General features: G+C 40.2%; 61 protein-coding genes, 1 pseudogene and 1 riboswitch (1 of these 63 only partly in view). Of the genes and pseudogenes, 35 read left to right on the top strand and 27 right to left on the bottom strand.

Annotated elements, in window-relative coordinates:
* From rplF to QU01_RS02805, 14 genes are all read left to right on the top strand, one after another.
* Nucleotides 1-254, top strand: the end of a protein-coding gene (gene rplF / locus QU01_RS02870) for a 50S ribosomal protein L6 (RefSeq protein WP_000086604.1). The gene continues 283 nt to the left of window position 1, outside the view; the window shows 254 of its 537 coding nt (coding positions 284-537); its start codon lies beyond the left edge, outside the window; it ends in the stop codon at nt 252-254.
* 13 nt (nt 255-267) lie between these two features.
* On the top strand, nt 268-624 hold the full coding sequence (gene rplR, locus QU01_RS02865) for a 50S ribosomal protein L18 (protein WP_000991872.1): 357 nt from the start codon (nt 268-270) through the stop codon (nt 622-624).
* A gap of 14 nt (nt 625-638) precedes the next feature.
* Nucleotides 639-1,082 carry a 30S ribosomal protein S5 gene (gene rpsE, locus QU01_RS02860; RefSeq protein WP_001860543.1) on the top strand — a complete coding sequence of 148 codons (444 nt, stop codon included), beginning with the start codon at nt 639-641 and terminating at the stop codon, nt 1,080-1,082.
* 17 nt (nt 1,083-1,099) lie between these two features.
* The gene (rplO, locus tag QU01_RS02855; protein WP_000522167.1) at nt 1,100-1,501 is read left to right on the top strand and encodes a 50S ribosomal protein L15; all 402 of its coding nucleotides are present in this window, start codon (nt 1,100-1,102) and stop codon (nt 1,499-1,501) included.
* 37 nt (nt 1,502-1,538) lie between these two features.
* The gene (gene secY, locus QU01_RS02850; protein WP_033762021.1) at nt 1,539-2,801 is read left to right on the top strand and encodes a preprotein translocase subunit SecY; all 1,263 of its coding nucleotides are present in this window, start codon (nt 1,539-1,541) and stop codon (nt 2,799-2,801) included.
* A complete protein-coding gene (map, locus tag QU01_RS02845; RefSeq protein ID WP_033762023.1) occupies nt 2,801-3,562 on the top strand; it encodes a type I methionyl aminopeptidase in 762 nt (253 codons plus the stop codon). Before secY ends, map begins: the two co-directional genes overlap by 1 nt.
* Nucleotides 3,562-3,780, top strand: coding sequence for a translation initiation factor IF-1 (gene infA / locus QU01_RS02840; RefSeq protein ID WP_000090248.1), 219 nt, complete (start codon nt 3,562-3,564; stop codon nt 3,778-3,780). Before map ends, infA begins: the two co-directional genes overlap by 1 nt.
* A 78-nt stretch (nt 3,781-3,858) precedes the next feature.
* A complete protein-coding gene (gene rpmJ / locus QU01_RS02835) occupies nt 3,859-3,972 on the top strand; it encodes a 50S ribosomal protein L36 (protein WP_014660296.1) in 114 nt (37 codons plus the stop codon).
* Nucleotides 3,973-3,975: 3 nt separating this feature from the next.
* On the top strand, nt 3,976-4,338 hold the full coding sequence (gene rpsM, locus QU01_RS02830) for a 30S ribosomal protein S13 (protein ID WP_000090809.1): 363 nt from the start codon (nt 3,976-3,978) through the stop codon (nt 4,336-4,338).
* 22 nt (nt 4,339-4,360) lie between these two features.
* On the top strand, nt 4,361-4,756 hold the full coding sequence (gene rpsK / locus QU01_RS02825) for a 30S ribosomal protein S11 (protein ID WP_020972900.1): 396 nt from the start codon (nt 4,361-4,363) through the stop codon (nt 4,754-4,756).
* Between the two features lie 9 nt (nt 4,757-4,765).
* Complete coding sequence (rpsD, locus tag QU01_RS02820) at nt 4,766-5,392, top strand: 30S ribosomal protein S4 (protein ID WP_000135247.1); 627 nt, start codon at nt 4,766-4,768, stop codon at nt 5,390-5,392.
* 11 nt (nt 5,393-5,403) lie between these two features.
* Entirely contained in the window at nt 5,404-6,438 is a 1,035-nt protein-coding gene (locus tag QU01_RS02815) for a DNA-directed RNA polymerase subunit alpha (RefSeq protein ID WP_033745907.1), read from the top strand.
* Nucleotides 6,438-6,788 carry a 50S ribosomal protein L17 gene (gene rplQ / locus QU01_RS02810; RefSeq protein WP_001216119.1) on the top strand — a complete coding sequence of 117 codons (351 nt, stop codon included), beginning with the start codon at nt 6,438-6,440 and terminating at the stop codon, nt 6,786-6,788. Before QU01_RS02815 ends, rplQ begins: the two co-directional genes overlap by 1 nt.
* A 331-nt stretch (nt 6,789-7,119) precedes the next feature.
* Nucleotides 7,120-8,589, top strand: a complete 1,470-nt coding sequence (locus QU01_RS02805) for a hypothetical protein (protein WP_033762025.1) — start codon at nt 7,120-7,122, stop codon at nt 8,587-8,589.
* 202 nt (nt 8,590-8,791) lie between these two features.
* Here QU01_RS02805 and QU01_RS02800 read toward each other — a convergent pair whose 3' ends face one another.
* The 4 genes from QU01_RS02800 to QU01_RS02785 all read right to left on the bottom strand — a co-directional run bounded on the left by QU01_RS02800 (nt 8,792) and on the right by QU01_RS02785 (nt 11,108).
* Complete coding sequence (locus QU01_RS02800; RefSeq protein WP_033762028.1) at nt 8,792-9,406, bottom strand: thiamine diphosphokinase; 615 nt, start codon at nt 9,404-9,406, stop codon at nt 8,792-8,794.
* Nucleotides 9,394-10,056, bottom strand: a complete 663-nt coding sequence (pnuC, locus tag QU01_RS02795; RefSeq protein ID WP_033762031.1) for a nicotinamide riboside transporter PnuC — start codon at nt 10,054-10,056, stop codon at nt 9,394-9,396. The genes QU01_RS02800 and pnuC overlap by 13 nt, the downstream gene beginning before the upstream one ends.
* A riboswitch (TPP riboswitch) is annotated at nt 10,045-10,155 on the bottom strand. Its footprint overlaps the gene before it by 12 nt.
* An 87-nt stretch (nt 10,156-10,242) precedes the next feature.
* Nucleotides 10,243-10,707 (bottom strand): hypothetical protein, encoded by a 465-nt coding sequence (locus QU01_RS02790; protein ID WP_033762118.1) that lies wholly within the window; start codon nt 10,705-10,707, stop codon nt 10,243-10,245.
* A 23-nt stretch (nt 10,708-10,730) separates the two neighbouring features.
* Nucleotides 10,731-11,108: a pantothenate kinase gene (locus QU01_RS02785; protein WP_080248340.1), complete on the bottom strand. Its 378-nt coding sequence runs from the start codon at nt 11,106-11,108 to the stop codon at nt 10,731-10,733.
* Nucleotides 11,109-11,812: 704 nt separating this feature from the next.
* On the opposite strand from QU01_RS02785, the gene tenA reads away from it, so the two are divergent.
* The gene (gene tenA / locus QU01_RS02780) at nt 11,813-12,466 is read left to right on the top strand and encodes a thiaminase II (RefSeq protein WP_033762037.1); all 654 of its coding nucleotides are present in this window, start codon (nt 11,813-11,815) and stop codon (nt 12,464-12,466) included.
* 63 nt (nt 12,467-12,529) lie between these two features.
* On the opposite strand, the gene QU01_RS02775 is transcribed toward tenA, so the two are convergent.
* On the bottom strand, nt 12,530-13,078 hold the full coding sequence (locus QU01_RS02775; RefSeq protein ID WP_000709825.1) for a YceI family protein: 549 nt from the start codon (nt 13,076-13,078) through the stop codon (nt 12,530-12,532).
* 123 nt (nt 13,079-13,201) lie between these two features.
* Here QU01_RS02775 and QU01_RS02770 point away from each other — a divergent pair, with 123 nt between their 5' ends.
* From QU01_RS02770 to trpA, 8 genes are all read left to right on the top strand, one after another.
* Nucleotides 13,202-13,939 carry a 5'-nucleotidase, lipoprotein e(P4) family gene (locus QU01_RS02770; protein ID WP_033762040.1) on the top strand — a complete coding sequence of 246 codons (738 nt, stop codon included), beginning with the start codon at nt 13,202-13,204 and terminating at the stop codon, nt 13,937-13,939.
* Nucleotides 13,940-14,006: 67 nt separating this feature from the next.
* Nucleotides 14,007-15,065, top strand: coding sequence for a glycosyltransferase family 9 protein (locus QU01_RS02765; RefSeq protein WP_033762043.1), 1,059 nt, complete (start codon nt 14,007-14,009; stop codon nt 15,063-15,065).
* Between the two features lie 231 nt (nt 15,066-15,296).
* The gene (trpE, locus tag QU01_RS02760) at nt 15,297-16,799 is read left to right on the top strand and encodes an anthranilate synthase component I (protein WP_033762045.1); all 1,503 of its coding nucleotides are present in this window, start codon (nt 15,297-15,299) and stop codon (nt 16,797-16,799) included.
* On the top strand, nt 16,796-17,380 hold the full coding sequence (locus QU01_RS02755) for an aminodeoxychorismate/anthranilate synthase component II (protein WP_033762047.1): 585 nt from the start codon (nt 16,796-16,798) through the stop codon (nt 17,378-17,380). Before trpE ends, QU01_RS02755 begins: the two co-directional genes overlap by 4 nt.
* A complete protein-coding gene (gene trpD / locus QU01_RS02750; RefSeq protein WP_033762049.1) occupies nt 17,377-18,384 on the top strand; it encodes an anthranilate phosphoribosyltransferase in 1,008 nt (335 codons plus the stop codon). Before QU01_RS02755 ends, trpD begins: the two co-directional genes overlap by 4 nt.
* Complete coding sequence (gene trpCF / locus QU01_RS02745) at nt 18,377-19,735, top strand: bifunctional indole-3-glycerol-phosphate synthase TrpC/phosphoribosylanthranilate isomerase TrpF (RefSeq protein ID WP_033762052.1); 1,359 nt, start codon at nt 18,377-18,379, stop codon at nt 19,733-19,735. Before trpD ends, trpCF begins: the two co-directional genes overlap by 8 nt.
* On the top strand, nt 19,736-20,917 hold the full coding sequence (trpB, locus tag QU01_RS02740; RefSeq protein ID WP_033762054.1) for a tryptophan synthase subunit beta: 1,182 nt from the start codon (nt 19,736-19,738) through the stop codon (nt 20,915-20,917). It begins immediately after the preceding gene.
* Nucleotides 20,914-21,702 (top strand): tryptophan synthase subunit alpha, encoded by a 789-nt coding sequence (gene trpA, locus QU01_RS02735; protein WP_033762055.1) that lies wholly within the window; start codon nt 20,914-20,916, stop codon nt 21,700-21,702. The genes trpB and trpA overlap by 4 nt, the downstream gene beginning before the upstream one ends.
* Nucleotides 21,703-22,032: 330 nt before the next feature.
* Here trpA and QU01_RS02730 read toward each other — a convergent pair whose 3' ends face one another.
* The 22 genes and pseudogenes from QU01_RS02730 to secG form a co-directional block, all read right to left on the bottom strand.
* Nucleotides 22,033-22,338, bottom strand: coding sequence for an SPFH domain-containing protein (locus tag QU01_RS02730; protein WP_033762057.1), 306 nt, complete (start codon nt 22,336-22,338; stop codon nt 22,033-22,035).
* A gap of 178 nt (nt 22,339-22,516) precedes the next feature.
* On the bottom strand, nt 22,517-23,896 hold the full coding sequence (locus tag QU01_RS02725) for a phosphomannomutase/phosphoglucomutase (RefSeq protein ID WP_033762059.1): 1,380 nt from the start codon (nt 23,894-23,896) through the stop codon (nt 22,517-22,519).
* Nucleotide 23,897: 1 nt separating this feature from the next.
* A complete protein-coding gene (locus QU01_RS02720; RefSeq protein ID WP_080248339.1) occupies nt 23,898-26,303 on the bottom strand; it encodes a DUF7494 domain-containing protein in 2,406 nt (801 codons plus the stop codon).
* A complete protein-coding gene (gene nuoN, locus QU01_RS02715) occupies nt 26,293-27,765 on the bottom strand; it encodes an NADH-quinone oxidoreductase subunit NuoN (RefSeq protein ID WP_000904231.1) in 1,473 nt (490 codons plus the stop codon). The genes QU01_RS02720 and nuoN overlap by 11 nt, the downstream gene beginning before the upstream one ends.
* Complete coding sequence (locus tag QU01_RS02710) at nt 27,752-29,290, bottom strand: NADH-quinone oxidoreductase subunit M (protein WP_033762062.1); 1,539 nt, start codon at nt 29,288-29,290, stop codon at nt 27,752-27,754. The genes nuoN and QU01_RS02710 overlap by 14 nt, the downstream gene beginning before the upstream one ends.
* Before the next feature lie 3 nt (nt 29,291-29,293).
* The gene (nuoL, locus tag QU01_RS02705) at nt 29,294-31,132 is read right to left on the bottom strand and encodes an NADH-quinone oxidoreductase subunit L (RefSeq protein WP_033762064.1); all 1,839 of its coding nucleotides are present in this window, start codon (nt 31,130-31,132) and stop codon (nt 29,294-29,296) included.
* Nucleotides 31,133-31,134: 2 nt separating this feature from the next.
* Nucleotides 31,135-31,437 (bottom strand): NADH-quinone oxidoreductase subunit NuoK, encoded by a 303-nt coding sequence (gene nuoK, locus QU01_RS02700; RefSeq protein WP_000579759.1) that lies wholly within the window; start codon nt 31,435-31,437, stop codon nt 31,135-31,137.
* Nucleotides 31,434-31,982 (bottom strand): NADH-quinone oxidoreductase subunit J, encoded by a 549-nt coding sequence (locus QU01_RS02695; RefSeq protein ID WP_000464191.1) that lies wholly within the window; start codon nt 31,980-31,982, stop codon nt 31,434-31,436. The genes nuoK and QU01_RS02695 overlap by 4 nt, the downstream gene beginning before the upstream one ends.
* On the bottom strand, nt 31,975-32,634 hold the full coding sequence (nuoI, locus tag QU01_RS02690; protein ID WP_033762067.1) for an NADH-quinone oxidoreductase subunit NuoI: 660 nt from the start codon (nt 32,632-32,634) through the stop codon (nt 31,975-31,977). Before nuoI ends, QU01_RS02695 begins: the two co-directional genes overlap by 8 nt.
* Before the next feature lie 10 nt (nt 32,635-32,644).
* On the bottom strand, nt 32,645-33,634 hold the full coding sequence (gene nuoH / locus QU01_RS02685) for an NADH-quinone oxidoreductase subunit NuoH (RefSeq protein ID WP_001277308.1): 990 nt from the start codon (nt 33,632-33,634) through the stop codon (nt 32,645-32,647).
* Nucleotides 33,631-36,162, bottom strand: a complete 2,532-nt coding sequence (locus tag QU01_RS02680) for an NADH-quinone oxidoreductase subunit G (protein WP_033762070.1) — start codon at nt 36,160-36,162, stop codon at nt 33,631-33,633. Before QU01_RS02680 ends, nuoH begins: the two co-directional genes overlap by 4 nt.
* Nucleotides 36,159-37,145 carry a hypothetical protein gene (locus tag QU01_RS02675; protein WP_033762072.1) on the bottom strand — a complete coding sequence of 329 codons (987 nt, stop codon included), beginning with the start codon at nt 37,143-37,145 and terminating at the stop codon, nt 36,159-36,161. The genes QU01_RS02680 and QU01_RS02675 overlap by 4 nt, the downstream gene beginning before the upstream one ends.
* A gap of 2 nt (nt 37,146-37,147) precedes the next feature.
* Nucleotides 37,148-37,378 carry an NADH-ubiquinone oxidoreductase subunit E family protein gene (locus tag QU01_RS02670; protein WP_000819168.1) on the bottom strand — a complete coding sequence of 77 codons (231 nt, stop codon included), beginning with the start codon at nt 37,376-37,378 and terminating at the stop codon, nt 37,148-37,150.
* On the bottom strand, nt 37,375-38,604 hold the full coding sequence (nuoD, locus tag QU01_RS02665) for an NADH dehydrogenase (quinone) subunit D (protein ID WP_033762074.1): 1,230 nt from the start codon (nt 38,602-38,604) through the stop codon (nt 37,375-37,377). Before nuoD ends, QU01_RS02670 begins: the two co-directional genes overlap by 4 nt.
* A 1-nt stretch (nt 38,605) precedes the next feature.
* Nucleotides 38,606-39,403: an NADH-quinone oxidoreductase subunit C gene (locus QU01_RS02660; RefSeq protein ID WP_001900492.1), complete on the bottom strand. Its 798-nt coding sequence runs from the start codon at nt 39,401-39,403 to the stop codon at nt 38,606-38,608.
* Nucleotides 39,403-39,882, bottom strand: coding sequence for a NuoB/complex I 20 kDa subunit family protein (locus QU01_RS02655; RefSeq protein WP_001183511.1), 480 nt, complete (start codon nt 39,880-39,882; stop codon nt 39,403-39,405). The genes QU01_RS02660 and QU01_RS02655 overlap by 1 nt, the downstream gene beginning before the upstream one ends.
* Nucleotides 39,882-40,283 (bottom strand): NAD(P)H-quinone oxidoreductase subunit 3, encoded by a 402-nt coding sequence (locus tag QU01_RS02650; protein ID WP_001183540.1) that lies wholly within the window; start codon nt 40,281-40,283, stop codon nt 39,882-39,884. Before QU01_RS02650 ends, QU01_RS02655 begins: the two co-directional genes overlap by 1 nt.
* A gap of 101 nt (nt 40,284-40,384) precedes the next feature.
* Nucleotides 40,385-41,074 carry an SIR2 family NAD-dependent protein deacylase gene (locus QU01_RS02645; RefSeq protein ID WP_033762077.1) on the bottom strand — a complete coding sequence of 230 codons (690 nt, stop codon included), beginning with the start codon at nt 41,072-41,074 and terminating at the stop codon, nt 40,385-40,387.
* Nucleotides 41,071-41,523: pseudogene (locus QU01_RS02640) on the bottom strand (RDD family protein); the annotation flags it as partial. The gene QU01_RS02645 and the pseudogene QU01_RS02640, both read right to left, overlap by 4 nt.
* Nucleotides 41,524-42,129, bottom strand: coding sequence for an orotate phosphoribosyltransferase (pyrE, locus tag QU01_RS02635; RefSeq protein ID WP_033762081.1), 606 nt, complete (start codon nt 42,127-42,129; stop codon nt 41,524-41,526).
* 3 nt (nt 42,130-42,132) lie between these two features.
* A complete protein-coding gene (gene frr, locus QU01_RS02630; RefSeq protein ID WP_033762083.1) occupies nt 42,133-42,690 on the bottom strand; it encodes a ribosome recycling factor in 558 nt (185 codons plus the stop codon).
* Between the two features lie 6 nt (nt 42,691-42,696).
* Nucleotides 42,697-43,284: a preprotein translocase subunit SecG gene (gene secG / locus QU01_RS02625; RefSeq protein ID WP_033762085.1), complete on the bottom strand. Its 588-nt coding sequence runs from the start codon at nt 43,282-43,284 to the stop codon at nt 42,697-42,699.
* A 122-nt stretch (nt 43,285-43,406) separates the two neighbouring features.
* Here secG and QU01_RS02620 point away from each other — a divergent pair, with 122 nt between their 5' ends.
* The 12 genes from QU01_RS02620 to QU01_RS02565 all read left to right on the top strand — a co-directional run.
* On the top strand, nt 43,407-44,144 hold the full coding sequence (locus QU01_RS02620) for a methyltransferase domain-containing protein (RefSeq protein WP_033762087.1): 738 nt from the start codon (nt 43,407-43,409) through the stop codon (nt 44,142-44,144).
* 70 nt (nt 44,145-44,214) lie between these two features.
* Nucleotides 44,215-45,195, top strand: coding sequence for a tryptophan--tRNA ligase (trpS, locus tag QU01_RS02615; RefSeq protein ID WP_033762089.1), 981 nt, complete (start codon nt 44,215-44,217; stop codon nt 45,193-45,195).
* Nucleotides 45,196-46,974: an extracellular solute-binding protein gene (locus QU01_RS02610; protein ID WP_033762091.1), complete on the top strand. Its 1,779-nt coding sequence runs from the start codon at nt 45,196-45,198 to the stop codon at nt 46,972-46,974.
* Complete coding sequence (locus QU01_RS02605) at nt 46,971-48,017, top strand: microcin C ABC transporter permease YejB (protein WP_033762092.1); 1,047 nt, start codon at nt 46,971-46,973, stop codon at nt 48,015-48,017. The genes QU01_RS02610 and QU01_RS02605 overlap by 4 nt, the downstream gene beginning before the upstream one ends.
* Before the next feature lie 8 nt (nt 48,018-48,025).
* Entirely contained in the window at nt 48,026-48,616 is a 591-nt protein-coding gene (locus tag QU01_RS02600; protein ID WP_033762094.1) for an SH3 domain-containing protein, read from the top strand.
* Between the two features lie 7 nt (nt 48,617-48,623).
* Nucleotides 48,624-49,415: a shikimate dehydrogenase gene (locus QU01_RS02595; protein ID WP_033762095.1), complete on the top strand. Its 792-nt coding sequence runs from the start codon at nt 48,624-48,626 to the stop codon at nt 49,413-49,415.
* Nucleotides 49,415-51,349, top strand: coding sequence for an RNB domain-containing ribonuclease (locus tag QU01_RS02590; protein ID WP_033762097.1), 1,935 nt, complete (start codon nt 49,415-49,417; stop codon nt 51,347-51,349). Before QU01_RS02595 ends, QU01_RS02590 begins: the two co-directional genes overlap by 1 nt.
* Nucleotides 51,339-52,361 (top strand): DNA polymerase III subunit delta, encoded by a 1,023-nt coding sequence (gene holA, locus QU01_RS02585; protein WP_033762098.1) that lies wholly within the window; start codon nt 51,339-51,341, stop codon nt 52,359-52,361. Before QU01_RS02590 ends, holA begins: the two co-directional genes overlap by 11 nt.
* Before the next feature lie 154 nt (nt 52,362-52,515).
* Nucleotides 52,516-52,944 carry a 30S ribosomal protein S6 gene (gene rpsF, locus QU01_RS02580; protein ID WP_033762101.1) on the top strand — a complete coding sequence of 143 codons (429 nt, stop codon included), beginning with the start codon at nt 52,516-52,518 and terminating at the stop codon, nt 52,942-52,944.
* A gap of 9 nt (nt 52,945-52,953) precedes the next feature.
* Nucleotides 52,954-53,499, top strand: a complete 546-nt coding sequence (locus tag QU01_RS02575; RefSeq protein ID WP_033762103.1) for a single-stranded DNA-binding protein — start codon at nt 52,954-52,956, stop codon at nt 53,497-53,499.
* Between the two features lie 22 nt (nt 53,500-53,521).
* Nucleotides 53,522-53,779, top strand: coding sequence for a 30S ribosomal protein S18 (rpsR, locus tag QU01_RS02570; RefSeq protein WP_000440196.1), 258 nt, complete (start codon nt 53,522-53,524; stop codon nt 53,777-53,779).
* A gap of 502 nt (nt 53,780-54,281) precedes the next feature.
* On the top strand, nt 54,282-55,782 hold a 1,501-nt coding region (locus QU01_RS02565), incomplete at its 3' end, for a SabA family sialic acid-binding adhesin (protein WP_033762105.1).

Below are 55,782 nucleotides of genomic sequence, written 5' to 3'. Positions count from 1 at the left end.
AGGTGGCTTTGGGCAATAAAACTTTGGATTTGAGTTTGGGTTTTAGCCACCCAGTGAAATACCCCATTCCAGCAGGGATTGAAATGGTGGTGGAAAAAAACACAATCACTATCAAAGGGAGCGATAAGCAAAAAGTAGGGCAAGTCGCCGCTGAAATCAGGAGCTTCAGACCCCCAGAGCCATACAAGGGCAAGGGCGTGAAATACAGCAATGAAGTCATTATTAGAAAAGCTGGTAAAACAGCTAAAAAATAAATAAGGTGGAGTGATGAACGCGAAAGCATTGTATAAAAAGAAAGCCTTAAGGGATCGCCGAAAATTAAGGATTAAAAGCAAACTCTTGGGCGATAATTTAAGACCTAGGGTGAGCGTTTTTCGTTCGAATCGCTATTTCTATGCGCAAGCGATTGATGATGTTAAGCAAAGCACCATAACGCATATTGACGGCAGAAAAATGGGCTTTAAAAACACGCAAGAAGACGCTAAAAAATTAGGCGCTCTCTTTGCTGAAGAATTGAAAAAAGCAGGGATTGAGCGAGCGGTTTATGACAGGAATGGTTATCTCTATCATGGCGTGGTGGCAGCGTTTGCCGAAAGCTTGAGAGAGAACGGGATCGCTCTATGACAGAAAGGAAAGGTATGGAAGAGATTAACAGAGAAGAGTTTCAAGAAGTCGTTGTGAATATTGGCCGTGTAACCAAAGTGGTTAAGGGCGGTAGGCGGTTTCGTTTTAACGCTTTAGTGGTTGTGGGCAATAAAAACGGGCTTGTAGGCTTTGGCTTAGGCAAGGCTAAGGAAGTCCCTGATGCGATTAAAAAAGCGGTAGATGATGCGTTTAAAAACCTGATCCATGTAACGATTAAAGGCACGACTATCGCTCATGATATTGAGCATAAATACAACGCAAGCCGTATTTTACTCAAACCGGCAAGTGAGGGAACGGGAGTGATTGCTGGGGGTTCAACGCGCCCTATCGTGGAATTAGCAGGCATTAAGGATATTCTCACCAAATCTTTAGGCTCCAACAACCCCTATAATGTGGTGCGCGCGACTTTTGACGCTTTAGCAAAAATCAAGGCGTAGTTAAAAAGGATATGATAATGGGATTAGAAAATTTAAAACCGGCTAAAGGTAGCGTTAAAAAAATCAAACGAGTGGGCCGTGGTCAAGGAAGCGGCATGGGAAAAACGGCCACAAGAGGCGGTAAAGGCCAAACCGCAAGGACAGGCTATAAGGCTAAAAGAGGCTTTGAAGGGGGGCAGCAACCCTTACAACGCCGTTTGCCTAAAATAGGTTTTAGGACTAAAGATTCTCATATCTATTCTATCAATGTGGAAAAGAATGAAGCGATTAAAAATTTAGAAGAAATCACTTTTTCAAGCTTGCGCGCTTTACACCATTTCCCCCTTTATATTGAAGGCGTGAAATTGATCGGTAAAGACGCTAAAAACCTAGCTTCTAAAATTAAAGATGAGAGAATCAAAACAAGCGGGCAGAAGTAATGCCCCTATCAGCTTGATTGGAGAGGAATAAGTTAATATGAATAAAGCTATTGCTAGTAAGATACTCATCACTTTGGGTTTTTTATTTCTCTACAGAGTCTTAGCTTATATCCCCATTCCTGGCGTAGATTTAGCAGCGATCAAGGCTTTTTTTGACAGCAACTCCAACAACGCTTTGGGGTTGTTTAACATGTTTAGCGGGAATGCGGTTTCTCGCTTGAGCATCATCTCTTTGGGTATCATGCCCTATATCACTTCTTCAATCATCATGGAGCTTTTGAGTGCGACTTTCCCTAACCTGGCTAAAATGAAAAAAGAGCGAGACGGCATGCAAAAATACATGCAAATTGTGCGCTATTTGACCATTTTAATCACCCTAATCCAAGCGGTGAGCGTTTCAGTGGGGTTAAGGAGCATTAGCGGAGGAGCCAATGGAGCGATCATGATTGATATGCAAGTCTTTATGATCGTTTCAGCGTTTTCTATGCTTACAGGGACGATGTTGCTCATGTGGATAGGGGAGCAAATCACGCAAAGGGGCGTGGGGAATGGGATCAGTCTCATTATTTTTGCCGGGATTGTTTCAGGGATCCCATCGGCTATTTCAGGCACATTCAACTTGATCAATACGGGCGTGATCAATATCTTAATGCTCATTGGTATTGTGCTGATTGTTTTAGCGACTATTTTTGCGATTATCTATGTGGAATTAGCTGAGCGCAGAATCCCTATTTCTTATGCGCGTAAAGTGGTGATGCAAAACCAAAACAAGCGCATCATGAATTACATTCCCATTAAGTTGAATTTAAGCGGGGTGATCCCCCCTATTTTCGCTTCAGCTCTGCTCGTGTTCCCTTCTACGATCTTACAGCAAGCCACAAGCAACAAAACCTTGCAAGCGATTGCGGATTTTTTAAGCCCGCAAGGGTATGCGTATAATATTTTGATGTTCCTACTCATTATCTTTTTTGCTTACTTTTATTCTTCTATCGTGTTCAATTCTAAGGATATTGCGGATAATTTGAGGCGTAATGGCGGGTATATTCCAGGGCTTAGGCCTGGAGAGGGGACTTCATCATTTTTAAATTCTGTAGCGAGTAAGCTCACTTTGTGGGGTTCATTGTATTTAGCGCTCATTTCTACCGTGCCTTGGATTTTGGTTAAGGCTATGGGCGTGCCTTTTTACTTTGGAGGCACGGCAGTGCTGATTGTGGTTCAGGTCGCTATTGACACCATGAAAAAGATTGAAGCGCAAATTTATATGAGCAAGTATAAAACTTTAAGCGCGGTAGGCTTTTAATGGCAATCTCTATTAAAAGCCCAAAAGAAATCAAAGCTCTAAGAAAAGCTGGGGAATTAACCGCTCAAACGTTAGCCCTTTTAGAGCGAGAAGTAAGGCCTGGGGTTTCACTTTTAGAGCTGGATAAAATGGCTGAAGATTTTATCAAATCCTCTCACGCCAGGCCTGCTTTTAAAGGACTCTATGGTTTCCCTAATTCTGTGTGCATGTCCTTAAATGAGGTGGTTATCCATGGCATTCCTACGGATTATGTTTTACAAGAAGGGGATATTATAGGCTTGGATTTGGGGGTGGAGGTGGATGGCTATTATGGCGATTCAGCCCTCACGCTTCCCATAGGCGCGATAAGCCCGCAAGATGAAAAATTGCTCGCTTGCTCTAAAGAGAGTTTGATGCATGCCATTAACTCCATTAGAGTGGGCATGCATTTTAAAGAGTTGAGTCAAATTTTAGAGGGCGCTATTACAGAAAGGGGCTTTGTGCCTTTGAAAGGATTTTGCGGGCATGGCATTGGTAAAAAACCCCATGAAGAGCCAGAAATCCCCAACTACCTAGAAAAAGGCGTCAAAGCTAATAGCGGTCCTAAAATCAAAGAGGGCATGGTATTTTGCTTAGAGCCTATGGTGTGTCAAAAACAAGGCGAGCCTAAAATACTAGCGGATAAGTGGAGCGTGGTTTCAGTGGATGGGCTTAACACAAGCCACCATGAGCATACTATCGCCATAGTTGGCAATAAAGCAGTGATTCTTACGGAGCGTTAATGGCAAGAGATGATGTTATAGAAGTGGATGGGAAAGTGATTGAGGCGTTGCCTAACGCCACTTTTAAGGTGGAGTTAGACAATAAGCATGTGGTGTTGTGCCGTATTTCTGGAAAGATGCGCATGCACTATATTAGGATTGCTTTAGGCGATAGGGTCAAGCTAGAGCTTACGCCCTATAGCTTAGACAAGGGTCGGATAACTTTTAGATATAAATGAATTTAAGGGTTATTTCAATGAAAATATGTTAGTATAAAAGTTTTTAATAGTGCCTAATTTTTTCAAAGGAGAAAAATCATGAAAGTCAGGCCATCAGTGAAAAAGATGTGCGATAAGTGCAAGATTATTAAAAGAAGGGGCGTTATTAGAGTGATCTGCGTTACCCCTAAACACAAACAAAGACAAGGATAAAGCATGGCAAGGATTGCTGGTGTGGATTTACCAAAAAAGAAGAGAGTAGAGTATGCCCTTACCTATATTTATGGGATTGGGCTTAAGAGTTCTAGAGAGATTTTAGAAGCGGTGGGCATTTCTTTTGACAAGCGCGTGCATGAATTGAGCGAAGATGAAGTGTCTAGTATCGCTAAAAAAATCCAACAAAGCTACTTAGTAGAGGGCGATTTGCGTAAAAAAGTTCAAATGGATATTAAATCCTTAATGGACTTAGGGAATTATCGTGGGATCAGGCATCGTAAGGGTCTTCCTGTAAGAGGCCAAACCACTAAAAATAACGCTAGGACTCGTAAGGGTAAGAAAAAAACCGTGGGTAGCAAGTAGCAAATAAGGAGATGATGATTTAATGGCTAAGAGAAATGCAGCGACTAAAAAGAAAGTAGTCAAAAAGAATATTGCTAGGGGGGTTGTTTATATTTCAGCGACTTTCAATAACACCAACATCACTATCACTGATGAAATGGGCAATGTGATTTGCTGGAGCACGGCGGGCGGTTTAGGGTTTAAAGGCTCTAAAAAATCCACCCCTTATGCAGCCCAACAAGCCGTAGAAAGCGCTTTAAGCAAGGCTAAAGAGCATGGCGTTAAAGAAGTGGGCATTAAGGTTCAAGGGCCAGGTAGTGGGCGTGAGACTGCTATTAAGAGCGTGGGTGCAACTGAGGGCGTTAAAGTGCTTTGGATTAAAGACATCACTCCGCTCCCTCATAATGGTTGCAGACCCCCTAAAAGAAGAAGAGTGTAAGGAGGCTTTATGGCAAGGTATAGAGGTGCAGTAGAAAGACTAGAAAGGCGTTTTGGGGTTTCTCTAGCTTTAAAGGGTGAAAGGCGATTGAGCGGTAAGAGTGCGCTAGATAAAAGGGCTTATGGGCCAGGCCAGCATGGGCAAAGACGCGCTAAGACTTCTGATTACGGGTTGCAATTGAAAGAAAAGCAAAAAGCCAAAATGATGTATGGCATTTCTGAAAAGCAATTCAGGAGTATTTTTGTGGAGGCCAATCGTTTGGATGGCAATACGGGTGAAAACCTTATCCGCTTGATTGAAAGAAGATTGGATAATGTCGTTTATCGCATGGGGTTTGCGACCACTAGAAGCTCTGCTAGGCAATTAGTAACGCATGGGCATGTGCTTGTAGATGGTAAGCGTTTGGATATTCCCTCTTATTTCGTGCGTTCAGGGCAAAAAATTGAGATCAAAGAAAAAACCAAGAGCAACCCGCAAGTGGTGCGCGCGATGGAATTGACGGCTCAAACAGGGATTGTGCCATGGATTGATGTGGAAAAAGATAAAAAATACGGCATCTTCACCCGCTACCCTGAAAGAGAAGAAGTGGTTGTCCCTATTGAAGAAAGACTCATTGTAGAATTGTATTCTAAGTAAGGGGTTAGAGCATGAAAGTTATCAAAACAGCACCTTTGATCCCATCAGAAATTAAGGTGCTAGAGAAAGAGGGCAATCGGGTTAAGATTTCTCTGGCTCCATTTGAGTTTGGTTACGCTGTTACGCTCGCTCATCCTATTAGAAGGCTCTTGCTTTTAAGCTCGGTGGGGTATGCTCCTATAGGTTTAAAAATTGAAGGCGTTCATCATGAGTTTGATTCATTAAGAGGCGTTACTGAAGATGTGTCGCTTTTTATCATGAATTTAAAGAATATCCGTTTTATAGCCAAGGCGTTAGTAGGGCAGGATAGCTCTTTAGAAAACCAATCGGTTGTGGTGGATTATTCTTTTAAAGGACCTATGGAGCTTAGGGCTAGGGATTTAAATTCTGAGCATATAGAAATCGTCAATCCTGAAATGCCCCTAGCCACGATCAACGAAGACGCTCAATTGAATTTTTCGCTCATCATTTATAAAGGAATGGGGTATGTCCCAAGCGAAATCACAAGAGAGTTGATGCCTGAGGGCTACATGCCACTAGATGGCTCTTTCACGCCGATTAAAAATGTGGTTTATGAAATTGAAAATGTTTTGGTTGAGGGCGATCCTAACTATGAAAAAATCATCTTTGATATTGAAACAGACGGGCAAATTGACCCTTATAAAGCGTTTTTATCAGCGGTGAAAGTGATGAGCAAGCAACTAGGCGTTTTTGGTGAAAAACCCATTGCTAACACGGAGTATTCAGGCGATTACGCCCAAAGAGATGACGCTAAAGATTTGAGCGCTAAGATTGAAAGCATGAATTTGAGCGCTAGGTGTTTTAATTGCTTGGATAAAATCGGCATCAAGTATGTGGGCGAACTCGTTTTAATGAGCGAAGAAGAGCTTAAGGGCGTGAAAAACATGGGCAAAAAATCCTATGATGAAATCGCTGAAAAATTGAGTGATTTGGGCTATCCTGTAGGCACAGAATTAAGCCCTGAACAAAGAGAGAGTTTGAAAAAAAGATTAGAAAAATTAGAAGATAAAGGAGGCAATGACTGATGAGACACAAACACGGATACCGCAAGCTTGGGAGAACCAGCTCGCACAGGAAGGCATTATTAAAGAATTTAGCGATCGCTTTGATTGAGCATAATAAAATTGAAACCGGGATTTATAAAGCTAAGGAATTGCGCAGCTACATTGAGAAATTAACGACAGCGGCTCGTGTGGGTGATTTTAACGCGCACCGCCATGTTTTTGCCTATTTGCAAAACAAAGAAGCCACCCATAAGCTTGTTACTGAAATCGCACCCAAATACGCGCAAAGGAATGGCGGATACACCAGAATCCAACGCACCACCTTTAGAAGAGGGGACGCTTCCACTCTAGCCACCATTGAATTTGTGTGAAATGCGATGAACCCACTGACTGAGTTTTAGTCTTGGTTGGTGGTTATCGCCTTTTATATTGCTTTAAAAATTGGCTAAACCGCCAATCATCAAGATTAAAACAACGATTTGATCACCGCTTGCAATTAAAACATCCTAATTAACAATCTTTACCACCATTTTTATCCATCAAACATGACAAATTTTTGCAACTCATGTTTAAATAGCTTTTATCTTTATTTATTTCAAAAAATCGTTTTTTTTTTTTATATAATTTTCAAATGATTAAGATGTTTTTTAATTTTGTTATTATATAATCAAGATCAAAATTTAATTTCAAGGAGTTTTTAGCATGAATTGGCTAAAAGGTTGTAGTGTGAGTGTGTGTGCATTAATGCTTATTGTGGGGTGTGCGAATAATCCCAGTCATAGCGGATCTTTTAGGTCGTCTAAGGTAAAAGTTAAAAAAAATGAAGATGGTTTTAACAAGTTTGAACAAGCTTATTATAATAAAGATTTTAAGAGCGCTTCTGAAATTTCACAGAATTTGATTGAGACTGACAAGCATCAGCATGATACTCTTTTATGGAAATTGCAAAGCGGAGTGAATGCGTTTGAGATGAATGATTACAAGCAGTCTATCACAAATTTAGAGGATGTGAATACGAGCTTTGACAATAAATTCAAAGAGGGGGCGACTGCGGGCGGCAAGGTGTTGGCTTCTACGCTAGGCAATGAAAAGAATATCCCTTATAGAGGGAATGTGTATGAATGGGTGTTGGCTAACTACTATTTAGCGCTAGATTATGCGTTTTTAAATGACATGGATAAGGCTAGGGTGTTCTTTAATCAAACGGCTGAACGCCAAAGAAGAGCCAAAGACTATTTTGCTAAAGAGATCGCAAAAGAGCAAGAAAATATCAAAAAACAAGAAGAAGAAGCTAAATCTAAGTCTAAAGGCAAAAAGGAAGTTTCTGCTCAACTTTTAGGCTCTCTTAATGGTTTAACAGACAAATACAAAAGTTTAGAATTGATGAAAGGCTATGAGAATTTTTCTAACCCTTTAGTGAATTATGTTTCAGGGATATTCTATCTTTTAAACAATGACAAAGGTAAGGCTGAAGGGTATTTGAAAGAAGCGTTTGCAATAAGCCATTCTAAGGTTGTGGGCGAAGATTTAGCAGGCGTGAATAAAGCAAGGAATACAAAAACCACTTGGGTGATTGTTGAAGATGGCGAACAGCCTCTATTAGAAGAAGTGGCTGATAAGGACTTGTATTTTGCGATGCCTTATTTAAAAGATGGAGGCAAGGGGACTGATTTCAAGCAAAAATATAGCCTTAATGGTAAAGATTTAGAAGTTTTGAGTAACTTTAATGAGGTCATCAAAGCCGAATTCAACCACAAGCTCCCTAGCATCACGGCGAGAGCGATTAGTGCGGCTGTGACTAAAAACCTTTTATCAAGAGGGGTTGAAGCGGCAGGTAAGGCTACTGAGATGGCTTCAGGTAGCGCTGCAGGTCAGATGGTTGGCATGGGGTTAAAAATGTCTGGTAAAGCTATGAAAATGGTTAATGCTAGTACCACGCAAGCAGACACCAGAAGCTCAAGCGTGTTCCCTAATAAAATTTATGCCGCTAAATTAAAAGCGAGCGATTCTGGAGTCTTAAACGCTGATGGTATGAAATTATTGGATCTAAATTCTACAAAATGTGAAAAAACAGATGCACAAAATGGTAAAATTTGCAGTAACACTAATAACATTGTGTTTATTAGGACTTTGAAAACAGGAATAAGCGTCTCTGTTTTAAACTTAAAGTAGGAGTTTTATTTTTTATATTAAACTGCTTTGGATTTTAGCCGATGTAGGGTTGATTTGGTGGCTTTGTGGTGGTTTTGTTAAAAGTATTATAGTTGAAATCTCCTATCTTGTTTAGCCATACAAGGTTCAATAAGATTTTTTACCCCTAACAAGACCACACAAAGCAAGACTGAATCCATCTTTTTGCCCCAACAAAACCCATTCATAAAAACTTTTGATACACCAACACCACAGATTTAGGCACAGAGCTAAGGCTAAAAAAATGATCGGTGGCTTCATTGAGCGATCCAGAAAAGAGCGTTTTTAAACGCAAGTCTTTTAAGGGGTATTTGAGATTTTTAGAAGTGAATTTGGCTTCAAAATCCAAGCTAAAAAGCGAGATTTGCTCCCCTTTAAAACTAGGCAAAATAAAAGGGGTTTCTAGAACCTTAAAACAACCATAATCGCTTATAGCTTGGAGTTTTTGGCAAAATTTAAAATATTCAAACAATAAAAAAGTGTTCGCTAGAGCGTGGTCTTCTCGCTTGCCATTCAGCCCTAAAAAAATAAAATCATCATAGCCTTTATTTAAAGCGTAAAAAAAGGCTTTGGATAAATCGTTGCTGTTTTGCTCGCTCACGCATATGGGGCGATACAAGGCTTTCAAATGCGAATCAATGCTATCTAGGTCGCCTATAACCACGCTGGGTTTGAAATGGAATGCATGCAAAGACGCAACAGCCCCATCGCATGCGATTAAAAAGGGGGCGTTTTTTAAAAGGTCTAAGCATCTTTTGGATTTAGGAAATTCCCCATTGGCTAAAATCACTGCTTGCATGACTTGTTCCAGCGCTTAAAATAATACATGCCAATAAAAAGGTATAGAATCGTTGTGAAGAGTTGCACCAAGCTCTCTGTAGAAATTTGGAAAATACAAAACCACACGATAATGGATACGATATTCCCCAAAGTTACTAGTGCATAATTCTCCACATAGCGCAAAACCTGTAAAATAAAAGCAATAATAAACATGACAAAATTAAAACTCTCTGCCCATAAAAAATTCGTTTTAATCTCTTTGAAAAACAAAGCGCTCGCATAAGTTAAAACCCCTACGCCTAAAACGAGAATAAAACGCCAATTTTTGGGAAGTTTTTGAGCCTTGATAACGCCCTCATGCTGCTCTGTCTTTTTCCATGCGAACAGCCCATAAATTGTTACCGGCATATACAAAAAAAGGCATAAAATCACATCGGCGTTTAATTTCCATTGATAAGCGACATAAGCGTAACTCAAATTATAAACAAGACCAAATATAAAGCAAATCGTTTGCCTTTCTCCGGCAAAAAACGCATACAAAACCCCGCTAAGCCCTGCTAGTAGGTTGATAAACGAGCCTTTGACAAGGATGTTAGTGATGGTTAAAAACACGCAAGCGAGAATGAGCGTGGCGTAAAATCGTTTGGATAGTTGGGTGGTTATTAACATAATTATTCCTTACGCAAGAATTACCTTGACAAGTTCTACGGGTTTGATCTCAGCCTTTTAAAAACTTGAGCGTTTTAAAAAGCACCCCTTAAATGCTCCTTATTGTAACACAAATCAGTGAGAACGCGCTTTAAAGTTTCTTTAATTTTTTTACTCCCCTCTCCATTTAATTGCATTTGGGTTAAATCACCACCCTAATTTAGCGCAAAGCCTACAACAAATCCCAAAACACACAAAAAAGCCAAGCATAACCAAACCCTCTATAAGGAAGGTGCTAGGGTGCCCACAATACGCCGAGATCTCATGGATAGCGGCAATAAAGGGCATCGTTAAAAGCATCACATAAAAATCCCTTAGTCTTGATCCTAACACAGCGTCATGAAACGCGCCAAAAAACCTAGCCTTAAAAATGGCTTTCAAAAACTTGGGGTATTCTACTTGTAAGGATTTATAACAATCCCTACCTCGTGGGTCAAATAAAAGGTTAGACAACAAAGTCGCTATTAAAAGCGTTAGCCATGCGTAATAGCTATCTTTAGGGTTAAAAAGGATATCGCCTTGGCTCCAAGGAAATGTAGACAGACATCCCGCATAGACTATGGCCACTGCCCATTGATATTCCCAATCGCTCAAACGCTTTTTGATGTTCATGCTCTCTTCTTTCTCCCCCAAAACTACCTATCATACACGAAATGACGATCATAGGTGGGTTCTCTTGGGGCTTGCGGTTCTCTATCAACGCCACGGATATAATCTTCTACCCTATCACCTATTTCACGACCAAATTCTCTCCCTACTCCACCACCAAAAGCTCCACCAATGCGACCACCCCAAGTGCTACCAGCAGGACCAAGAACGGCTTCACCCACTGCACCTCCGACAGCTACTCCCATTGCACCACCCACTGCACCCCCAACAGCTCCTCCTAAAAATCTGCCTAATTCACCCCTTGCCTCTATTTTAGGACTAGCTACAGCCACATTAACCATTGCACCGCACAAAACCACTACACAACTGAATGTTCTTAATCCACTCATAACAAATCCTTTCATAAAATGGAGATTCAAGGCATGTTTGGCACACCTTGATAAGAATATTTATACCACAACCCTATTAAAAGCATTGTTACAGATCAGCGAAATATCACAAAAAAGATAAGTAGATGTTTTGTTTATACACAAATTACAGGATTAAAGTAAATCATTAGTTTTATGGTTTTAGCATTTTTTAAGCGTTTTAGAGCGTTAAGTTTCAAGCATTAAAGCCTTTAATTGCGTTTTTACACCAACCGCTTAAAAATTGAACGCCTGTTTTGAATATATTAGACGCTTTTTTATTTTTATGCTAAACTATTCTGAGTTTTGGTCGATATGACTTCATACAGAGGTTAAACCAATCATAAATAGTAGGGTTAATTCCATCTCGCTCTGTAATAGGTTTGAAACCATGCATCTAAGATTGACTCCTATCTTGTAAGTGCCATACTGCAAGTTCCCATAATAAAAACTTCTAAAAATCAAAACCTACAGAGCGAGATGGAATTAACCTTTTATGATTGCAAAGGATAGCCAATCTTAAACAACCAATACAAGCCCTATAATATCATTAATCGCTATTCAAAATCACAGATATTTTAATACAGCGTTCAATTTTTGAAAACAAGAGCCCACTCACAAATCTTTTTAACAACAAATTTTTATACCATGTTGCGGGCTTTCGTGTTAGAATGCGTTGAATGGATTTTAGGAGTGTAAAAATGCAAGTTTCACAATATCTGTATCAAAACGCGCAATCTATTTGGGGGGATTGTATTTCCCATCCGTTCGTTCAAGGCATAGGGCGTGGGAATTTAGAAAGAGATAAATTTCGTTTTTATATTATTCAGGATTATTTGTTTCTTTTAGAATACGCTAAGGTGTTTGCTTTGGGCGTAGTTAAAGCTTATGATGAAGCGGTGATGAGGGAGTTTTCTAACGCTATACAAGATATTTTGAATAACGAGATGAGTATCCATAACCATTACATTAGAGAACTTCAAATCACTCAAAAAGAATTGCAAAACGCACGCCCCACTCTAGCGAATAAATCCTATACAAGCTACATGCTCGCTGAAGGGTTTAAGGGCTCTATCAAAGAAGTTGCGGCGGCTGTTCTATCCTGTGGTTGGAGCTATTTAGTGATCGCACAAAATTTAAGCCAAATCCCCAACGCTTTAGAACATGCCTTTTATGGGCATTGGATTAAGGGCTATAGTTCCAAAGAATTTCAAGCGTGCGTAAATTGGAATATCAATTTGCTTGATTCTCTCACCCTCACTTCTTCAAAACAAGAAATTGAAAAATTAAAGGAGATTTTTATCACTACAAGCGAATACGAATATCTGTTTTGGGATATGGCGTATCAAAGTTGAATAAAGGTTTTTGTGCCGTTAGAAAAACGCAAGAGAAGAAAATATCTATCTCTTGCAAAACGATTATTGAGCGTAAGCTTCTAGTTTAAGCTCAATTTTTACCTCATCTCCAACAACAGCATCGCTAAAGGTTTTACCGATACCAAAATCCTTGCGGTTGATTTTGCCTTCAGCTTGTAGCACCATGAATTCTTTTTTATTCATGGGGTTTTGTAAGGGGGCTTGGATTTTGGCTTCCAATACGACAGGCTTGGTTACGCCACGAAGAGTCAAATCCCCATGGATTTTACCATCTTCGTATTTGGTCATTTTAAAGCTCCCTTTGGGGTATTTCATGGCATCAAAAAACTCTGCTGTCCTTAAGTGGTCGTCTCTTTTTTTGTTCCTGGTGTTAATGCTTTTAATATCAATTTTGCCTTCAAAAACATTGAGAGCCTTGGTATTAGGATCGGCATCAATTTTGCCATCAAAACTATCAAACACGCCTCTTGTTTCATTGAATTTGAAGTGTTTGACCTCAAACCACACGCTAGAGTTTGCCTTATCAATCGTATAAGGTTTTGCAAACGCCAGACTAACGCCCAAAAGGGTGAACATTAACGCTTTTTTCATTGTTTCCTCACTTCATTTTGAATTAAAAACGCCAACTATACAACAAATTGGTTAATGGTAAAATACTCCTAATCATCTGTTTTAAGGTATAATACAAAAAATCCCCATTAGGTAGGTGTTGTTATGATAAAAAAGACCCTTGCATCAGTTTTATTAGGATTGAGTTTGATGAGTGTTTTAAATGCCAAAGAATGCGTTTCGCCCCTAACAAGAAGCGTTAAGTATCATCAGCAAAGCGCTGAGATCAGAGCCTTGCAATTGCAAAGTTACAAAATGGCGAAAATGGCGCTAGACAATAACCTCAAGCTCGTTAAAGACAAAAAGCCAGCCGTCATCTTGGATTTAGATGAAACCGTTTTAAACACTTTTGATTATGCGGGCTATTTAGTCAAAAATTGCATCAAATACACCCCAGAAACTTGGGATAAATTTGAAAAAGAAGGCTCTCTTACGCTCATTCCTGGAGCACTAGACTTTTTAGAATACGCTAATTCTAAGGGCGTTAAGATTTTTTACATTTCTAACCGCACGCAAAAAAATAAGGCATTCACTTTAAAAACGCTCAAAAGTTTTAAACTCCCCCAAGTGAGTGAAGAATCCGTTTTATTAAAAGAAAAAGGCAAGCCTAAAGCCGTTAGGCGAGAGTTAGTCGCTAAGGATTATGCGATTGTTTTGCAAGTGGGCGATACTTTGCATGATTTTGACGCACTTTTTGCTAAAGACGCTAAAAACAGCCAAGAACAACGAACTAAAGTCTTGCAAAACGCTCAAAAATTCGGCACAGAGTGGATCATTTTACCCAACTCTCTTTATGGCACATGGGAAGATGAGCCTATAAAAGCATGGCAGAATAAAAAATAAAATTTATCCATTGCATAAGAACGATTTTTGCTAACATGACAAGAAATTTGATCTCTTAGGCGGAGTTATGGATTTTGTAGGGTTTGAAGATTTAAAATGCAAAGATAAAGAAAACTCTCAAAAAGTTTTTGTGATCCGTAACGACAAGTTAGGCGATTTTATTTTAGTCATACCCGCTTTAATCGCTCTAAAGCAAGCTTTTTTAGAAAAAGGCAAAGAAGTGTATTTGGGCGTGGTTGTGCCTAGCTATACCACCCCAATCGCTTTAGAATTCCCTTTCATTGATGAAGTCATTATAGAAGACAACCATTTGAGCGCTACTCTCAAAAATAAATCCATTGACGCTCTTATCTTTTTATTTTCTAATTTTAAAAACGCCAGACTCGCTTTTAGTTTGAGGAAATTTATTCCTTATATCCTAGCCCCAAAGACTAAAATCTATTCTTGGCTTTATCAAAAGAGCGTGCGCCAAAGCCGATCGCTGTGTTTAAAAACCGAATACGAATACAATTTGGATCTCATCCATGTGTTTTGTAAAGATCATAATCTCCCTAACGCTCCACTTAAAAAAATCGCATGGAAGCTTAAAGACAAATCCAAAGAGCGATCCATCATTGCTTCAAAACTCAACGCTGATGTTGGTTTGTTGTGGATTGGCGTGCATATGCATAGCGGAGGCAGTTCGCCTGTATTGCCTGCTTCGCATTTCATTAAACTGACTGATTTTTTACACAAAAATTTGAGTTGTGAGATCATTCTTGTTTGCGGGCCAGGCGAGAGAAAAGCCACAGAAGAACTCCTTAAAAAAGTCCCTTTCGCCCACCTCTATGATACGAGCCATAGTTTAGTGGATTTAGCCAAATTGTGCGCGAATTTAAGCGTCTATATCGGGAACGCTTCAGGCCCTTTGCATGTGAACGCTTTGTTTGACAACCAATCTATCGGGTTTTATCCTAACGAACTCAGCGCTTCTATTGCCAGATGGCGGCCTTTTAATGAGCGTTTTTTAGGCATCACCCCGCCTAATGGCTCAAACGATATGGGTTTGATTGACATCAAAAAAGAAAGCGAGAATATTATTGAATTTATCGCACCCAATCTTTCTTGCCGCACACAAGAAAGATAACGACAGCAAACACCACACAAGCAACCTTAACAACGCTCAAAATCTTAATCTGATTAAAGTGGTTTTTCGCATTCCTAATTAAAATTTCTAATTTCTTCATAAATTGAGCCTTGAAAATCCAATTTGAGTTTGAGTTAGATTAGCCCTTGCAAGCTCTATAAGGCTATTAATTTATTGCCCATTTATCTATTTCTTGTAAAATACGAGTTTATTTTTAGCGTAAAGAAATTGATGATCAGTCTCATAGAAAAAGCCCCTTACATTCCCTATCCCCTAGCTCTTTATGAAAAATTAGAGCAACCACACACCTTGCTTTTTGAAAGCGCTGAGATTGAGAGCAAAGCGCACACCAAATCCCTTTTAATGGCTAAAGCCTGTTTGAAGCTCATTTGCAACCACAATATCGTAACTATCACTAGCCTAACGCCTAATGGTGGGGCGTTTTTGCAAAAATTGAGCGCGTTTTTTAAAACGCCTATACAAGACAACGCCCTAACTTTAACCTACACCAAAAATAAAAAAACGCAAGATGAGTTTTTAAAACTCTTTGAACCTAGCCCTTTTGACGCTTTAAGGGGGCTTTTTAAAAGCGTTAAAACAAAACCCAAACACCCTTTTACGCTTTTAAGCGCGGGCGTTTTTTCTTTTGAAATGCTCAATTTTTTTGAAGATTTGCCCCACTTAAAAGCAAAAGACAACACAGTGCATGACTTTATTTTTTATGTCGCGCAAAATTTGATCATCATAGACCATAAAGAAAAAAGCACTGAAATCTTGGGGGCGTGTTTTGATGAACGCTTTAAAACAGAGATAGCCCAAGAATTACAAAGCTTAAAAGAGTTGGCTAAAAACATCAAAAGCGATTTTATCCCTAAAAAATCCAAGCAAAGTAGAGAAGTTAGCGTTAGTTGTGATGATAGCGAGTTTGAAAAAAGAGTGCTATCCTTACAAGAAGAAATCAAAAAGGGCGAGATTTTTCAAGCGGTGTTGTCGCGCAGCTTTTATATGGAGTGCTTGGAGGGTTTGAGCGCGTATTACCATTTAAAGCTAACTAACCCTAGCCCCTATATGTTCTATATCAAAGACAGCGATTTTATCCTTTTTGGGGCAAGCCCTGAGAGCGCTTTAAAATACAACGCTCTAACCAACACGGCTGAAATTTATCCCATTGCTGGCACTCGTTTAAGGGGTAAGGACCAACAAGGGAATATTGATTACGATTTAGATAGTAAAATGGAATTTGATTTGCAACACGACTATAAAGAAAGGGCTGAACACATCATGCTAGTGGATTTGGCCAGAAACGACATGGCCAGAGTTTCAAAAAAACGCTATTGCGACAAGCTTTTAAAAGTGGATAAGTATTCCAATGTCATGCATTTAGTCTCAAGGGTTGTTGGGGAATTGAAAAAAGGGTGCGATAGTTTGCATGCTTACAGGAGCTTTATGAACGCCGGCACGCTCAGCGGGGCGCCTAAAATCTCTGCGATCAAGCTCATTTACCAGTTAGAAAACCAAAGGAGAGGCTCTTATGGGGGGAGTGTGGGGTATTTAAACAGCGAGGGTTCTATGGATTCTTGCATCACCATCCGTTCATGTTTTGTTAAAAACAATAGGGCGCTGATCCAAGCAGGAGCCGGTATCGTGTTAGACAGCGTGCCACAAAACGAAGCGTATGAAACAAGAGCCAAAGCGCAAGCCCTTATTGATGCGATCAGGAAAACAAGCTTATGAAAATCTTTTTTATAGACAATTTTGATTCTTTCTCTTATAATTTGGTGTATGAGTTAGAGTGTTTGGGTTATGAAGTGGCCGTTTATCAAAACGATATTGATCCGAGTTATCTTATGGGTTTAATGAATGAAGAATTAAAAACCCCTTTATTGTTCATCTCACCCGGGCCAGGTAACCCTAATAGTTCAGGCAATCTTTTAAAAATCATTGAAATGGCTAAAAAGAAATTCCCCATTTTAGGGGTTTGTTTAGGCTTACAGGCTTTAGCGCAAAGCTATGGGGCTAAAATCATAAGGAGTAAAGAAATCGTGCATGGCAAAGCGACCACTATCGCGCTCAAAAAGCATGCCGTTTTTAAAGGTTTAGGCGAGAGCATGGTGGTGGGGCGTTACCATTCTTTAATGGCGAGCGGGTTGCCTAAAAATTTAGAAGTGATCGCTAAGCATGACAATATTCCTATGGCTATTGTCAATGAAGAAGATAAAATCTTAGCCTATCAATTCCACCCTGAAAGCATCATGACTTTACAAGGGAGGGCGTTGTTAGAGCAAAGCGTGGGGTTTTTAGAAGGGTTATCATGAAAGAGATTTTAAACGCTCTGTATCATCAAAAAGATTTAAACGATGGAGAAGTCCAAAAGTTATTCACCCTCATTATCCACGAAAAAGTAAGCCCAGCGCAACTTGGGGCCATTTTATGCGCTTTAAAAATCAAGGGCGAGAGCTTTAAGGAGATTAGCGTCGCTGCAACCACGCTCTTAGAGCATGCCCCTAAGCCTTTTGATAGTGGCTTGGATTTAATAGATAATTGTGGCACAGGGGGCGATGGGTTAAAAACGATTAACATCAGCACGATTGCTGCGCTCATTGCTAGCTCTATGGGATTACCTATGGCTAAACATGGATCAAGGAGCGTTTCCAGTCATAGCGGGAGCGCGGATTTGTTAGAAAATTTAGGCGTGAATATTGAAATGAACCCCACGCAATTAGAGAATTGCTTCAAACAATCGCGTTTTGGGTTTTTATTCGCGCCTTTATACCATCAAAGTTTTAAAAAATCCGCCCCTTTAAGAAAAGAGCTTTTCACTAAAACGATTTTTAATTGCTTAGGGCCTTTAATCAACCCCTTAAGGCCAAAAATCCAGCTTTTAGGCGTGTATGACAAATCCTTGTGTAAGACCATGGCGCTAGCGTTAAAGGCTTTGGGCGTTAAAAGGGCGATGGTGGTTAATGGAGGGGGGACAGATGAAATCGTGTTGCATGGCATTACGCATGCGTGTGAATTGAAAAATAACGGAATTTTAGAGTATGACTTGAATGCTAAAGATTTTGATTTGCCCCCCTATGATTTGAAAGAATTGCAGATTGAAAACGCGCAAGAAAGCGCTCAAGCGTGTTTGGATATTTTAGAAAATAAAGGCAAGGATTCGCACACGATGGTGGTTGTGGCGAATGTGGCGAGTTTGTTGTATTTAAGCCACAAGGCTAAAGATTTAAAAGAGGGCGTTTGCATGGCTTTAGAGCATTTAAAAACCAAAGCGCCTTATACGCATTTGCAAAAAATCATAAGATTAAGCCATGCCTAGCGTGTTAGAAAACATCCTTAAAGACAAGCTCCTAGAAGTTTCTATGCTTAAAAAAAATCACGCTTTAGCGACAAACATAAACCCAAGCGATAGGGATTTTAAAAAGGCGTTACTAGAAAAAAAGACCAGCTTTATTTTAGAATGCAAAAAAGCATCGCCCTCTAAAGGTTTAATCAGAAAAGATTTTGATCTGTTGAAAATAGCCAAAACTTATGAAAAATTCGCCTCTTGCATTTCAGTTTTAGCCGATTCTAAATATTTTTTAGGTTCTTATGAAAACATTAAGATGGTTTCGCAACATTCCATTAAGCCCATTTTATGCAAAGATTTTATCATTGATGCTTTTCAGATCAAACTCGCTAGAATGATGGGGGCGAATGCGGTGCTTTTAATGTTAAGCGCGTTAGATGATAAAAATTATTTAGAGCTTTTCAACCTCGCCAAATCCTTAAACATGAGCGTGTTAACTGAAGTTTCCAACAAGCAAGAAATCAAGCGCTTGCTCAAACTCCAATACGACATTATAGGCATCAATAACAGGGATTTGCACACCCTGACAACCGACATTAATAACACGCTCAAATTACGCTCTCTCTTGCCTAAAGACGCGCTCGTGGTGAGCGAGTCCGGTATTTATTCGCATGTGCAAATCAAAGCCCTAGCCCCTTATGTGAATGGCTTTTTAGTGGGCAGCTCTTTAATGGCACAAAAAGATTTGAAAAAAGCATGCATTAAATTGATTTTAGGCGAAAATAAAGTGTGCGGGCTTACAAGGATTAAAGACGCTAAAGCCGTTTATAAAAACCATTTTATTTATGGGGGTTTGATTTTTGAAAAATCTTCGCCCCGATACATCAAGCCTAAAAAAGCCCTAAAAATCACAAAAGCGGTTAAAAAACTGGATTTTGTAGGCGTGTTTGTGAAAGATAAAATTAAAAAAATTCAAAAAATCGCTAAAAAGCTTGATTTAAAAGCGGTGCAGCTTTATGGCTATTCGCAAAAAGAAATCGCTCAATTAAAAAAATCGCTCCCTAAAACTTGCGCGATCTGGCAAGTAATAAGCGTGATGAACGCTAAAGATTTAGCACCTAAAATTAAAGAAGCCTCTCTAATCTTATACGACACTAAGGGGGATAAAATGGGAGGCAATGGCGTGAGTTTTGATTGGGAAATTTTAGAAAATGTCAAAACGCCTTTCATGCTAGCTGGTGGGCTTAATTTGGATAATATTCAAAAAGCCTTGAAAATTAAAGCGTTGGGGTTGGATTTCAATTCCGGTTTAGAAACAAGCCCTGGGATTAAAAATAGGGATAAAATCAAGCGATTAGCCCGAATTTTAAGAGAGTATTAAATGAATAAAAAAGCGTATTTTGGGGAGTTTGGAGGGAGTTTTGTTTCAGAATTGTTAGTGCCTGCATTAAGAGAGTTAGAACAGGCGTTTGATGCGTGTTTGAAAGATGAAAAATTCCAAGAAGAATATTTCCATCTTTTAAAAGATTTTGTGGGCCGTCCTAGCCCTTTAACCTTGTGTCAAAATATCGTTTCTAACCCTAAAGTCAAGCTTTATTTAAAACGAGAAGATTTAATCCATGGCGGGGCGCACAAGACTAATCAAGCCTTAGGGCAAGCCCTTTTAGCGAAAAAAATGGGGAAGACAAGGATTATTGCTGAAACAGGCGCTGGGCAGCATGGCGTGGCGACGGCTATCGCTTGCGCGTTGTTGGGTTTAAAATGCGTGATTTTTATGGGGGCTAAAGACATCAAGCGCCAGGAAATGAACGTTTTTAGAATGCGCTTATTAGGCGCAGAAGTAAGAGAGGTTAATTCAGGGAGCGCGACGCTTAAAGACGCTGTGAATGAAGCCTTAAGAGATTGGGCGAGCAGTTACAAGGACACGCATTATTTGCTAGGCACAGCCGCTGGGCCGCACCCTTACCCTACGATGGTTAAAACCTTTCAAAAAATGATAGGCGATGAGGTTAAAAGCCAAATTTTAGAAAAAGAAAACCGCTTGCCTGATTATGTGATCGCATGCGTTGGAGGGGGGTCTAACGCTATAGGGATATTCAGCGCGTTTTTAAACGATAAAGAGGTCAAACTCATAGGCGTAGAGCCAGCCGGTTTAGGGCTAGAGACTAATAAACATGGGGCGACTTTGAATAAGGGGCGTGTGGGGATTTTGCATGGGAATAAAACCTATCTTTTACAAGATGATGAAGGCCAGATTATAGAAAGCCATAGCATTAGCGCTGGGCTTGATTATCCAGGAGTGGGGCCAGAACACAGCTATTTAAAAGAGAGTAAGCGTGCGATTTATGAAAGCGCAAGCGATGCTGAAGCGCTAGAGGCCTTCAGTTTGTTGTGCCAAAAAGAAGGCATTATCCCGGCGCTAGAAAGCTCACACGCTTTAGCGTATGCTTTAAAACTCGCTCAAAAATGCGAAGAAGAAAGCATCATCGTAGTGAATTTGAGTGGTCGGGGGGATAAGGATTTAAACACCGTTTATAACGCTTTAAAAGGAGGTTTAAAATGAGGTATCAAAACATGTTTGAAACCTTAAAAAAACAAGACAAAATGGCGTTTATTCCGTTTGTAACCTTGGGCGATCCTAATTATGAATGGAGTTTTGAAATCATTAAAACCCTAATTGATAGCGGGGTGAGCGCTTTAGAATTGGGGTTTGCTTTTTCAGACCCTGTAGCGGATGGCGTTACCATACAAGCGAGCCATTTAAGGGCGTTAAAACACGCTAGCATGGCTAAAAATTTCCAGCTTTTAAAAAAGATTAGAAGCTACAACCATGATATTCCCATAGGGCTTTTAGCGTATGCGAATCTCATTTTTTCTTATGGCGTTGATGGCTTTTACGCTCAAATCAAAGAATGCGGTATAGATAGCGTTTTAATAGCGGATATGCCCCTAATAGAGAAAGAATTAGTCATCAAATCCGCTCAAAAACACCAAATCAAACAAATCTTTATCGCCAGCCCTAATGCGAGCGTTAAAGATTTAGAACAAATCGCTACGCATTCGCAAGGCTATATCTACACTTTAGCCAGGAGTGGGGTTACAGGGGCGAGCCATACTTTAAAAAATGACGCAAGCACTATTATTAAAACCTTAAAAACCTTTAGCCCCACCCCCGCCTTACTGGGCTTTGGCATTTCTAAAAAAGAACACATCACAAACGCTAAAGGCATGGGTGCTGATGGCGTGATTTGCGGCTCAGCGTTAGTCAAAATCATAGAAGAAAATTTAAACAATGAAAACGCCATGCTAGAAAAAATTAAAGGGTTTATAGGAGGAATGATTTTTTAAGGCTTTTAGGCTTTGTTACGTCAAAAAATTAAAGATTATAGATTAACAATCATCATCAGGTTTTATTGCATGCGCGTTATTATTGGGTGTATTTTTCTAAATCTGTGAAAGGCACTGTTCTTGTTGTATTGGGCTTTCCGATTCTAGGCATACCATTCACCAAATGTGTAGCGTAGGAAATACTGCCATAAGCCTAACAACAATATAAAAGTAGCCTTGTAGTGTGGTTGATAGCGGCTTAAAATCGCAGGTATTTTGATAATAAAAAAGGTTTCATACATACCAAGCCATAAGCTTTTTATAATGCTTTTAAAAAGAACTATTGATTACTCAGTCCTTTTCGTCTTCGGGTTCTATGTCTATTATGTTATTGTCATGGCTGATTGCTTTCAAAGTATTTAAGATTTTATCTGCCTTTTCTTTTGCTTCAAGCACCTGTTTATATCCTTCAGCTGCTTTTTTATATCCTTCAGCTGCTTTTTTATATCCTTCAGATTCTTCTTTAGCCACATAGTATAGTGCTTCCAAGATTGGTTGCATTTCAGCTTTTTCACTTGCTTTTGCAAGACCCCCATGTTCCTTTTTCATTTCGTGAGTGAGATGAGAAGCATTTTTATTTTTGCCCTTTGTATTCATAAAAATCCTTTACGATTGATTTAAAACTTTTCATTATAATAGGCTTAGGCTTAGCTTAAATAGTGCAAAAAATTTGAGATCTTATGATTTTATGTGTGGTTTTAAAAAGCAACTTGTTTAATTGATCTAATATTTTTAAGAGCAAGGGATATGAAATGAGATTATCCCAAGCTCTATTTTAAAGTTTTTCTAATAACCCAAGCAACGCCCTTTTATACTCTAACGCTGTTGTTTCATCCTTGCCTTCAAAGCGGCTGACTAAATAGGGGGTGGTGTTGCTTGCACGAATAAGCCCAAAACCATGTTCAAAAACCACTCTCACGCCATCAATGCTGATGATTTCTTTGATTTTAGGGAAATGGCTTGGCGGGTTTTTAAGCGCTTTTTGTAGGTTATGAATGATTTCAAATTTTTCTTCTTCGCTCACGGCAATTTTTTCTTCAGGCGTGGTGTAGGAATAGGGGAGGTTTTTAATGGTGTTTTCCAAATCGCTTGGACTTTGTTCGAGCAATAATTCTAAAGCCCTTAAGCATGCATAAAGAGCGTCATCATAGCCAAAATAGCGCTCTTTAAAAAAGATATGCCCGCTCATTTCAGCCGCAAAATGCGCGTTGGTTTCTTTGAGCTTGATTTTTAAATTGCTATGCCCGGTTTTATACATGAGCGTCTTGCCAAAAGTATTAATCGTGTTATACATCACTTGAGAGCATTTGACTTCGCCTATCACAAAGGGGGTGATGCCTTGAGCATGCAAGCGTTTAGCGAATAAAATCGCTAATTCATCGCCCGCATAAATGTGATGAGAGCTTAGCATCGCAATCCTATCCGCATCGCCATCAAAAGCAAAGCCTATTAAAATAGCGTTTTCTTGCATGTGTTTTTCTAGATCTTTTAAGTTTTTCACTTCGCTAGGGTCTGGGTGGTGGTTAGGGAAATTCCCATCAGGATCGCTATAAAGGCTGCTAAAATCAATGTTTAAAGCCTTTAAAATAGGCTCTAAGCCTAACGCTCCCACGCCATTGCCAAAATCCAGGGCGATTTTGTATTTAAGATTTTTTAAATGCTTAAAGTCCTTGATCAAATAGCGCTGATACGCTTCTAGGGCATTGGCTTTCTCTGGTGTTTCTTTTAGGGGTTTTATTTCATGCTTGGCGTTTAAAAGCGTGTCTTTTAAAGCCTGAATGTCCTTGCCATAAAACGGGTTTTGGTTGAGCGTGATTTTAAAGCCGTTGTATTCTTTGGGGTTGTGAGAGCCAGTGATCATGATGGAATTAGGGCATTGGATGCCATTGATTTTATTAAAGGCCGCAAAATACGCTACCGGTGTGGGGATTAGCCCTAAATCATACACTTTCAAGCCGCTCGATTGCAGCCCCGCGCTCAAAGCTTCAAACAAAAAGCGCCCATGCACCCTTGCGTCATGCCCTACAAACACGCTTTTATCGTATTCTCGCATGATTTTCCCTAACTCCACGCCGATACTAAAGGCGTTCTTTTCGTCTAAAGTGGTGGGGTAAATACCTCTAATATCGTATTCTCTAAAAATGCTAATGTCCATGTTATGACTCCTTGTTTTTGAATAAATTTAAACCCTGTTCGCATAAATTTTGCCATGCGTTTGTTTGATCTTTTTGTTTTAACTGAACGCATTTTTCTAAACTGGCTTTAGATTTTGCTTTTTGGTTGGTTAGATCCAGTAAACTGGATTGCAAGTATAGGGCTTTTTGGTGATCTTCTAAAGAAAGCCTGCGGTTTAAAAGCTTGTCTAGCGTTTCTAACGCTTTTGAATAATCTTTGGTGGTTCTGTAAGCGTCAATTAGGGCAAATTCGCTAAAGGGCGTGTAAGAATAGTCCTTATAAGCGTCTTGGAGTTTGAGTAAGCTTGTGGCATAAATTTTGACGCTTTTAGGGTCTTTTTCATTTTCTAGCAATTTAAAATAAACCAACGCCATGCGTTTATCGTCTTTGAAATGCTTTTCTAAAAACGCATATAAATTGAGAGCCAATTCTTTTTCATTGTTTTGCATGTAATCTGAAAATAAAACAAAAGCAATATCATAAAATTCTTTTTTGTTTAAACTTTGAGCGAGAGTTAAAGCGTCTTTAGAAGCCAGAGTGGAATTTTTAAAATCCCCTAAGCGGTAGTAATTGCGCCCCAAACGATAAAGCCATACCAATTTCTCGCTAGGGGTTTTAGCCGCTTTTAAAGCGTTTAGGGCAATGATTTGCGCTTTTTCTTTGAGCGATGCGAAATACAAGCAATCAAAGGCTTGGATTTCTTCTTTGGGGCTGAATGCAAAGGCGGTGATCTGGGATAAGTATTTTAAAGCTTCTTCGCAACGATTGTCCTCTAATGGGGTTTTAGCAAGGATATTGAGCGTTTTTTGGATCAAAGGAGAATCTTTAGGCAAATTTTTTTGCATGCCTAACACTTCAGCATAACGCTTATTTTCAAACAAGAGTTGGGCTTTCAATTCTAAAGCCTTTAGGGCTTCATTAGAATTAGGGAAATTTTGAATGATTTTATCATAGTGGGCGATTTTTTCTTGCGTGTTCCCTTCCATGGAAAAAAGGGCTTTTTCATCGCGCGCTCTAACGACAGAAGCTTTATCCAATTCCGCATGATCTTGCAAATATTGCAGGTTGTAAAGGTGGGCGTTCTTAAAGTCCTTGATCCTTGCATACAACGCCCCTAAATCATAGAGCGCTTGCTCTTTAGCTTTCAAGTCATCGTCTTGATTAAGGAGCAAGTGAGCGATCTCAATCGCGCTTTCATTCATCTGGTTTTTTTTCAATAACTTGAGCAAGTCTAGGGCTGATTCGCTATGCGTAGAAATATAATCAGGGTTGGATTGGACCACCTTATCAATGAGATATTTAGCGTTATTAAAGTTTTGATAGTTTATCTCTGCTTCAGCCCAATTAAGCGCGATTTCACTCGCGCTCTCTTTGTCTTTAGCGTTAGAAAAAGCTTCTTTAAAAAGCATGTTAGCGTTGCTCAAATCAGAGCCTTCAGCCGCTTCAATGGCTAAACGCATTTGGGCTAAGGGCGCGTAGTGGGAGTCTTTATATTCTAAAAGAATGCGTTTGTAATAGTGCATAGCCTGTTTGTAATTGTTGTTCTCGTCTAAAGCTTTGGCGACATAATATAGTGCTTCAGGGATATTGGGATCGGTCGGGTAATTTTTAATCCACTTGGTGCCAATATCTATGAGTAAGGATTTTTTAATGCCTAATTGGCCTAATGCGATAATTTCTAATAAATACAGATCTTTTTTAAACATCGTTTGAGGGTAGTTTTTAAACGCGCGGCTGATCGTTCGTAAAGCGTCAAAATAGGCTTGCGAATCCATTTGTTTTTTAGCCTCTAAATAAGCGTTTAAATCATAGCCCTTTGTGGTGAGTAGGGGTTTGTTATTCACGTCTAGTTCTTGAATTATAGGGGTTTGAGCGTCTTTAATGACAATGGGGAAATTCAAGCCTTTTTGAGCGTTGTCTTTTTCGCTCAAAAAAGGGATATTTTGATCATAGCCTATGATTTGCCACATTCTGGCTTTAGGATCGTTTTCCACAAAAAGGGGGATCGCTTTTTTATAATCCCTATCAAAAGAAAAAAGGGTGAGTCTTCGCATCACTTTGGGTTTGATGTGTAAAATGAATTGTTGTTGGCGCATAGAATAGGTGATATTGAAAAAAGCGTTTTCTAAAGGGGTAAAACCCTCCTTAGGGATGGAGTCTATCACGCATTCTATGGGGCGTTTAGCGTGTATAATGGATAGAGAGGCTTCAATCCCGCTTGGCGGTTTTTCATTGGTATAAAAACAAGAAAACGCCTTATTGTGTCGTAAGGTTAAAACCGAAAAATCTTCCCCCCCTTCCTTGCCTTGCGTGAGCGTGAGACTTAAGGCGTTGAGAGAATGGGAGAGCAAGCCCATTAAAAGAAAGATTTTTGACTTAAGCCACAAACTCTAAAAGCCCTCGCATCATAAACACAGAGAACAAACATGCTAACGCCATGGCAATAATGACCGCATAAATGGGCATGGTAGCGTTTTGGGTGTAAATATCGCTTTGAGCGTAGCTTTGTAAGGGCTTATTGAAAAACATCGCCACGAGCCAACGGAAATAATAAAACGCAGCCACCGCGCTATTAACTAACATCACCACCGCTAAAAGAATGTGATTGCTCTCTAAAGCGCTTTCAACGGCTAAAAATTTCCCCCAAAACACGCTAAAAGGCGGAATCCCTGCAAGCCCAAAAACAAAAATAGCGCCCAAGATCGCCACTAAAGGGTGGGTTTTGATAAGGCCGTTGAATTTAGAATAGGGGTGATCGTAGCGTTCATCCCATGTTTTTTCCCGGCTTTTTAAGAGCCATAAAAGGCCAAAAGCCCCAATGTAAGTGAATGCAAACATGAACCAATAAACAAACATCGCCTGTTGGCTATCTTCAGTGTGGATAAACACGCATGCTAAAGCGAACCCAGAATGCGAAATGGAGCTATAAGCGAGCATTCTTTTGACATCTTCTTGCCATAAAGCAATGAAATTAGGGATGGTGATAGTCATAAGAATCAAAACATAAAAAATGTCTTCTACCCAAGCGATGCGAGTGTCTATAAACGCCCCAAAAAGTCGAGTCGCTACCACAAAGCCAGCGATTTTAGGCACAATGGAAATATAGCTCGCAAAGACTGGGTTATTGCCCTCATACACATCAGGCATCCAGGTATGGAAAGGCACTAAAGAAACCTTAAAGCCAATCGCTCCAATCAAAAAAATAGCGCCCATCGCAAAGAGCATGGGGTTTGTAACGCCCTCAGTGTGCAAGTATAGGGTAATGACTTCAAGATTCAAGCTCCCTGTAAGCAAGTAAAAAGCCATAGCCCCCATAGCAAAAAACGCGCTCGCCATCGCCCCCATAGTGAAATATTTGATCCCTGCTTCCAAGCCGTAGCGTTTGTCGCTCAACGCCATTAACACGCAAAGGGGTAAGGACGCTGTCTCTAACCCAATAAGGATTAACAATAAATGGTTGCTTGAAACCATGAACTGGAAGCCAGCGACAATAAACAAATATAAGGAATAAAATTCAGCGGTTTGAAATTCGTTGAAGCGCTCTTTTGAAAGGGCTAAGAAAATGAGCAAAAAGGCTGAAATCAAGACAATGCTTTGAGAGATGAGCGAGAGGGTATCCAAGCTCAAAAACCCAAAAAAGGCGTTTTCTTGCTCTTCTAACCCTAAAACCACCAAAAAATCCAAAACCAAAAAGAGCATGCATAAAAACACATTCAAATTGCGTGAAAACCTGGAAGTGAAAGCGTTGATTAAGAGCGTGAAAATCCCCCCACACACCAACACCAGCATGGGCAAAATGCTCTCAAAATTGAAGCTATCAAAAGAGATATGGAGACTATCTATTAGCATAAGAGACCTCTTTTATCTTAGTATCCAATGAACCTAAAAAAGGGAGCGAGCGGATTTCTATCACCTCTAAAAGCTGTTTAGAGCCTTGCTCAATCGGTTTTAAAAGCATTTTAGGATAAATCCCTAAAATTAAAATCAAAGCTAAAATCACGCTTAAAACCCCTACCTCACGAGCGTTCAAATCTTCAAACACGCTGATTTGATTGTTCCCGGCTTTCAAATTACCAAAGAAGACATCTTTATATGAAGTGAGCATGTAAACCGCTGATAGGATGATGCTTGTCCCAGCAATGATAGCTAAAAGAGGGTAAGTGGCAAAAAACCCTAACAAGCTCAAAAACTCTCCCACAAAACCAATGCTTAAAGGCATGCCCACATTCGCCATTAAAACGATCATAAAAAAGGCGGCAAAAACAGGAGCGCTTTTAGCGATGGATCCAAAGCGAGCGATTTCTAAACTGCTGGCGCGCTCTTCCAAGATACCAGCGAGCAAAAACAATCCCATGACGATAATACCATGCGCAAACATCATAAACACCGCCCCTGAAATCCCTTCAACATTGAAAGAAAAAACCCCAAGCACCACGACTCCCATGTGCGAGAACGAGCTATAAGCGATGAGGGTTTTTAAATCCTTTTGAGCATAAGCTAGAAAACCTCCATAAATGATCATGCAAAGTGCTGCAATGGCTATGGGGGTTAAATAAATCTCTGAAAGCTCAGGAAAAAGCGGGAGCAAGAAGCGTAATAAGGCGTAAGTCCCCATTTTAGAAAGCAAGGCCGAAAGCATGACAGAGCCTAAAGTAGGGGCGTTAGAATACGCATAAGGCAGCCATGTGTGTAAGGGAAAGAGCGGGATTTTAACCGCAATCCCTATTAAGAAAGCCACAAAGAGCCAGGTTTTAATTCCGCTAGAAAAGTTCAATTGATACCAGTCTAAAATATCAAAACTCATCATGCCGTAATTGCTAGCGTAGTAATACCCAATGTATAAAATGCCTAAAAGCATGCATAATGACGCTAAAAAGGTGTAGAGAAAAAACTTCATGCCCGAATAGATTTTGTTATTGCGGCCAAAACGACCGATGAGGTATAAGACCGGCAAGAGCGAGATTTCCCAAAAAGCGTAGAAAAAGATCACATTAAGAGAAGAAAACACGCCCATCAAAATCCCCTCTAACAACAAAAGACAGATCGCAAAGTCTTTACGACGCTCTTTGATATAAATCACGGACAATAACACCACGATAGCGTTTAAGAGCAACAAAAAGAGCGCGATGCCATCAACGCCCACATGGTAATTCACGCCAATTTGATAGATTAATTCCTTTGTTTCTTCAAACTGCATGCCTGCTGTTTGAATATCAAACCCATGCCACAACAACAAGATTAATAACAATTCAATCAAAGCGATGACAATCGCATACGCCCTGCTCGCTTGATCGCTCATAAAGAACGCTAATAGCGCGCTCAGCATGGGGAAAAAGATCACCACACTTAAAAGATGCGCATGTAAAAACTGCATTTCTTATCTCCCAAAAAAAGCTACAAACGCTAACAAGATTAAAACCCCAGCCACCATGAAACGCAACATGGAAGTTAAATTCCCATCTTGACTGATCCTAAACACACGCCCTATGACAAAAACGCTTCTTCCTATAGCATCCACTATCGCATCAATGATCTTTAATTCCACGACTTGGTGCAAGAATGAAGCGATAGCGCTAAAAACTTTTGCAATCCCTTGATAGAGTTGCGGGATATAGTATTGGTTGAGCAAGAGCTTGTATAAAAAGCCCCCCTCTTTTTTGGAAGTGATACCATTTTTATATTTAAATATGGCATAGGCGATGCTCAATAACACCACTATGGTGGTGATACTGATTAAAAGAGCGAGCGGGACGGGATACTCTCCAACGCTAGGGATCACTTGAGAAATAAAATGGAAAAACGGCTCTTCAAAAAACCCGGCAATGACCGCTAAAACCCCTAAGGGCAGCATGCTTAAAAGCATGAAATTTTTGGCTTCATGGGGGTGGTTGATTTCGTGCTGTTTGGGTGCAAAAAACACCAGCATGATGAGCCTGAAGCTATAAAAAGCGGTAAAGATCGCCCCAACTAAAAGTATAAACCATAAAATGTGGTGGTGCATCCCAAAAGCCACTTCTAAAATTTTGTCTTTAGAAAAGTATCCTGCGAAAGGGTAAATCCCGCACAAAGCCACTGATCCTATAATCATAAAGACAGCTGTGATCCTCATAGGCTTGTATAAAGCGCCCATTTTAGTAATATCCAGATTGTCTTCCATCGCATGCATGACATTCCCTGATCCTAAGAAAAGGAGGGATTTGAAAAACGCATGCGTGAAGAGATGGAAAAGCGCGATCGCATAAGCCCCAAGACCGGCCGCTACAAACATATAACCCAATTGAGAAAGCGTGGAATAAGCCACAATGCGTTTTAAATCCTTATTGACTAAAGCCATGCTCGCTCCAAAAAGAGCCACAAACGCCCCTAAACATGCGATGAAATAACCCACTTCAAACACCGCGCTATACAAAGGGTTGGCTCTAATGACCAGATACACCCCAGCGGTTACCATCGTCGCTGCATGGATGAGAGCGGACACAGGGGTTGGTCCCTCCATAGCGTTGGCTAACCATGTGTGCATAGGGAATTGCGCGCTCTTGCCCATAGCGCCAATGAAAAGAAACACGCTGATGAAAAAGAGCATGGAATAATCGGCGTTATTAAGTGTGCTAAAGACTTCTTTATACTGAAGAGTGCCAAAATTCCAAAAGATCAAAATAATCCCCATGAGCATGCCTAAATCCGTGATCCGATTCATCACAAAGGCTTCAATAGAAGCGTTGTTCGCGCTTGTTTTATGATACCAAAAGCCAATGAGCAAGTAAGAGCATAGCCCCACCCCTTCCCAACCAATGAAAAGCCCTAAAAAATTATCGCTCAACACCAACACCAGCATGGAAAACACAAAGCCGCTGAGATAGGAAAAATAGCGGTTAAACCCTGTATCATGCTCCATATAGCCTATAGAATACACATGCACTAAAAAAGAAACTAAAGTGACCACGACAATCATGACCGCATTGATATTATCCAGCATGAGAGAAAAGCCGACTCTAAAATTCCCCACCACGATCCAATCAAACAAATATTTTTCATAGCTTTGATGATGCCATGCTTGAATAAAAAGAACCACCGCGCCAATGAAAGAAACCAGCACGCACAAAGAATTGAAAACGCCCACATGCAACGCTCTAGCTTTAGCCCCAAACAGCCCCGCATAAAGTGCACCGATTAAGGGCAAAAACAACACCACTGACAGCAAAGAAGAATATTGCATGCTTAACCTTTCATAGCGTTTAAAGAATCAATGTCTAAGCTCTTGTATTTTTTAAACCACAAAATCACCAAGCCCAAACCAATAGCCACCTCACTAGCGGCAATAGCGATAATAAAGAGCGCGAACATCTGCCCGTCTAAATTGTGCGTGTATTTAGAGATCGCTACAAAACCGATATTGATCGCATTGAGCATGATTTCTGTAGAAAAAAAGAGTAACAGAATGTTTTTGCGTTTCAGCATGCCCGCTAAACCAATGCAAAAGAGCAACCCTGAAACAATCAAATAGTGGTTTAACCCTATCATAGAGATTCCTTTATAAATTGCGTGTGATTTTTCCCATGGATTTTTTGAATCCCTGTAGCGATGCCTCCAACCATAGCGACTAAAAGCATTAAAGCCGCCGCTTCAAAAGGGATGAGATAATTGGTAAAAAGCACATAACCAATCGCTTTAATGTTAGGGATTTGCGCATCAATAGCGTTGGAATTGACTTGCTTAGAAAGGTTTTCGCCAATGCTAGGAGCGCTTAAAATCAAGGTGAGCAATAGCGCCACGCCAAATGAAAGAACGCACAAGATTTTAGGGCTTTGCTTGCGTTCAATGACTTCTGCAGCGGAGTTGAAAAACATCATGCCAAACGCATACATCACAATGACTGCGCCCACATACACCGTGATTTGCACCACGCCCAAAAACTCAGCGTCTAGCAAAAAGAAAAAAGCAGAGATAAAAACCATGCTGCTAGCAAGAGCGGTAATGGCATAGAGGATATTCGTGGTGGTGATCACCACTAACGCCATGCTCAAAGTAAGGATCGCAAAGAAATAAAAGGCAATGGTTTCAAACATTTTCATCTCCCTTATTACTTTCTGGGCTTGGAGACTCTTCTTTGGATTCTTCTTTTGAGGGCTCTTGAACATAATCTAAAGGGGTGGCTTGCATGCGTTCGTTGTAATTAGGGCTTACCGCACCAAAGCCTAAAAACTCGGCATGCGAGCAGTTTTTAGCGTCTTGTTCGCTCGTTAAGAACTCGCTTTTAGAGCCGTATTGGGAGCGTTGGGTGCTAGCGTTTTCAAACCGATTCCCCATAACAATCGCTAATTCTGGGCAAACTTCCGCGCACAACCCGCAATAAATGCAACGCCCTAAATTGATCGTGTAAGAATCGATCTTTTTGCGGTTGTCTTCGCCCTTATGCGTGATGATCCTTATGCAATTGCTCGTGCAAATCTTTTCGCACAGCCCACAGCCGATACACCTTTCAGAGCCTGAGTCTAAAAGCCGTTGCAGATTATGCACTGCGCGATAGCGTGGGCTTAAAGGGAGTTGCTCCATAGGGTAATGGATGGTTACGCTTGGGCTAAAAAATTCCTTGATCGTAAGCCCTAGCCCTTTGAATAGATCCAAACCCAAGCTCGTTTTAACGGTGTCTTTAAACTGCTCGGTCGCGCTATGGACTTCGGCTCGTTTAGGAAGTTGCTTGTATTCTTGTTTGGCCATAAAACCTCCTTTAAATTAAAATGATAATGCCTGTTAGCACGATGTTCAATAACGCTAAAGGCAGCATGATTTTCCAGCACATATCCATCAGTTGGTCTGGGCGCACATGCGGATAAGTCGCTCTAACCCACATGGATAAAAAGACAAAAAAGCCCGCTTTAATCAAAATCGCTATGCCTCCAGGGATAAAGCCCCATGCGTTAAACCCACCAAAAAACACAATAGAAATCACAAAAGAAAAAGCGAATAAATGCGCGTATTCCGCTAAAAAGAACATGCCCCATTTCAAGCCGCTGTATTCGGTGCAATACCCCGCCACGATCTCGGCTTCATGCTCTAACAAGTCAAAGGGGGTTCGATTCAATTCAGCGTAGCTTGCGATCAAAAACAAAACAAACGCTAGAGGCTGCTTAAACACAAGCCAGTCTAAAAACCCACCGCTTTGGTAATGATTGATTTCCACTAAAGAGAGCGACCCTACCACCATTAAGGGGGCTAGAATGGTTAAAGTGCTGACCACTTCAAAGCTGAGCAGTTGGATCGTCGCTCTTGCGGAACCAATTAAAGAGTATTTGTTATTAGAGGCAAGCCCGGCTAAAATAGGTGCATAAATCCCTGCTGAACCCACGGCTAAGAAAAACAAAAAGCCAATGTTGATGTCAGAAATAAGGGGCTTGATTTCATAGCCAAACAGAGTGAAATTAGGGAAAAAGGGGATGGGCGCCATGGACACAAACGCGCTCACCATCGCAATAATGGGCGCTAGCGTGAAAATGAACTTATTCGCACCTTGGGGGATAATGTCTTCTTTGGTGAAAAGCTTAATGCCGTCTGCTGCGACTTGCAAAAGCCCAAAAGGCCCCACATAACAAGGCCCTAAACGGCGTTGGAAATAGGCTAACACTTTCCTTTCAATATAGGTGGCAAAGCCTCCTAAAGCCGAAAAAACAGCGACTAAAATCAAAATTTTAATCAAGGTTTCAATGATATAAGCGCTCATGCTTGCTCCTTTAAATCCACGCTATCAAACACGCCCTCTCTAAAAAAGCCAGAATGGTTTTTCAAAAGAGAAGGCGAAATGACAAACACCTCTTGATCCAAGCTCTCATCAAGATACAAAACGCCTGTTAATTCCTCTTCTTCTTTAGATAAAGTGATGTTTTGCCCCACTTCTTTATTCAATTTCTTTAAGAAAGCTTTAGACACATAGACACCGGCTTTTAATTGCAAATTCTCGCTTTTATTAGTAGCGTTATTGAATTGCGTTTCTGGGTATTTTAAATACGCGTTGAAAGCGATTTTTTCTTTTAAAGGCTTGATAGGCTCGCATTCTATGGTTTCGCATTCTTTAGCGCTGTTTTCAAAATGGCTTGTTCCTAATAGATAGCCTCTGTGATTGACTCTGTCGTTAGTGAAATAGTTGGTTAGATGATCAAATTCTATGGCTTTAAAGCCCGCTTCTGTAGGGAGTTTGTGGGTGCATTCTGTGAGATTTTCTTCCACAAAGCCAAAGCCTTGCATAATATCGCTCAAGTCATAGCCCTCAAACCTCAAAGCCGGTTTTAAGGGCAACACACGCCCTTCAATATTGGTGATCGTGCCTTCTAGCTGGTTGAGACTGGGCAAAATAAAATCCACTTTACTCACAGCGTCTTTCCCAAAAACCCTATCATCGCTATTGATAGTGAAATCCCCTTGAGCGCGAATGCCTACAATTTTTTCATGTTCAAAAACTTCTTCGCTCAATTGACAAATAGAAGCGATGCCTAAAGCGTTCGCGCTTGGAGGGATAAGAATGAGTTTAATAGCGCTTTTTTGGGCTAACAAACGCAACATTTTAGCGATGTTATGGGCTTGTTTGTGGCTATAAATTTCTTCGCCAACCACCAGCAAGGTGTTATTTGATTTTTGCAAAAGAGCGAGAATTTTTTCATAAGTTTCTAAATTGATGCCCGCTTCTTCAAGCAACAAATAAGTGGTTTTGGTAGGGACTTCAATGCTTTCTTCTTTAATCTCTGTCTTGTTTTCTGTTTGATTTTCTTTTGGAGTAGTTGCTTCTGTTTTATCCTCTTCTTGATTTTCTGCCTTATTTTCTCCAATACTGCACCCTTGCTCGGCTTGTTCTAAAGCTTTTTTTCGCTCTTCTTCTAAGGCTTTAAGAGCCGCTTCATCTACAATATTTTGCTTGGAATCTTCTAAGCTTTTTAGAGCCGCACTTTCAATGTTAAGCATTTTTAAAAGCATGCCTAAAAGGATTTCTTCAGCCCCCACTTCATGGGTGATGCAAAAAGAGCTTCGGCACAAATTCGCTAGCGCGTTATCCTTGATAGGGTGCATAGCGATTAAAGAAGCTTTATTGAGTTTGAGAGCGTTATTAATAGCATAGCGCACCAAAGGGTTTTCTGTTTTGATAGAAGATCCTATCGTAACGACCAAATTGGAAGTTTTAATCTCTTCAATATTGGGGCGTTTAACTTCGCCCAATACTTTTAAGAATTGCTGGAAACGATACACTTCTTGATTGTAGATTTTAAAATCAAGCTCTTTTCTTAAACGCTCTATTAAAAACGCCTCTTCATTCGTAATATCCCCACCTATTCGCACCGCTTCGCATTCTTTGAGGGCGTTTTGCGCTTCTTTAAGATTGGCGCTGCCTTTAGGGCTAGAGCTCACATCAAAAGCGAAACGGCCTGCCCCACAAATAGGGTTATGGTAAAAATCATTAAGCACCCTAAAAATTTTAGATTCTTCGCCTAGAGTATCAAAATGGCGCACATCATAAGAAATCAAACACCCAGCCGAGCAATGCGAACAAGTAGAATGGATCTTTTTTAGTTCCCATGCGTTAGCCGTGTAAGCGAAATCTTTATAGCTCAAAGCACCCACAGGGCATACCGCAATGCATTCCCCGCAATCATAGCAAGGCACGCTGCCCACAAAAGAAATAATGCCTTTTTGCTTACGACTCCACACGCTAAAAGCGTCTTTGGACATGCTGTCTTTAAACTTATCCGGAGCATGCAAGTCGGCTTTAGTGGCTTTAAGGTTGTTTTCGCCCACATTGTCCTTGCAAGTGGTTACGCACCTTTCGCACATGATGCACAAATTAGGATCATACAAGGCTTTTGCCCATGAATCTAGTGCTTTAAAATCATCAGCCACCGCATAAGGTTGGTGCTCTACGCCGGTTAAATGCGTCATGTCTTGCAATTCGCACTCCCCACTTTTATCGCACACGCCACACTCTAGGGGGTGGTTGACATCATAAGTTTGCATGATGCTTTTTCTTTCATCCATGAGCGTGGGGGTGTTAGTGAGGATTACGGCATTGTTTTTGGCTTTCGTGTTGCAGCTATAAATGCGTTTGCCATCCATTTCAACCATGCACATTTTGCATGCGACCGTGGGCGAGCAACCGCTTAAATAACAAATAGTAGGGATGTAGATCCCAGCACTCCTAGCAGCCTCTAAAACGCTTTGTCCCTCTTGGCATTCAATCGTTTTGCCATTGACATTCATTGTGATCATGAAATTCCTTGAGAGTGGGATAAAATAGGGATATAAGGGTAAGCATCAAAAAACGCCCCTTCTAAAATCGCAATCAAGCCCTTCAAATGGGGGCTTTCTTCTAACTCGCATTCTAGCGTTTTATTTAAGATTTGAAACTCCGCTTTAGAATGCTGTATCTTATTAGCGATTTTAAATTGTTTGGAAAAAGATAATTTAGGGGTTTTAAGGCTCTTGTAAGAAACATAGACAAACGAGCCGTTAGCCTCACCCATTCGCTCTAAAAGTTCTAAATCTTTTAATTGAAGCTCTGATTCAAAAGGCAAAATGCCCTCTTTAAAGGCTGTTTCTAGCAACCATTCTTGATCTTTAGAATCATAAAAAGCGGCCGTTGCGTTTGAATCATTGCAAGGGATATGCAAAATTTCTAGGTAGTTTTGCAACTCGCTTAAAAGGGTGTATAAAAAAGCGTTGTCAGCATGCTTAGCGATTTCTCTGTTTAAAACAAGCGCCCTTTTTTTTGCTTTAACAATAAGCGCAATAAGTTCTTGCAATTCTTCTTCGCTCATGTTCGCTTCAGAGCTTAAATACCCCACATCAACCTTTTCTAAAACATGCCCTTTTAATTGGGAAGTTTTTTCTAAAATGCCCCTTAAAATCAAAGCCAAAATTGCCACTTCCGTGTTGATTTCATACGACGCAAAAAGGCAATTTTCTTGCAAATCTCTTGTATCTTGTAAGGGTCTTAACAAGGCGTAGGGGCGTTTTGATTGGTTGATGCTTCCTAAAATCAATCGTTCATTTTCATTCAAACAAGCGTTTGAAAACCCCCCAAACAAAACGCACAAATCGCTTTTTTCTAAAAGGTTTAAGCTATCTTTGGTCATCTTGTAACTGATTTTAAACCCTTTTTGAAGAGATAATTTTTCTAAATAATAGGCTTCTTTCAAGCTAAGAGAAGAGCTTGCACTTAAGGGAGAATTTAAGGGGTTAAAGCCGCTCAAAATCAAGCCTTTTTTCTCACGACAATCGTCCAATCCGCTTGATTGAAACGCAAAGAATTGAGGAGCTCATGCCCTTTAGATTGGATAAATTCAGCGCTCTTAGGGATATTAGAAAAATCCCCCACTTCAAACATGAAAATAGCGACTTCATTGGGTTGCATTTCTTTTTCAATCAATTCTTCTAATCGTTCAAAAATACCCGCTTTTAAGGGGCGTAAATCAAAGCGTTTCATCTATCCACCTCGCCAAACACCGCATTGGTTGAGCCAATCACGGTTACTGCATCCGCTAAATATTGCCCCACTAAAATATCGCTTAAAGCCCCAATATGATAAAAGCTAGGGGCTCTGATTTTTAATCTGTGAGGGTAAGGCTCGCCCTCTGAATGGATAAAAAACCCTAATTCCCCTTTAGGGCTTTCTGTGGGGGCATACACTTCCCCAATGGGCGGGCGCATGCCTTGAGCCACTAAAACAAAATGCTGCATCAAGGCGTAGTTTTGCGTCATTATATCTTCTTTAGGGGCAGAAATATAATGCGGGTTTTGGGCCATGATGGGCGTATCGGTTTTAGCATACATGGGAATGAGTTGTTCAATGATGCGAATGCTTTCATCAATTTCTAACATATACAAACAATACCTATCATAGCTGTCGCCATAATTGCCCACCGGCACATCAAAATCAAGCTCTTTATAAAGCTCATAAGGCTCTTCTTTTCTAATGTCATAAGCGATCCCAGTCCCTCTTAACATGATACCGCTCATGCCCCAGCTTTGCGCCATTTTGGGCGTTACAACGCCCACATTTTCCAAGCGTATCCGCCAAATGCGATTCTTATCCAATAAGCCTTGAATGAGTTTTTTGCATTCCCTCATTTCGCCTAAAAACTTTTTCAAGCCCTCTAGCCAATTAGGGGGTAAATCCAAAGGCACGCCCCCAATCCTTATAGCGTTATGCGTGAGCCTGGCCCCGCAATAATCCTCCATTAAATCCAAGCCGTATTCCCTCGTTTTAAACGCATACAAAAACACGCTCATCGCCCCCACATCTAAAGCATGCACGCTGATAAAAAAGATGTGTGAAATCATGCGGTTAAGCTCTAGTAAAATCGTGCGGATCACTTGCGCTCGGCGCGGGATTTCTAAATTGAGCAAGGTCTCTACCGCATAAGCGTAAGCGTAATTATTACTAGTAGAAGAAGTGTAATCCAACCTGTCAGTAGTGGGCATGTATTCGTTATAGGTCATGTTTTCGCCTAACTTTTCACAGCCTCTATGCAAGTAGCCAATTTCAGGGGTAGCCTTAATGATTTTTTCGCCCTCTAATTCCAAAATCAAGCGCAATTGCCCATGACTACTGGGGTGTTGGGGGCCAAAGTTTAAAATCATTTGGTTGTCGTCATGTTCAAAAATGATGTTTTCAAACTGAGGGTTGAGTTTCGTGAAATTTTGAGCCATTTTATAGCCTCTTTTTTAAGATAGTGGGGGCGATTTTGTGCAAATCTTTGACAAAAGGGATTTTCTTAAACGCATGCTTTTCTTCTGTTTCTTTTAATTCTTCACCCTTGCCCTGCTCATAGCCAATTTTTGCGAAATTGAAAGTGTCTTTTTCATCCACTCTTGCGCTGTCTCTCTGCTCTTTGCCCACCACTTCTCGGTATTCTTTACCAAAAATTTTATCCACTTCATACCATTGAGCGAATTCATCGCCTTTGAGTGGATAAGAACGCAATAAAGGGTGGCCTACCCAATCATGCGGCATGATAAGGCGTTTCAAATAAGGGTGTTTGTCAAACACAATACCAAGCATGTCATACGCTTCCCTTTCGCTCCAATTAGCCGAGCGGTATAAAAAACTCAAAGAATCCACGCTCTCATTAGGCAACAAAACGCACTTCACGCGCACCCTACGGCGGTTCTTACAGCTATCGCTAAAACCCACAAATTGATAAAACAATTCAAAATGCCCTTTTTTAGCACACAAATCTATCGCGCTCATTTCGCTCAAACACTCATAACCCAAATGCCTTAAAGTCGTAGCGACAGAAAAAATATCGTCTTTTTTGATCCAAAACACAGCCGTGTTAGTCTCTATGTATTTGTCTAAAATCTCATGTTTGTAAGAAAGGTGGTTGTAAATGACCTCATAAGCGCTGCCCTCTAAATATTTTTTAGGGGTGGGTTCTATGATTTTATAGGGGTCATGCTGGCGCGATTGTTTTTGCACATCTTCATAGGGGGATTGTTTTCTTACCATCACACTAACCTTTTAGGAGCGTCTTGTTTGATCGCTTTAGAGCGTCTGATTTTATCTTGCAAAACCATAAGAGCGTATTGCAAAGTTTCTGGGCGTGGCGCGCAACCGGGCAAATAAATATCCACAGGAACAACCCTATCCGCTCCTTGAACGGTCGCATAAGTGTTAAACATCCCACCCGTGTTAGCGCAACTCCCCATAGAAATCACCCATTTAGGCTCAGGCATTTGATCATAGAGCCTACGCATAAATTCGGCATGTTTTTTAGTGAGCGTACCAGCGATGATCATCACATCCGATTGCCTAGGGCTCGCTCTAAAAATCGTGCCAAACCGGTCAAAATCAAACCTTGAACCCCCTGTCGCCATCATCTCAATCGCGCAACACGCCAAGCCGTAAGTTAAAGGCCAAAGCGAATTAGAACGCCCCCAATTCAATAATTTATCCAAAGTGCTTAGAACAACCGGTGCTTGTTGCATTATTTCACCTCTAATTTTTGCCAACTCAAAGCGTTTCGCTTTAAAGCGTAAATAAAACCAATGGTTAAAAAGAAGACAAAGCCTAGCATTTCAACGAGTCCAAACAAGCCTAATTTTTTAAAATCAATCGCCCAAGGGAACATGAAAACGATTTCTACATCAAATAAAATAAAAAGCATGGCCATGATATAGAAATGGTGCGACACTCTATTAGGCTGCTTGAGAGCCACAGGCCCGCATTCATAGGGAGCGAGCTTGAGCTTTTCGCCCTTTTTTTGAGCCATTTTACGGCTTAAAAACCTTTGAATCCTTAAGGTTAAGTTAAACACCCAAAAGGTGAATACTAGCAAAACAAAAACGCCAAAATAGGGGTGATTCAATGCTTCTGTGGCTTGTTGCATCAGACTCTCAAACTCCTTTAATTACTAGCAAATGATGAAGCCAATTAAACCATGTTTTTGCTAATCGTTAGCTGAAAAAATAAAAATTATTTTAACATTTCTTAAGAAGCCATTTCTATGAGTTTGGGCATTAAATCTTGCATGGCATGCACTGCGCTTTCATTAATGCATTGGACATTCTGGGGCAAACGGGCGTTTTTAGCCTTAGGGTCAATGTAATAAATGAGGGCGTCTTTGCTCGCATGCGTGTAGAGGCCAGCGGCCGGATAGACTTGCAAAGAAGTGCCAATGATGATTAAAAGGTGTGCTTGTTTGACTAAAGAAATCGCTTCTTCAAGCAAAGGCACCTCTTCGCCAAACCACACAATATCAGGGCGTAATTGCGAATCATCCTGGGCGAGATCGCCTAAATTCAAGTCCTTTTCCCACCTATAAACTAAATTAGGATCTTTCTCGCTGCGAACGCTTAACAATTCCCCATGCAAGTGCAAAATGCGAGAAGAACCCGCTCTTTCATGCAAATCATCTACATTTTGGGTGATGATATTAACTTGATAGTGTTTTTCCAATTCCGCTAAAGCCTTATGGGCTTTGTTAGGATAAACTTCAAAAAGCTGTCGGCGCCTTTGGTTGTAAAAATCCAACACCTTTTGCGGGTTCTTTTTCCAACCATAAGGCGAGGCGACTTCCATGATGTCATGCCCTTCCCACAAGCCATCAGCGTCCCTAAAGGTTTTAATCCCGCTTTCTGCTGAAATGCCAGCCCCACTCAAAATCACTAAATTTTTCATGTTTCCTCCTTGATGGTTTCAATATGAGTGCCGCTGAGTTTGTCATGCAAAAAAAACTTAAAAATAAAAGGCGTAACAAACCCTATGAGTAACCCCATGCTCAACACCCACAAAACAAAGCGCCACAACGCTAAAAAAAAGCCCACTTTTTTGCCATTATTTTTGACTAATTTAAACCGAGCGTAACGCATGCCAGGGCTTTGGGATTTAAAAGCGATAAAAAAGCTGTGCGTTAGGGCGTAAAAAAGCAGGCACAAAAAAATCGCGCTCTGGTTTTCCCTAAAATCCTTCGCGCTCCCTAAAATTACATAAGTCATTATATAAAGCATGGGGGTATAAATCATAAAAATATCGGTGATGAAGGCCTTTAAGCGTAAAGAGAGATTCAACCCTTTTAAAGGGCTTTCTAACGCTTGCTTTTTTTTTGGGGTTTTATTTTTTTGGTTTTTTTAGTTGCCACGACTTCCTGGTTTTATAGCAACGCTACTAGCGCATAAAGGGCAAGAGCTAGGCTTGTGCATGTCAAAAACAAAATCTTCTAAAGCAAATAGGGGCAAATGGCTAGGCAAACACGCGCCCTCTTGGGCTTTTAAATGAGAATGGGTGCGCTTGCAAATGCCCCGATTAGCTAAAGCGCCAAAAGCCACGATTTGAGCGCCCTTTTCTTCTAAAACTTTAGCGCATTCCATAGCGGATTTTCCCGTAGTGATAATGTCCTCACACACTAAAATTTTTTCGTTTTTTTTGACTTCAAAACCACGCCTTAACGCCATGATATTATCCACCCTTTCAGTGAAGATAAAACGCACGCCCAAAGCCCTTGCAAGCTCATACCCAGCCAAGATCCCCCCAATAGCCGGCGAGCATACGCATTCAATATTCAAATGAGCTTCTTGGATTTGTTTGGCTAATTCTAGCGCTAATTGTTCGGCTAGTTTGGGATCTTCTAAAACTTTAGCGGATTGCAAATAATAATTGGAATGGAACCCGCTACTGAGCAAGAAATGCCCCTCTAATAGCGCTTTAGCGTTTTGATAACATGCCTTAATATCCATGGTTTAGACCTTTAAGATCGCGTCTTCTTTGTTTTTCACGCTTTCATCAATTTTTTTAATGGCTTCATCGGTGATTTTTTGAATCTGCTCTTGGGCTTTTTTGCTTTCATCTTCGCTGATTTCTTTGTCTTTTTCTAATTTTTTCACCTGGTTGTTGGCGTCTTGGCGGATATTCCTTACAGCCACTTTAGCCTTTTCGCCCATCGCTTTGGCGTCTTTTGCGATGAGTTTTCTTTGCTCGGTTGTCATGGGCGGGAAAAAAAGCTTGATCGTTTCGCCGTCGTTATTAGGATTGACGCCAATATTGGCTTCTTGAATGGATCTTTCAATTTCTTTGAGCAGGTTTTTTTCCCATGGGCTGATTTGAATGGTGGTCGCATCCAAGCTCATCACGGATCCGACTTGATTTAATGCGGTGGGCGTGCCGTAATAATCCACTTTGATGTGATCTAAGATATTGACTGAAACTTTCGCGCTCCTTAGAGTGGAAAAATCCCTGTTTAAAGCTTGAACGCTTTTTTGCATTAGATCTTTGGTTTCGTTATAAATGGCTTGTAACATTATTTGTCATCCTTTTTTTTGGTTGGTATGGGCGTTGGTTTGTGTTGCATGCGTTTTAGGCTTTTGGTGGGTGGTTGGGGGCGTTTTTGTATTCTCTTTGGTTTTTTCAACACCCTTTATACCATTCTCTTTGGCGTCATTTTTTTCATTTTTTTCATTCTGTTTGGGGCTTTCAACAGAAGGCGTTTTGGCTGGCTCTTTAGGGAGTTCGTTAGGCGTTTGTTTTGGCGTTAAAGGGTTAGTGGGGGCTTGTTCTAAAGGGTTGAGCGTTGGGTTTAATGTGGGATTAAGCGTAGGGTTAAGCGTGCCGGTGGCAGGGACTAAGGGCGAAAGCTTAGTTTTAGTTTCATCTAAAATGCTTTTGCCGTATTCTTTGTTGTAAAAATAGCCCAAAGCGATGGTGTTGATGACAAATAACAACCCTAAAAACATGGTCAATTTCGCCATAAAGCTTGCGGGCCCTTTAGCGCCAAATAAAGACTCGTTGCTCCCGCTATAAGCCCCTAAGCCGATGCTAGAACTTTTTTGCAACAAAACCACCACCACAATCAATACCGCTAAAACAATTTGTAAGCCTAACAGAGCGCTTGTCATAAACACTGATTCCTTAAATCCCTAAAATTTAGAAAAAATTACGCTTGATCTTATCTAAAATTTGCTAAGAATACACTAAAATTTAGTTTTAATTTCAAGCGTAGTGCGTTAAAGGCGGTGGTTTGGACTCTTTTCATTCATTTAATCAGCATGCATTCAATCAGCATGCATTCAATAGGCATGCCAAAACTTATCACCTCTTTGCTCATATCCAGCAACAAATCGCTATCTGTCTTGTTCAATTTTTAAAACAAAAACGTTACGCTAAAGTTTTGGATTTAGGATCAGGGAGTGGGGCTGTTTTTAACGCTTTAGAGCGGCAAAATATTGTGATTGAAGACTTTATCGCTTTGGATAATTCTATGAACATGCTCAAATTACACCCCACGCATTCTATTAACATTCAAAAAATCTCTTTAGAGCATGCGGATTTTGAAGAACATGTTTTTTGCGATTACGATCTGGTTGTGTCCTCTTCATCTTTGCAATGGGCAAGGGATTTAAAAAGCGTTTTAGAAAAAATCGCTCTTTCTAGTCAGGAGGTGGCTTTAGCTATCCATACGGATTTTAGTTTGCATGAAGTGCATGAGTTTTTAGGCACGCCTTCGCCTTTAAGGGATCTTAAAACGCTCAAATCCTTGATCAAAAACGCTTTTAAAAATTTTCAAATAGAATTAGAAAACAAGCGCTTCGTTCTTTATTTCAACCGCAAACAAGATGGCTTGAATTACCTTAAAAAATGCGGTCTTTTAGGGGGTTCAACGCTGAGTTTCAAGCAAAAAAAACATTTTTTTCAAAACATGGCGTTTGAAAAATTGAGCTATGAAGTGTTACTCTTTTCTGGGATCAAGCGTTCTTAAAAACTAAGATAAATTAAAATATTAAAATTAGGTGGTTACAATAACACTAACTAAAACAACGAGAAACAACATGCAAAAAAAACGAGTCTTTTCAGGCATCCAACCTACTGGGCAAATCCATTTGGGCAACTATTTAGGAGCGATCAAGCATTGGGTAGAGATGCAAGATGAATATGAAAACCTTTTTTGCGTCGTCAATTCGCATGCGATCACCCTACCCATAGATCCTGCATTTTTAAAATCCCAAACCTATGAGTTAGTCAAATTGCTTTTAGCTTGCGGGATTAATCCTAAGCAATCGGGGTTATTCATTCAAAGTGAAGTGGATGAGCACCCGGCTTTAGCGTGGCTATTAAATTGCCAGGTGTCTATGGGGGAAATGCAACGAATGACGCAATTCAAAGACAAGTCTTTAAAAAACCCTAAAAGTGTGAATGTGGGGCTTTTCAATTACCCTATTTTAATGGCGTCAGATATTTTATTATACCAAAGCGATTTAGTGCCAGTGGGCGAAGATCAAAAACAGCATTTAGAGCTCACGCGAAACATTGCAGAAAAATTTAACAGGGATTTTGGGAACTGCTTTAAAGTGCCAGAGCCTTTGATCGCTAAAGTGGGGGCAAGGGTTATGGGGCTAGACGATCCAAAAGTGAAGATGAGTAAATCGCATCAAGGGGTTAACCATGCGATTTTTCTTTTAGATGAGCCGGACATTATTGTAAGGAAAATCAAAAAAGCGGCCACTGATTCTATGGGCGTTATTGCCTTTGATGAAAAAAGAGAGGGCGTTTTTAACCTTTTAAATATCTACATGCTTTTAAGCAATGAAAGCCCAGAAAACATAGAAGAGCGTTTCAAAAATAAGGGCTATGGGGATTTTAAAAAGGAATTAGCTGAAGTAATGATCCAGGCTTTAAAACCCATCCAAGAAAGATACAAAGAAATCAGCGATGATGAGGTGAAAGCCGTTTTAAATGGCGGCGTAGAAAAAGCCAGGCCTTTAGCGCAAATGACTTACCAAAAGGCTAAAGAATTGATGGGGTTGGTTTAGATGAAAATTTTAAGTTTATGGTTAGGGGTGTTTTGTTTCCTTAAAGCTACGCCTTATTTATACTTGGGCGAAGAGCCTAAATATAAGGAGAATTTCACGCATTTTGAATACGCTAACCCTAACGCCAGAAAAGGCGGTGTCTTAAGAAATGACGCCATAGGGACTTTTGATAGCCTTAACCCTTTTGTGCTCAAAGGCACTAAAGCCGAAGGTTTGGATCTGATTTATGACACTTTAATGGTGCAAAGTTTAGACGAACCTTTTGCCGAATACCCTTTGATCGCTAAAGACGCAGAAGTGGCTAAGGATAACAGCTATGTGATTTTCACCTTAGACAAAAGAGCGAGATTCAGCAATAACGCTCCCATTTTAGCGAGCGACGTGAAGTTTAGCTTTGATACGATCATGAAATTAGGATCGCCTATTTATAGGCAGTATTACCAAGATGTTAAAAAGGCGGTTATTTTAGACAAACACCATGTTAAATTCATTTTCAAAACCACTGAAAATAAAGAGTTGCCTCTCATTTTAGGGCAGTTGCAGATCTTTTCCAAAAAAGCGTTTCAAAAGGATTATTTTGAAAAAAACCCCTTACTCATTCCTGTTTCTAGCGGCCCTTATGTGATCGCTTCTTTTGATGTGGGCAAGAAAATCACCTACCAAAGAAACCCTAATTATTGGGCGAAAAATTTGCCTAGCAGAAAGGGGCAATTCAATTTTGATGAGATCAAATTTGAGTATTACAAAGACGAAACCATCGCTTTACAGGCTTTTTTAAGCGGGGCGTATGATTGGCGTATTGAAAGCACGGCTAAAATTTGGGCTAGGGGCTATGTGGGGAAAGCTATGGATAATAAAAAAATCACTAAATACCTCATAGCCCACAAAATGCCAAGCGGCATGCAAGGGTTTTTCTTCAACACGCGCCGGGAAATTTTTAAGGATAAAAGGGTTCGTGAAGCCTTGTTTTATGCGTTTGATTTTGAATGGGCGAATAAAAATTTGTTTTTTTCGCAATACAAACGAACCACCAGTTTTTTCAGCAACTCTGTTTATGCGTCCCCTCCACTCCCAAGCCCTGAAGAAAAAGTTCTGTTAGCCCCTTATGAAAAGAGTTTAGATGAAAGGGTTTTTAAAGAGCCTTATGTCGTGCCTAGAACCGATGGGGCTGATGTTTTGGGCGATAACTTGAGGGAAAATTTAAAATACGCCCAAAGCCTTCTAAAAAGCGCGGGCTTTTCTTACAAAAACATGCGTTTAGTGGATAAAAATAACAAGCCGTTTAGTTTCACTTTGCTTTTAAACAGCCCGGCCTTTGAAAGATTAGCTCTGGCTTTTGCTAAAAACTTAAGGGTGTTAGGGATTGAAATGAAAATCCAAAGGGTGGATTTAAGCCAGTATGTCAATCGGATCAAAAGCTATGATTTTGACATGATTGTAGGGGTGATTGGCCAATCGTCTTTCCCGGGTAATGAGCAGCGCTTTTATTTTGGCTCTTTGAGCGCTAAAGAAAAAGGCACAAGGAATTATGCGGGAATCTCTAGTAAAGCGGTAGATGATCTGATTGAAAAAATCATTAACGCTAAAGATTACAAGGAGCAATTAGCCGCCATTCAAGCGATGGATAGGGTGCTGTTGTGGGGGTTTTATGTGATACCGCATTTTTATTTGCCTAATTACAGGATCGCAGCGTATAATTACATTGGCATGCCTGAAATCAGCCCTAGCTATGGATTTTCGCCGTATTTGTGGTGGATAAAAGAAAAGGATCTTCAATGATTGCTTACATCCTCAAACGCTTGCTTTTGATTATCCCTACTTTATTGGCTATCATGACCATTAATTTTTTTCTGATCCAATCGGCTCCTGGAGGCCCCATAGAGCAGATGATGGCTAAAATCAATAACACGCAGTCCAAAGAGATTCAAGGCGTTGTTAAAGAGCACTCGTATAGGGCGTCTCAAGGGTTAGAGAGCGATTTGTTAGAAAATTTAAAAAAACTCTATGGTTTTGACAAGCCCATAGGGGAGCGCTATCTTCTCATGCTCAAAAAATATCTGCAATTTGATTTTGGGGAGAGCTTTTATCGCCAGATTAAAGTGGTAGATTTGATTAAGGAAAAATTGCCGGTATCCATTTCGTTAGGGTTTTTTAGCACGCTTTTGATTTATCTTATCTCTATCCCTTTGGGGATTTTTAAGGCCAAACGCAATAACGAGCCTTTAGACGTGCTAAGCAGCGTGGTGATCATTGTCGCTAACGCTATCCCGGCCTTTTTGTTTGCGGTGGTGTTGATCGTGTTTTTTGCTGGAGGGAATTATTGGCATTGGTTCCCTTTAAAGGGGCTAGTGAGCGATAATTTTGAAAGTTTGAGCGCATTAGGCAAAATCAAGGATTATTTATGGCATATCACTTTGCCCGTTCTTTGCATTTCTTTAGGGGGTTTTGCAAGCCTTACGCTTTTAGTGAAAAACTCTTTTTTAGATGAAATGGGCAAGCTTTATGTACTGAGTGCTAAGGCTAAGGGCTGTTCAGTGGGGCGCATTTTTTATGCGCATGTGTTCCGCAATGCGATTTTGTTAGTGGTGGCGGGTTTTCCGCAGGCTTTTTTAGGCATGTTTTTTAGCTCAAGTTTGTTGATAGAGATTGTTTTTAGCCTAGATGGGTTAGGGCTTTTAGGGTATGAAAGCATTGTGAGTAGGGATTATCCCGTTGTGTTTGGTTCGCTTTATATTTTCACGCTTTTGGGTTTGGTAGCGAGTTTGATAAGCGATTTGCTCTGCGTGGTGATTGACCCTAGGATTGATTTTGAAAAGCGTTGAGGGTAGGAATGAAAAATGAGATGAAATCTTCTTTAAAACTTTTTATGCGGCCTTTGTTGGTGGTTTTGGCGTTCATGTTGTTGTATGCTTTAGTGCATGCTATGCTTGGTTTTTATGTGAAAAAAGACAGCGCTCCAATAAGCCCAAATGTAGAAAAAACCGAGACAGAGAGCCAAAACGGCGCGCTTTCGCCCAAACAAGAAGAAGTCAACACGATCACAACCGCTACAGAAGAAAACCCCACTAAAGACACAGCGCCACCTTTAGAAACGACCGCACAAGAAAAAGAAACTAAACAAGAGATTAAACAAGAGCAAGAAAAAGAAAACGAGCCTAAACAAGACAGCGTCTCGCCCACTCAAAACAATCAAAAAACCCCTACAACCCCCTTAATGGGAAAAAAACCTTTAGAGTATAAAGTCGCAGTCAGTGGCGTGAATGTGCGCGCTTTTCCTAGCACAAAAGGTAAAATCTTGGGATTGCTTTTAAAAAATAAAAGCGTGAAGGTTTTAGAAATCCAAAACGATTGGGCTGAAATTGAATTTTCTAATAAAACAAAGGGCTATGTGTTTTTAAAACTTTTAAAAAAGGCTGAATGAAAGAATAATGAAATTAAAATCGTTTGGGGTTTTTGGAAATCCCATTAAGCATTCCAAATCGCCCTTAATCCATAACGCTTGTTTTTTAACTTTTCAAAAAGAATTAGGGTTTTTGGGGCATTACCACCCCATATTACTCCCTTTAGAAAGCCACATCAAAAGCGAGTTCTTGCATTTAGGATTGAGTGGGGCTAATGTAACCTTACCCTTTAAAGAAAGGGCGTTTCAAATTTGCGATAAAATCAAAGGTATCGCGCACAAATGCGCTTCAATCAATACGCTTGTTTTGGAAGATGATGAGCTTGTGGGTTACAATACTGATGCTTTAGGTTTTTGGCTCTCTTTGGGAGGTGAGGGCTACCAGAGCGCTCTGATTTTAGGATCTGGGGGGAGCGCTAAAGCCCTAGCGTGTGAATTGAAAAAACAAGGCTTACAAGTGAGCGTGTTGAACCGCTCTATTAGGGGATTAGATTTTTTCCAACGCTTGGGTTGTGATTGTTTCATGGAGCCTCCTAAAAGCGCTTTTGATTTGATCATTAACGCCACTTCAGCGAGTTTGAATAACGAATTGCCTTTGAATAAAGAGGTTTTGAAAGGGTATTTTAAAGAGGGCAAACTCGCTTATGATTTGGCGTATGGGTTTTTAACGCCCTTTTTATCTCTGGCTAAAGAGTTAGAAATCCCTTTTCAAGACGGGAAAGACATGCTCATCTATCAAGCCTCTTTAAGTTTTGAAAAATTTAGTGCTTCTCAAATCCCTTATTCAAAAGCGTTTGAAGTCATGCGAAGTGTTTTTTGATGCAAGGGTTTTTAAGAGGCCTGTTTTTTGGGGTTAAAAAGATCCCTAAACGATTCGCTCCCCTAGTAGAAAAGGGCGTTTTAAAAGAAGCGCTTCAATCAAACAAGGATCGCTATTTTTTAAAAGAAGGCTTTGATATAGGCAAAGTTGAAAAAGTAAAAGATAAGGCGTTTTTCATTTCTTTGGCGAAAAATTACCCTAAAGACCCTTTAATCAAAAACTTACCCCCCTCTTTTAAAACAGACGCTTGGATTTTATGCCAAATAGAATGTTCTAAAAAACGCCCCATAGCCTTTTTTAAAGCCGCGCTTTTCAATGCAAATCACACGATGATAGCTTACTTGGCTAAAGAAAAAAACCAGATTGTGGCTATCCCTTTTAAAGAGCCTTTTAAAAAACCTATTTCTTTAAAGCACAGCCAAAGATCCTTACTAGAATTGCCCAGGCATTGCGTGGTGAAGATCGATCTTAAAAAGCGTGAAATCAGCGAAATTTTAGGGGCTTTAGAATACCCTTTAATAGATGAGAACCTTTCTTTAAGCCTTTTTGACAGGGTTAAGGATTTTTCAAAAGATTGTTTGAATTTAGCCCAACATTACGCGCAACTTAAAGCGAGCGATTTTAAAGACAGGATCAATTATTCTCACCTCCCTTTTATCACCATTGACCCCAAAGACGCTAAAGATTTTGACGATGCGATTTTTTATGATCAAGAAAAAAGGGTTTTGTTTGTGGCGGTTGCTGATGTGAGCGAATTTGTGCCGAAACATTCTAGTTTGGATAAAGAAGCTAGGCTTAGGGGCTTTAGCGTGTATTTCCCTAACAGCGTCTATCCCATGCTGCCTTTGAGTTTGTCTCAAGGGGCATGCTCATTAAAAGCGTTTGAAAAACGCCTGGCTTTAGTGTATGAAATCCCTCTAGATAATTTGAAAAACGCCCGATTATCTCAAGGCGTTATTGAAGTTAGGGCTAATTGCACTTATGAAGAAATCAATCATTTTTTAAGCGCCCAACAAAGCTCTTTAGATAAAGATTTGCAGCAAAGCCTTTTGGGGTTTTTAGAAATGGCTTTAAAGTTAAAAAAGGAGCGTTTAAAAAAAGGGTTTAATTTCAATTCGTTTGAAAACAAGCTGTATTTAAATAAAGAAGGGCGTATAGAAAAAATTGAAACGCAAACAGAAAGCGATGCGCACACCCTCATAGAAGAAGCCATGCTCTTAGCCAACCAATCTAGCGCAGGGTTATTAGATGAGCATTTTCACAATAAGGGGATATACCGCACCCATAAAGAGCCCAGTTTGGAGCAGCAAAAACGCCTTTACGCCAAGCTTTTTGATTATGAGATTGTTCGCCCTAAAAACATGGGCTTTTTCCCTTTTTTAGAGCATGCTTTAAAGATAGCCAAAGAAAAGAGTATAGAAAGAGAAGTTTCACGCTTAATCATCAAGTCTCAAAATTTAGCCCTTTATAGCCCCACGCAAGAAAGCCATTTTGGTTTGGGGTTTATTAGCTATACGCATTTCACTTCGCCCATTAGACGATACAGCGATTTAGCCTTACACAGGCTTTTAAAAGAATTGTTGTTTCATCAAGCTAAAGGCTGCTCGTATCTGTTAGAAGAAACGCCTGAATTATGCGCTGAGTTGAACGCTTTGCAGAAAAAGGCCGCTTTGATTGAAAGGGATTTCATCAAACGCAAATTCGCCCGCTTGGCTTTAGAACTTTTAGAAAAAGAATTTTTGGGCGTGGTTTTGGAGGTTAAAGATTGGGTGGTGGTGGGGTTAAAAGAATTTATAGGGCTTAAAGTTTTAGTCAAAACAAACAAGGTTTTTAAGCCGTTAGAAAAAGTGTGCGTTACAATCACGCATGCGGATTTGATTTTAGGGCAAGTTAGAGGCGAAATCACAGAAAGGATTAAAGAGCATGTATCGTAAAGATTTGGACCATTATTTAAAACAACGCCTCCCTAAAGCGGTGTTTTTGTATGGGGAGTTTGATTTTTTTATCCATTATTATATTCAAACGATTAGCACGCTTTTTAAATGCGATAACCCTGACACAGAAACTTCGCTTTTTTATGCGAGCGATTATGAAAAAAGCCAGATTGCGACCCTTTTAGAGCAGGATTCTTTATTTGGAGGGAGCAGTTTAGTCATTTTAAAACTGGATTTTGCGCTGCATAAGAAATTTAAGGAAAATGATATCAATCTTTTTTTAAAAGCCCTAGAGCGGCCTAGCCATAACAGGCTCATCATAGGGCTTTATAATGCTAAAAGCGACACCACCAAATACAAATACACTAGCGATACTATCGTTAAATTTTTCCAAAAAAGCCCCTTGAAAGATGAAGCGATCTGTGCGCGCTTTTTTACCCCTAAAACTTGGGAGAGTTTGAAATTCTTGCAAGAAAGGGCTAATTTTTTACATTTAGACATCAGCAGCCATCTTTTAAACGCTCTTTTTGAAATTAATAACGAAGATTTAGGCATTTCGTTTAACGATTTAGACAAGCTAGCGGTTTTAAATACGCCCATCGCTTTAGAAGACATTCAAGAATTAAGCTCCAATGCGGGGGATATGGATTTGCAAAAGCTCATTTTAGGGCTTTTTTTGAAAAAAAGCGTTCTTGATATTTATGATTATTTGTTAAAAGAGGGCAAAAAAGATGCGGATATTTTAAGGGGGTTAGAGCGGTATTTTTACCAGCTTTTTTTATTTTTCGCTCATATTAAAACGACCGGTTTAATGGACGCTAAAGAGGTTTTAGGCTACGCTCCTCCTAAAGAGATTGTAGAAAATTACGCTAAAAACGCCTTGCGTTTGAAAGAAGCCGGCTATAAGAGGGTTTTTGAAATTTTTAGGTTATGGCACCTTCAAAGCATGCAAGGGCAAAAGGAATTGGGCTTTTTGTATTTGACTCCCATTCAAAAAATCATTAACCCTTGAAAAATACTGGAAGGTATTTCTTAAAATTTAGGTTCAATACTTTAATAAAACCAAATTTAATCCAAAAACAAGCGAAAGCAAGGTATAATTGAAAGTTTTTTAGACCTTGCTCTTTTTTAGTAAAAAAAGGGCTATACAACCACAAGGAGAATGGATGAGGCATTATGAAACGATGTTTATTCTCAAACCTACTTTAGTAGAAGAAGAGATTAAATCCAAAATTGAATTTTACAGAGAAGTGATCACTAAGCACCACGGCGTGATTGAAACGAGCCTGGATATGGGCATGCGTAATTTGGCTTATGAAATCAAAAAGCACAAAAGAGGCTATTATTATGTGGCGTATTTCAAAGCGGAGTCGTCAATGATTTTAGAGCTTGAACGATTGTATCGCATCAATGAAGATGTGTTGCGTTTCATTGTGATCAAATACGAAAGCAAGAAAGAAGTGGAAGCGTGGCATGCGTTAGTGGATAGGGCTAATAAAAAGCCATCACACACTAAAGAAAAACACGAAAAAACCGAACACACGCATTCTCACCACACAGAGGAAGCAGAAAGCGTAGGATCTCATAGCGAATAAGGGCTTATCATGTTTAATAAAGTGATTATGGTAGGGCGTTTGACAAGGAATGTGGAGTTGAAATATTTGCCTAGCGGTTCGGCTGCGGCTACAATAGGTTTAGCCACAAGCAGGCGTTTCAAAAAGCAAGACGGCACGCTAGGCGAAGAGGTGTGCTTCATAGATGCGCGTTTGTTCGGGCGAACGGCTGAAATCGCTAACCAGTATTTGAGTAAGGGTTCAAGCGTTTTGATAGAAGGGCGTTTGACTTATGAGAGCTGGATGGATCAAACGGGCAAAAAAAATTCCCGCCACACTATCACAGCGGACTCGTTGCAATTTATGGATAAAAAGTCAGACAATCCCCAAGCAAACACTATGCAAGATAGCGTAATGCATGAGGGTTTCAACAACGCTTATCCCGCTAATCATAACGCTCCCAGCCAGGATCCTTTTAACCAAGCCCCAAGTTATGCGCAAAACGCTTACGCTAAAGAGAATTTACAAGCACAGCCGTCCAAGTATCAAAACAGCGTGCCTGAAATCAATATTGATGAAGAAGAAATCCCCTTTTAAGGGTTAAAATTAAGGAGACATTATGGAAAGAAAACGCTATTCAAAACGCTATTGCAAATACACCGAAGCTAAAATCAGCTTTATTGACTATAAAGATTTAGACATGCTCAAGCACACGCTATCAGAGCGCTATAAAATCATGCCAAGAAGGTTGACAGGCAATAGCAAAAAGTGGCAAGAGAGGGTGGAAGTAGCGATCAAAAGAGCCCGCCACATGGCTTTAATCCCCTACATTGTGGATAGGAAAAAAGTCGTGGATAGCCCTTTTAAACAGCACTAAATTTTTGATTAGGGCTAATAGGGGGCATGCCCTTTTAATCTTATTTAATCTTATTTAATCTTGGCTTGGCTTTTATGGAGCGCTAGCGGTAAAAACGATAAAAAGCCTTTTTAAGACAAAATGAAAAAGCTTGATTTTAGCGGTGATTTCTTAAGCGTTATTAGTGGGAATGTTATTTTAAAATACCCCCTTAAGAGTCTTACAACCAAAACTAAAGCGATCCCATTTAAAATATCCCCTTAAGAGTTTTATAACCAAATTCAAAACGATCCCAGCAAGCAATCAAACCCCCATTTTATCCCTATTAAACCCTATTTTAAAACCTTTTTAATAATTGAGAATAGTTCCAAAACACCCCAAAATCTTTTTTTTTTTTTTGAAACAACAAAACGCCAAATTAGCGCAAAAATCTTATCAATTCATGCTATATTAACGAAATCTTGTGATAAGATCTTATCATTTTAAAAGACTCACCTGACCATTTTAATTTCAAGGAGAAAACATGAAAAAACACATCCTTTCATTAACCTTAGGATCGCTTTTAGTTTCCACTTTAAGCGCTGAAGACGACGGCTTTTATATGAGTGCAGGCTATCAAATCGGTGAAGCCGCTCAAATGGTGAAAAACACCAAAGGCATTCAAGAACTCTCAGACAATTATGAAAAGTTAAACAACCTTTTAACCAAATACAGCACCCTAAACACCCTTATCAAGCTCTCTTCTGATCCGAGCGCGATCAATGGGGTGCGTAACGATCTAGGCGCAAGCGCGGCTGGCTTGCTCAATGACAAAAAGAATTCTCCCGCCTATCAAGCCGTGCTTTTAGCCATCAATGCGGCGGTAGGGTTTTGGAATATCGTGGGTTATGTAACGCAATGCGGGGGGTATGATAAAAATAGTGGTGCTTCTCCAACGCCAGGGATTCAAACCAACTTTAACAACGAGCCAGGATACAAATCCACTCAAATCTCTTGCCAATTTGGCAATTTACCGGCTGGAGTCCAAGGGCCTATACCTATTGAGACTTTTAAAAAGCTCAACGAAGCCTATCAGATCTTGCAAACGGCTTTAAAACAAGGCTTACCGACACTGAATCAAAATAATAGCACAGTGGATGTAACTTATAGTTATACTTGTTCGGGAGAAGGGAATAATAACTGTAAGATAGAATTAGCGAATGATAAAGAACTTGAACAAGTAGGGGGAAGTGAAACCACAACCCAAACCATAGATGGCAAACAAGTGAGCGTTACCACAAAATCAGGAGTCGTTCTTCATGGGGAAACATATAACGGGAAAAAATGGGAAGGTGCATCCTACACCGAAATCACCAACGAATTGAAAGGAGTCCCCAATAGCGCGCAAGCGCTGTTAGCGCAAGCGAGCACGCTCATCAACACCATCAACAGTGCATGCCCATGGTTTACGGCACCTTATCAGATGAATAATGGTGCACAGTGGAAATGGAATCCTAATAGTGGGGGAGGGGGTATGTGTGGCGCTTTTAAGGAAGAAATCAGCGCGATCCAAAAAATGATCACGGACGCTCAAGAGATGGTCAATCAAGCGAGCGTCATTAACAGCAATGAACAAACAACTCCAATAGGAGGCAGTGGGGGTCAGCCTTTCAACCCTTTCACAGACGCCAAATTTGCTGACGGCATGCTCGCTAATGCACAAGCGCAAGCCAAAATGATCAATTTAGCCGATCAAGTGGGGAACACTATCAACCCAGAGAAGATTAGCGGGAACTTCCAATATTTTGTTGAAAAGTATTTAGCTACATGCAATAACCCTTATGGTAATGGCACATACGGCACGCCATCCGGAACGGTTACTTCTAACACTTTCGCTTCCGGTTGCGCGTATGTGGGAGAAACCATAACCGCTTTAAACAACAGCATCGCGCATTTTGGCGCTCAAGCCGAACAAATCCAACAAGCCGAAGATCTCGCCTACACTTTAGCAAACTTCAGCAGCCAATACAAAAAGCTAGGAGACA

It is taken from the genome of Helicobacter pylori SA221C (genome assembly GCF_000476855.1).
Lineage (GTDB): Bacteria > Campylobacterota > Campylobacteria > Campylobacterales > Helicobacteraceae > Helicobacter > Helicobacter pylori_DK.
The sequence above is the reverse complement of the archived record's forward strand: the minus strand, read 5'-3'. Positions and strand labels throughout refer to the sequence as shown.

What these genes read in the sequence shown, in the direction of transcription:
- QU01_RS02785 (WP_080248340.1), bottom strand. Translation starts at nt 11,108, where the DNA reads ATGAAAGGATTTGTTATGAGTGGATTAAGAACATTCAGTTGTGTAGTG.
- QU01_RS02710 (WP_033762062.1), bottom strand. Translation starts at nt 29,290, where the DNA reads ATGCAGTTTTTACATGCGCATCTTTTAAGTGTGGTGATCTTTTTCCCC.
- nuoI (WP_033762067.1), bottom strand. Translation starts at nt 32,634, where the DNA reads ATGGCCAAACAAGAATACAAGCAACTTCCTAAACGAGCCGAAGTCCAT.
- rpsE (WP_001860543.1), top strand. Translation starts at nt 639, where the DNA reads ATGGAAGAGATTAACAGAGAAGAGTTTCAAGAAGTCGTTGTGAATATT.
- map (WP_033762023.1), top strand. Translation starts at nt 2,801, where the DNA reads ATGGCAATCTCTATTAAAAGCCCAAAAGAAATCAAAGCTCTAAGAAAA.
- QU01_RS02670 (WP_000819168.1), bottom strand. Translation starts at nt 37,378, where the DNA reads ATGAAACGCTTTGATTTACGCCCCTTAAAAGCGGGTATTTTTGAACGA.
- QU01_RS02800 (WP_033762028.1), bottom strand. Translation starts at nt 9,406, where the DNA reads ATGCAAGCAGTGATTTTAGCCAATGGGGAATTTCCTAAATCCAAAAGA.
- trpB (WP_033762054.1), top strand. Translation starts at nt 19,736, where the DNA reads ATGAATAAAAAAGCGTATTTTGGGGAGTTTGGAGGGAGTTTTGTTTCA.
- pnuC (WP_033762031.1), bottom strand. Translation starts at nt 10,056, where the DNA reads ATGTTAATAACCACCCAACTATCCAAACGATTTTACGCCACGCTCATT.
- rplO (WP_000522167.1), top strand. Translation starts at nt 1,100, where the DNA reads ATGGGATTAGAAAATTTAAAACCGGCTAAAGGTAGCGTTAAAAAAATC.
- rpsD (WP_000135247.1), top strand. Translation starts at nt 4,766, where the DNA reads ATGGCAAGGTATAGAGGTGCAGTAGAAAGACTAGAAAGGCGTTTTGGG.
- QU01_RS02610 (WP_033762091.1), top strand. Translation starts at nt 45,196, where the DNA reads ATGAAAATTTTAAGTTTATGGTTAGGGGTGTTTTGTTTCCTTAAAGCT.
- QU01_RS02765 (WP_033762043.1), top strand. Translation starts at nt 14,007, where the DNA reads ATGGATTTTGTAGGGTTTGAAGATTTAAAATGCAAAGATAAAGAAAAC.
- rplR (WP_000991872.1), top strand. Translation starts at nt 268, where the DNA reads ATGAACGCGAAAGCATTGTATAAAAAGAAAGCCTTAAGGGATCGCCGA.
- QU01_RS02605 (WP_033762092.1), top strand. Translation starts at nt 46,971, where the DNA reads ATGATTGCTTACATCCTCAAACGCTTGCTTTTGATTATCCCTACTTTA.
- holA (WP_033762098.1), top strand. Translation starts at nt 51,339, where the DNA reads ATGTATCGTAAAGATTTGGACCATTATTTAAAACAACGCCTCCCTAAA.
- rplQ (WP_001216119.1), top strand. Translation starts at nt 6,438, where the DNA reads ATGAGACACAAACACGGATACCGCAAGCTTGGGAGAACCAGCTCGCAC.
- rpsM (WP_000090809.1), top strand. Translation starts at nt 3,976, where the DNA reads ATGGCAAGGATTGCTGGTGTGGATTTACCAAAAAAGAAGAGAGTAGAG.
- QU01_RS02725 (WP_033762059.1), bottom strand. Translation starts at nt 23,896, where the DNA reads ATGGACATTAGCATTTTTAGAGAATACGATATTAGAGGTATTTACCCC.
- rpsF (WP_033762101.1), top strand. Translation starts at nt 52,516, where the DNA reads ATGAGGCATTATGAAACGATGTTTATTCTCAAACCTACTTTAGTAGAA.
- infA (WP_000090248.1), top strand. Translation starts at nt 3,562, where the DNA reads ATGGCAAGAGATGATGTTATAGAAGTGGATGGGAAAGTGATTGAGGCG.
- trpA (WP_033762055.1), top strand. Translation starts at nt 20,914, where the DNA reads ATGAGGTATCAAAACATGTTTGAAACCTTAAAAAAACAAGACAAAATG.
- QU01_RS02695 (WP_000464191.1), bottom strand. Translation starts at nt 31,982, where the DNA reads ATGTTTGAAACCATTGCCTTTTATTTCTTTGCGATCCTTACTTTGAGC.
- tenA (WP_033762037.1), top strand. Translation starts at nt 11,813, where the DNA reads ATGCAAGTTTCACAATATCTGTATCAAAACGCGCAATCTATTTGGGGG.
- QU01_RS02775 (WP_000709825.1), bottom strand. Translation starts at nt 13,078, where the DNA reads ATGAAAAAAGCGTTAATGTTCACCCTTTTGGGCGTTAGTCTGGCGTTT.
- frr (WP_033762083.1), bottom strand. Translation starts at nt 42,690, where the DNA reads ATGTTACAAGCCATTTATAACGAAACCAAAGATCTAATGCAAAAAAGC.
- rpmJ (WP_014660296.1), top strand. Translation starts at nt 3,859, where the DNA reads ATGAAAGTCAGGCCATCAGTGAAAAAGATGTGCGATAAGTGCAAGATT.
- trpD (WP_033762049.1), top strand. Translation starts at nt 17,377, where the DNA reads ATGAAAGAGATTTTAAACGCTCTGTATCATCAAAAAGATTTAAACGAT.
- nuoL (WP_033762064.1), bottom strand. Translation starts at nt 31,132, where the DNA reads ATGCAATATTCTTCTTTGCTGTCAGTGGTGTTGTTTTTGCCCTTAATC.
- nuoK (WP_000579759.1), bottom strand. Translation starts at nt 31,437, where the DNA reads ATGATAGGGTTAAACCACTATTTGATTGTTTCAGGGTTGCTCTTTTGC.
- trpE (WP_033762045.1), top strand. Translation starts at nt 15,297, where the DNA reads ATGATCAGTCTCATAGAAAAAGCCCCTTACATTCCCTATCCCCTAGCT.
- rpsK (WP_020972900.1), top strand. Translation starts at nt 4,361, where the DNA reads ATGGCTAAGAGAAATGCAGCGACTAAAAAGAAAGTAGTCAAAAAGAAT.
- QU01_RS02660 (WP_001900492.1), bottom strand. Translation starts at nt 39,403, where the DNA reads ATGGTAAGAAAACAATCCCCCTATGAAGATGTGCAAAAACAATCGCGC.
- QU01_RS02600 (WP_033762094.1), top strand. Translation starts at nt 48,026, where the DNA reads ATGAAAAATGAGATGAAATCTTCTTTAAAACTTTTTATGCGGCCTTTG.
- QU01_RS02770 (WP_033762040.1), top strand. Translation starts at nt 13,202, where the DNA reads ATGATAAAAAAGACCCTTGCATCAGTTTTATTAGGATTGAGTTTGATG.
- QU01_RS02680 (WP_033762070.1), bottom strand. Translation starts at nt 36,162, where the DNA reads ATGATCACAATGAATGTCAATGGCAAAACGATTGAATGCCAAGAGGGA.
- secG (WP_033762085.1), bottom strand. Translation starts at nt 43,284, where the DNA reads ATGACAAGCGCTCTGTTAGGCTTACAAATTGTTTTAGCGGTATTGATT.
- QU01_RS02815 (WP_033745907.1), top strand. Translation starts at nt 5,404, where the DNA reads ATGAAAGTTATCAAAACAGCACCTTTGATCCCATCAGAAATTAAGGTG.
- QU01_RS02755 (WP_033762047.1), top strand. Translation starts at nt 16,796, where the DNA reads ATGAAAATCTTTTTTATAGACAATTTTGATTCTTTCTCTTATAATTTG.
- secY (WP_033762021.1), top strand. Translation starts at nt 1,539, where the DNA reads ATGAATAAAGCTATTGCTAGTAAGATACTCATCACTTTGGGTTTTTTA.
- QU01_RS02595 (WP_033762095.1), top strand. Translation starts at nt 48,624, where the DNA reads ATGAAATTAAAATCGTTTGGGGTTTTTGGAAATCCCATTAAGCATTCC.
- nuoH (WP_001277308.1), bottom strand. Translation starts at nt 33,634, where the DNA reads ATGAGCGCTTATATCATTGAAACCTTGATTAAAATTTTGATTTTAGTC.
- QU01_RS02655 (WP_001183511.1), bottom strand. Translation starts at nt 39,882, where the DNA reads ATGCAACAAGCACCGGTTGTTCTAAGCACTTTGGATAAATTATTGAAT.
- nuoN (WP_000904231.1), bottom strand. Translation starts at nt 27,765, where the DNA reads ATGCTAATAGATAGTCTCCATATCTCTTTTGATAGCTTCAATTTTGAG.
- QU01_RS02790 (WP_033762118.1), bottom strand. Translation starts at nt 10,707, where the DNA reads ATGAACATCAAAAAGCGTTTGAGCGATTGGGAATATCAATGGGCAGTG.
- QU01_RS02650 (WP_001183540.1), bottom strand. Translation starts at nt 40,283, where the DNA reads ATGCAACAAGCCACAGAAGCATTGAATCACCCCTATTTTGGCGTTTTT.
- QU01_RS02805 (WP_033762025.1), top strand. Translation starts at nt 7,120, where the DNA reads ATGAATTGGCTAAAAGGTTGTAGTGTGAGTGTGTGTGCATTAATGCTT.
- pyrE (WP_033762081.1), bottom strand. Translation starts at nt 42,129, where the DNA reads ATGGATATTAAGGCATGTTATCAAAACGCTAAAGCGCTATTAGAGGGG.
- QU01_RS02575 (WP_033762103.1), top strand. Translation starts at nt 52,954, where the DNA reads ATGTTTAATAAAGTGATTATGGTAGGGCGTTTGACAAGGAATGTGGAG.
- QU01_RS02645 (WP_033762077.1), bottom strand. Translation starts at nt 41,074, where the DNA reads ATGAAAAATTTAGTGATTTTGAGTGGGGCTGGCATTTCAGCAGAAAGC.
- rpsR (WP_000440196.1), top strand. Translation starts at nt 53,522, where the DNA reads ATGGAAAGAAAACGCTATTCAAAACGCTATTGCAAATACACCGAAGCT.
- QU01_RS02590 (WP_033762097.1), top strand. Translation starts at nt 49,415, where the DNA reads ATGCAAGGGTTTTTAAGAGGCCTGTTTTTTGGGGTTAAAAAGATCCCT.
- trpCF (WP_033762052.1), top strand. Translation starts at nt 18,377, where the DNA reads ATGCCTAGCGTGTTAGAAAACATCCTTAAAGACAAGCTCCTAGAAGTT.
- QU01_RS02730 (WP_033762057.1), bottom strand. Translation starts at nt 22,338, where the DNA reads ATGAATACAAAGGGCAAAAATAAAAATGCTTCTCATCTCACTCACGAA.
- nuoD (WP_033762074.1), bottom strand. Translation starts at nt 38,604, where the DNA reads ATGGCTCAAAATTTCACGAAACTCAACCCTCAGTTTGAAAACATCATT.
- trpS (WP_033762089.1), top strand. Translation starts at nt 44,215, where the DNA reads ATGCAAAAAAAACGAGTCTTTTCAGGCATCCAACCTACTGGGCAAATC.